The organism is Pseudomonas sp. ME-P-057, from assembly GCF_030208975.1.
Taxonomy (GTDB): domain Bacteria; phylum Pseudomonadota; class Gammaproteobacteria; order Pseudomonadales; family Pseudomonadaceae; genus Aquipseudomonas; species Aquipseudomonas lutea.
This window is the reverse complement of sequence record NZ_JARVSX010000021.1, coordinates 1-57,671: the sequence shown is the minus strand read 5'-3', so window position 1 is coordinate 57,671 and position 57,671 is coordinate 1. Positions and strand designations below refer to the sequence as shown.

The following is a 57,671-nucleotide window of genomic DNA, read 5'->3' as shown; positions in this document are numbered from 1 at the left end:
CGGCGTTGATGTTGGCGTCAATGCTGGCCTTCACGCCTTGTCCATCGGGCGTGGCGCCGGGGCCGCCGCCGTTGTTCAGATGCAGCACGCCGCCGGTGTTGAACTCGGCGTCGCCGCTGGCAAAAAAGCTGATCTGCACGCCGGTGAGGTTGATCTGCCCGCTCGCGTTGAGCTCCAGGATGCTTTCGCCGCACACCAGTCGCAGGTTCTCGCCTACCTCGATCACGTAGCTCTGGCTAACGCTGTCGGTCTTGCGCTGGCCGACCGCCAGGATGTCCTCCTGCTTGACGATGCGAAGCCGGTTGTTACCAATGGTCACCGTCTCGTCATGACCAACACTCTTATTGCGGTCATGCCCCACCGAATGGCTTTCATCCACTTCCACCACGATGTCCTGATTGCGCTCGGCATGGATATAAAGCTGCTCTTGGCCCTTTTTGTCTTCCATGCGGATTTCATTGAAGTTCGCCGGGCTCCCACCTTTGCTGGAGCGACTTTTCATGCCGCTTTGTGTGGCGTTGGCCGGCAGGTTGTAGGGCACGGTCTGTTCGGCGTTGTAGACGCGGCCGGTGACGATGGGCCGGTCCGGGTCGCCTTCGAGAAAGCTGACGATGACTTCCTGGCCGATTCGCGGGATCTGCATCGAACCCCAGTTCTTGCCAGCCCAGGCTTGAGAGACACGAATCCAGCATGAGCTGTTTTCGTTGGATTGATCGTGGCGGTCCCAGTAGAAATGCACCTTCACCCGACCGAACTGGTCGGTCCAGATTTCTTCCCCCGCCGGGCCCACCACCAGGGCGGTCTGCGGGCCCTTGACGACGGGGCGTGGAGTCGTCGGCTGAGGCCGGAAGCTTTGCTGGGCATCGATGCACACCAAGCGGCTGGAATACTGCGAACCGCCGCCGGTGCTGCCGGTTTCCAGCTGTTCCTGCGAGACGGTGCAGTGGGCGCTGACGATCAGGTACTCGCGATTCTGATCTTCGCGACCAAAGCCGATGAGGCTGAACAGATGCCCGGCGCCCAGACCCCGAGCGTTGCCATGGAGTTCGACGCGTTCGTGCAGGCTTTGCACCGCCTCGATGCGGGTGCGCGCGTAGTGTTCGCCGTCCTGGCTTTGCACGTAGGTGCCGGGGTAGTCGTACAGCGGGTAATCGCCGGCACTGTGCGCGCGCGGCATGGCGGAACGCACGTTGATTCTCGCGGACGGACGCTGGAAGTCGTAGTCATTGAGCTCCAGTGAACCGGGTTGCACGTGCTGGGCCAGACGCCAATCGTCGATGTGGTCGCGCTCGCGATGCTGGCCGTCCGGCGGGTAATACGGCACCGCCTCGTAGCCCGGCGCCGGGTGATGGGCACCATAAGCATCCGCCAGCACCAGCACATGGCGGTCTTGTTCGTGACGGAAGTAATAGTAGATGCCTTCCTGCTCCATCAACCGACTGACAAAGTCAAAACTGGTCTCGCGATACTGCACGCAGTATTCCCACTCGCGATACGCGGCGCTTAGGGCATCCTCAAAATCTGAAAACCCGAGGTCGCGGAACACCTGCTTGATGATTTGCGGGATGGTCAGGTTCTGAAAGATCCGACAGTCCGATGTGCGTGTTAGCAGCCATAACCACGGGCGCAAAATGGCTTGGTAGCTGGCAAACTGGCCGCGGTTCACGCCCTGGCTGCAGCTCGCCACGATGCCGTGGAAATACCGGTCGCTGCCATCAGGCAACTGCAGCGACACGCTCATTGGCTTGCCGAGCAACCGGTTGAGGTCGATGGCGCCGTCCAGCGAGGTGAGCTCCAGCTGAAATTCAAATGGGCGACCCATTTCATCGGCGCCAGTCAAGTGCTTCAGCAACAGGACATCAGCCCCGAGGGGGCTGCTGATTTTGGCCAGACGTGTGGCTTGGGTGAGTTGCATTAAGGACCTATTGTTGCGGGTTCAACGTAATGAACGACAAGCGCTCGCAACTTCTGCGGGGCTTCAGCCAAAGGCATAGTGGAATTCGCCGGCACGCTCGCTGATGCGCACGTTTTCCATAGGTTTGCCTTCGAGCATGCGGGTCAGGAATTCGCGGCTCATGTCCGGCAGCAATGTATTGGTGAGGATGGTATCGATCATCCGTCCGCCACTCTCGGTCTCTGTGCAGCGCGACACAATCAGGTCGATCACGGCGTCGTCGTAATCAAAGGCCACCTTGTGGGTGCTTTCCACGCGCTTTTTCACCCTGTTCATTTGCAGCCGGGTAATGGCCTTGAGCATGGTATCGCTGAGGGGGTAATACGGAATGGTCACAAGGCGGCCAAGCAACGCTGGCGGAAAAATTTCCAGCAATGGCTGACGCAAGGCTTTGGCGATGTCTTCCGGGTCCGGCACGTTACTTGAGTCTTGGCACAGGTGCGAAATGAGCTCGGTGCCCGCATTGGTGGTCAGGAGGATCAAGGTGTTCTTGAAATCGATAACGCGCCCTTCGCCGTCCTCCATCACGCCTTTGTCGAAGACCTGGAAGAAGATTTCATGAACGTCAGGGTGCGCCTTTTCCACTTCGTCCAGCAGCACCACGCTGTAGGGCTTGCGACGCACGGCTTCGGTGAGCACGCCACCTTCGCCATACCCTACGTAGCCTGGCGGTGCCCCTTTCAGAGTCGATACGGTATGGGCTTCCTGGAACTCGCTCATGTTGATCGTGATCACGTTCTGCTCACCACCGTACATGGCCTCGGCCAAAGCCAGGGCGGTCTCGGTCTTGCCGACCCCGGAGGTGCCGGCGAGCATGAAGACGCCAATGGGTTTGCTTGGGTTGTCCAGGCCGGCCCGAGAGGTCTGTATACGCCGGGCAATCATCTTCAGGGCGTGGTCCTGGCCGATGATGCGCTTCATCAAGTGTTGGTCCAGGTTGAGTACGGTTTCCAACTCGTTGCGCGCCATGCGCCCGACCGGAATGCCGGTCCAGTCGGCGACCACTGAAGCCACGGCCTGGTAATCCACGGTCGGCAATATGAGCGGCGACTCGCCTTGCAGCGCGCTCAACTGCTGTTGAAGCTCAATCAGACGGGTGCGCAGCGCCTGGCTCTGGTTCGAGTCGGTATCGCTGTCGACCGTCCCGGCGCTTTCGCGCAGTTGCGCGCGCGCGGCAAGGAGTTCGTCGACCAGAGTCTTCTCCTCGGCCCAACGGTTTTCCAGTTCTGCCAGACGCTCGCGCTCGCTGAGCAGCAAGCCTTCGCTATGAGTGCGGCGGATGCCGATGTCGATGCCAATTGCCTGTTCACGGGCGATGATTTGCAGTTCGGTTTCCAGCGCCTCGATGCGCCGACGGCTGTCGTCAACTTCCGCAGGCACGGCATGCAGGCTAATAGCGACACGAGCACAGGCGGTGTCCAGCAGGCTCACGGATTTATCGGGCAGCTGGCGCGCCGGGATGTAACGATGGGAAAGCTTGACCGAAGCTTCCAGCGCCTCATCAAGCACCTGCACTTCATGGTGCTTTTCCATGGTGGATGCCACACCACGCATCATCAAAAGCGCCTTGTCCTCGGAGGGTTCAGCGACCTGCACCACCTGGAAGCGACGGGTGAGGGCCGGGTCTTTCTCGATGTGCTTCTTGTATTCGGCCCAAGTGGTAGCCGCCACGGTGCGCAGGGTGCCCCGCGCCAGTGCCGGTTTGAGCAGGTTGGCGGCATCGCCGGTTCCGGCCGCGCCACCGGCGCCGACCAGCGTATGGGCTTCGTCGATGAAAAGAATGATCGATTTGGGCGAAGCCTGAACGTCCTCGATGACTTGGCGCAGACGTTGTTCGAACTCCCCTTTCATGCTCGCGCCGGCCTGCAACAACCCGACGTCGAGGCTGCGCAGCTCTACATCTTTCAGAGCCGGCGGCACATCGCCGGCAACGATTCGCAGCGCAAAGCCTTCAACCACAGCAGTCTTGCCGACGCCAGCCTCGCCGGTCAGGATCGGATTGTTTTGCCGACGGCGCATGAGGATATCCACCAACTGGCGGATCTCTTCGTCACGGCCGACGATAGGATCAAGCTTGCCGCTGCGCGCCTGTTCGGTGAGGTCCACGGTGAACCGCTTGAGTGCTTCCTGCTTGCCCATGGCACTGGGGGCCATGGCGCCGCTGGCCTCGCCGGGGCCGGCGGCGTTGAAGCCATCGCTGGCGGCGAGGGCATTTTCCGGCGAGTCGCCCACGTACTCGTCAAAACGCTCACTCAAGGTTTCTGCCTTGAGCTTGCCGAACTCCCCAGATAAACCGAGCAAGGCATTGCGCAGGCTTGGCGTCTTGAGGATGCCCAGCAGCAGATAGCCAGTGCGTACCTGGCTTTCGCCGAACATGAGGCTGCCATACACCCAGCCACGTTCCACCGCTTCCTCGACATGGGAGGACAAGTCGGTGATCGAAGTCGAACCCCGCGGCAGTCGATCCAGGGCCTCGGTCAGATCGCGGGCCAGCCGCGCAGGCTCGACGTTGAACTGGCGGACGATACGGTGCAAGTCCGAATCCTGGAGCTGTAGCAACTGATGAAACCAGTGAGCCAGTTCGACATAGGGGTTACCCCGCAATTTGCAGAATACCGTTGCCGCCTCGATAGCTTTGTAGCCCACGCTGTTTAGTTTGCCGAACAACGCGGCGCGACTGATTTCACCCATGTGCATGACTCCTTGATGGTTGTGCTGACGTGGCCTGCTCGGCGTAGTGCCGGGCCAGAATCAGGTCCTTGGCATCGGTATCGGGCTGCCCCAGCCAGGTGTTGAACCCCAGCCTCTGTCGCCCGTTAAGCTGTAGCTTTGGTACGTGTGACTGGGCCAGCACCAGGTTCAAGTCCCAGTCCATCTCGTGCCCCAGGTATTCGGCAACCCAGGCCACCAACTCCCTGAAGGGCTGGCCGTCGGGCAGCATGCCCATGTATTCGTCGAGATTGAGCGGGCCGAGCCGGATGCGGAATTTGTGCTGGCGGTCCCATACATGGCTGCCCAGGCAAAAGCTCACTCCCAGTTGGTGGTCGCTAACGCCGATCCGGCTGCGCTCCGGAAGTTGCAGCCATTGGCCGACGTACTCTTCGATTTCCACCGCAACGCCGAAGTAATGTCCCAGAATCGCTCGCAAACCGTCCGGGTATCGGGTTTGCGCCGCCAGGTGCCCGCTGTAGTGCAGTTTGGCGGTGCCCGGAATCAAGCCATCTTGCTGCAGGCTTGGCATGCCACGACCGCTGAGTGCCGCCAGGCGCGCCGACCAATAATCGTCATCGGGACGATCCAGGCTAACGGTGGGTCGCGCTTCGGCCCAGGCTCGGTAGAACAGGCTCAGCAAGCGATGGTGGAAGACATCCAGAAATCGTTTGCTGGCGGTGTCGGCGTTGTTTCGTTGCCGGTCGCGCACGTATTCGGTGAGGTGCAGAGGTAGCGGGCCGTTAGGGCCGCCTAGGCCGAAAAAGAATTGCTCCAGACGCGCCGCTTTGCCATCTTCGGCCGGGCTCATGGACGCCAGGGTGGACGGTGCAAACGCGCAATCCGGCTGCTGGCCCAGACGCAGGGCATCGTCGGCCAGGCGCAACGAATGACCAAGCCGCGGCAGCTCGGGCGACTCGCATTCGAGGCGACGCAATGCCTGGAAAAAATCGAATTCCCAAGGCAGTTCCTGCATCGCCGTCAGCGTGCTCACAGTGTCGGACGGCGTCCGGGCTTGGCTTTCCATCGCATAATCTCGCCGCGTTCGGTGGTACGTATCACCGTCTCGGTAAAGCTGTTGATCGACACATAACGTGCCAGGAAGCGCTCGAACACCGCGCCAAGCAGGAACACGCCAGTGCCACGAAAAGCGTTCTCGTCGAATTCCAGAGTGATCTCCAGGCCGCGCCCAAAGACGATCGGGCCAGGCATCGGCAAGCGCCGCGTGCAGGCTTTGCTGCTGACTTCGCGCAGCCCTTCGATTTGCAATTGCAAAGCCGAATCGTGGCTGTCGCCATACAGGCGCAGCAGCTCGCGCATTGCAGCGGCGCCCTGCCCTTGCTCGCTCAACGACAGGTAGTTGAGCGATAACTGGCTGATCAACCGCCAGGCCTTATTATCGTGGGCATGACTGGCGCGAGGACGGCTTGGCCCGGCCAGGCAACGCACCGTTGACACCGGCGCGCTGTCGGCCAGGGTGAAATCCGTGCTGCCTGCGCCCACAGTCATGAACAGGGGGAGGTCGCGATTGGTACACAAGGCACCAATGCCTAACTGGCGCAGGTCGTTTCGGTAGGGTGCCTGCTGGCTGTCGACCAGACTGACAAAGGTCTCGCTACCCACGTAGGTTGATCGAGCCCCGGTGCGCCGCTGCTCGCTGGACAGCACTCGGGGCTCGCGACGCAATGTGTAATAGGCTTGGCCGCTGCCGTAGCGTGATGGGTCGCGGACTGCGTAAAACGGCAAAAAAGGTTGATCCGGCCCTGTCCCATGACCGCTGACGCTGGTCAGCGAATGAATCTCGAAGTCCATGGGGCGGGTGCGATCGGGGATCACATGGTGTTCGTTGACCCGATCAGTGAGATGGATCCGGTCAACCCGGCGCGGGAACAGGTTGATGGCTGGGGTGCAGAAAGGCATCAACTGTTCGCTGCCAATGCTCCCTTCCAGACTTTGCTCGAGGCGCTCGAACAGCACAATGACCTCGAGCTCCTGTCCGTCGCAGCGTTTAACGGCGCGGCCCAGCTCTGCAAATTCCACGAATAGAAAACGCTGCGGCAGTGCGAAGTATTCCTGCAACAGGCGATAGCCTTGAAAGGCTTGCGGTACTACCGGTAGCGCGGCTTCGCAATCATCGAAGCCACAAGAGCGCACGGCGTCCTGAGGCAGGCGTTCAACCCAGTCGCGCCCGGGCTGGCGGACGAACACAGCACAGACATTGCCAAGCAGCTGCTCGTACAGGCGAAACGGTTGCTCATCTGCACCGTTGAGGTACAGCGGCAGGCTGTCAAGGGCCAGCCTGTTGAAAGCCAGGTCCGCGCCGGTGCGCAAAGTAAAACGCAACGCAGCCTTGGCCTTCGGCTCACTGGCCGCCAGACGACCGAGGACGGCACCCGGATTCCCGAAGTATTCAGCAGCGCTGACTTTCAGAGGCCACAGCGTCACCTCATGGGCACTGCGGTATTCACAGGACGTTTGCGAATCGCGGCCCAATACGGCGCGCATTACGCTGTTGCGCGGCAGCGTAAAGCCGCTGCTCAACGAACCTTCGTCGGGATCAGCCTGCATGTGCACCACGGTCATCGACGGCGTCGGCGCCAGATAATGCGGGTAGGCGATTTCCAGCAGGTTATGGGTGAAGGTCGGATACTCGGCGTCCAGCTTGAGCTGAACTCGCGCGGTCAGGTACGCGAAGCCTTCGAGCAGGCGCTCGACGTATGGGTCGGCGCAATCCATTCCGGACAATGTCAGCCGACTCGCAATCTTCGGGTATTCCCTGGCGAATTCCGCCGCGCTTTCGCGCACATGGTGCAGTTCCTGGTTGTACAGCTCCAACAGGCGCGGGTTCATGTTCGTCTCCGCGGGTCAGCCTGGACGACTCGCATATGTCCGGTTTCCAGATCCAGGTCGGTCTGCAGGACCAGGCGCAGCGGCACCGGCTGGGCCCAGAGATCGCCTTCTATCTCGAAACTCAAGGCGTTATGGTTCATCTCGGCGCTCGCCTGAGCGCGCACTCGCAGAGTGTGGCGCAGGATGCGCGGCTCGAATGTGGCGATGGCCTGGTGAATCAGCGCCTCCAGAGCCGGCACATCTACAGTCGACGCGCTGCTGCCCGCTAATGCCGGCAGCCCATAGTTGACCACCGAGGTGCCTGCGAGCGTGTACAACGTGGCATCGGCGTCGAGTAAAGCGGTTGTATTGAGCAGCCAGGCCAAGTCACGCAGCACCGAGGCCTTTAGTTGAGTCAGCGAAAGCACACGCTTGTCGGCGGTCTCTTTGGGATTGCCCGGATCATCGTCGGTCAGCCGGTCGAGCAGTGACGGTTGAAGGCGATCACGAGGAGCAATTTCGGTTACCACGTAAAAGGTGCCACGTACATTTTTTGGTCTCCGCCAGAACCGCAAGCGGCGTAAAGGCTTACCGTTCCCGCCTGAAAACCTTCGGGCATCTGACGGATAGCCTGCATCTTGCTCAAGCAATCGCGGCCAGGCGCGGGCATGTGGTCGCTGCGCCAAACCGCAAATATTGGAGTCTTGTTGAACACTTCCACACGCAGCTTTTGCTGTTTATCCAGGCTGAAACCGCACGGCCATTCCATATCCAGCTTGAGGTGGCTCTGGTCAGGCTTCACCAGCGTGCATTGGCCTTGATCGTCTATCAAGCTGATTTGCTGCCCCATGAAAACGGCCCGGGTCGAAGGCGACCCCGCGTGTTCGGCGCATGCGCTCAGGCTAATCAGGCTAGTCGTCAGGCATAGGGCAAGCAGAAGCTTGTCCATCAGGTGAGCTCCCAGAACCAGACTTTCCTGGACCGATAGAAAAGGTCGCCGGTTTGCGTCAAGCCACGATTCCAAAGATCAATGTGGTCACCACTACGGCCGTCTACTGTCTCTCCTGGCTGCTGAAAACAGTCCTTGAAAAAAATCAGGCCGGTCTTATTCATCAATGTCCGGCGGTCCTCGGCGCTGTTCGTGAGAACAGTGGGACGACCCAGATGATGTTTCCACAACCAATTGGCCAGCGACTCGGCACCTCTGGCGTGCTCATGCGCGCACTTGGGTTCGGTATAAGTGGACTTGTTGACCTTGACGGTTTTTTCCGCATTAAGCGTCAGGCTCATGCGTATGGCACATTGATTCGCCCACGGACCTTCGCACGGTTTTGCATCGGGATGGGCAACCAGCAGGTCGGAATAAGCTTTCCACAAATTGATAAACGAAGGCTTGGCCATGACTCATACCGAGAGGGGAAAGATGGATTCGAGCAAGCACCAAATACCCCCGGAGCGTCGCACCGGGGGGCTTTCGGCTACACCTTCACGTTCTGACGGATGTTCCAGCCAAATTTGATCGGGCCGCCGTCCTTGGTGCCGTCCGCCTTCTGCGGTTGGTAATCGACCAATACCTTGGCGAAGTTCAGAGTGACGTTTTCGGTAAGGCGATCATCGCTGCCGGAGCCGCCGGTGCCCAAAGAGGTCACCAGTACTTCTTCAAGGTTAATGATCATGTACTCGACCTGACTCTCGCCACCGGCCTTGCGAACGGTCAGTTTGACCTTGTCGATATGTTTGCCGCTTGCGCAATGCATCATCAGGTTCGGCGACGCTTTATCAACATACTTGGTCAGTGACAGGTCATGAACGTTGACCTTGCCAGCGCCACCGCCACCGCCAACATGCATGTTGCCGGATTGGGTCATGCCCCAACTCCAGTTCAGCACATCGATTTCGTCTTTGTGGGCCTTGTCCATGGACTCGCCCTTGATGTCACCGATCTTGATGAAAATATCGACAGCCATGTTCTCTCCTGAAATGGCGTGAGCCATTGTGGGTTATTTTTGAAATAGCACTTCCACGCAGCCACGCGCACCGGCCGGGGAGCCACCAAGGCGGCACCCACTGGCACGGCGTCACGGGTCAATCGAGTCGGTCAGGCACTCTTCGCCGATGGCAGTTTGGAAACCAGACGCAACGACACCGTCAAACCTTCGAGCTGGTAATGCGGGCGCAGGAAGAACTTGGAAGTGTAATAACCGGGGTTGCCTTCTACGTCCTCGACCACGACTTCGGCCGCAGCCAACGGATGTTGGGCTTTGGTCGTTTCGGTTGAGTGCGCAGGGTCGCCATCGACATAGTTGAGGATCCAGTCCTGAAGCCACCGCTGCATCTCGTCCTTCTCTTTGAACGAGCCGACTTTGTCGCGCACGATGCACTTGAGGTAGTGGGCGAATCGGCACGTGGCGAACAGATACGGCAGGCGTGCCGCCAGGTTGGCGTTTGCGGTCGCGTCCGGGTCATCGTATTCAGCGGGCTTTTGCAGTGACTGAGCGCCGATGAATGCAGCAAAATCGGTGTTTTTCTTGTGCAGGAGCGGCATGAAGCCGTTTTTCGCCAGTTCGGCCTCGCGACGGTCGGAAATGGCGATTTCCGTAGGGCATTTCATGTCCACGCCGCCGTCATCAGTCGGGAACGTATGCGCAGGCAGATTCTGCACCTCGCCCCCGGACTCGATGCCGCGTATCCGCGAGCACCAGCCGTAATGCTTGAACGAGCGATTGATATTCACCGCCATCGCGTAGGCCGAATTCGCCCAGGCGTATTTGGCGCTGTCGGCACCGTCGGTATCTTCTTCAAATGCGAAGGCTTCAACGGGGTCGGTCTTTGCGCCGTAAGGCAGGCGCGCCAGGAAGCGCGGCATGGTCAGCCCGATGTAGCGCGCATCCTCGGATTCGCGCAGCGAGCGCCAGCCCGCGTATTCGGGGGTTGTGAATATCTTGGTCAGATCGCGGGGATTGGAAAGCTCCTGCCAGGAGCCCATACCCATCACCGTGGGCGAGGCCGCGGAAATGAATGGCGCGTGCATGGCGGCGCACACTTTGGACAGCTCGCCCAACAGCTCGACATCCGGCGGCGATTGATCGAAGTAATAGTCGCCAACCAGGCATCCGTAAGGCTCACCGCCGAACTGACCGTACTCTTCTTCGTACATCTTCTTGAAAACAGGACTCTGGTCCCATGCCGTGCCCTTGAATTTTTTCAAGGTCTTGTGCAGCTCCGGCTTGGAAATATTGAGCACGCGGATTTTCAGTTGCTCATCGCTTTCGGTGTTATTGACCAAGTAGTGCAGACCGCGCCACGCGCTTTCCAGCTCCTGGAATTGCGGGTGGTGAATCACCTGGTTCACTTGGGCGGTTAACTTGGCATCGATAGCCGCGATGATCGATTCGATAGACTTGATCGCATCGTCGGAAACCAGGTCGGTTTGCGCCAGTGCCTGTTCGGCCAGAGTACGTACTGCAGTCTCTACCGCTTCGCGAGCGCGGTCGGTCTTGGGCTTGAATTCTTGCATCAGCAGCGAAGCGAACTCGCTGGTTTGTTCGGTGGTGCCTTGCGGCGCCTGATTGTCACGCATCGATTCGGTCATGATCATGGGTCCTGATTAAGCGTTAGGCTCGGAGTCCTGGGGCTTAGGCGCGCTTGCCAGGGCCTGGAGCAATGCAGGGTCCTTGATCGCCTTCATGATGATTTCTTCGGCGCCGGTCTTGCCGTCCATGTAGGTCAGCAGGTTTGCCAACTGGGTGCGCGCCTCAAGCAACTGGTTTAACGAGTCGACCTTGCGGGCAACCGCGGCAGGGCTGAAGTCATCCATGCTTTCAAAGGTCATGTCCAAGCTGAGGTTACCCTCACCCGTCAGCTCGTTGGGTACATGGAAAGCCACCCGCGGCTTCATCGCTTTCAAACGCGAATCGAAGTTGTCGACATCAATCTCAAGGAATTTACGGTCGGCCACGGCTGGCAGCGGTTCAACAGGCTTGCCCGCGAGATCAGCGAGGACGCCCATGACGAACGGCAACTGGACCTTCTTCTCTGCGCCGTAAAGCTCGACGTCGTACTCGATCTGAACCCGTGGCGCGCGGTTGCGCGCGATGAATTTCTGAGAACTGCTGTTCGCCACGTTGCTCCTCCTGGTCGCTGATGCGACGGTGTTTGGCGCCATCGGTGGATACCGACAGCGGGATGCGCATTCCTTGATCCGACCCTCTTTGAGGTTTACTCGGTGTCGGGACCGCGCAGGCTTTCAAATTGCGACATGCCGTCGGGAATCAGGTTGCGCACGATGGTGGCAAAGTCCGCATTCACCAACAGTCTGGCTCTATTCAGCAACACCGGCAGCGGGCTGGATGGCTCGTGACGGGCGTAGTAGTCCAGCAACAGATCAAGACTGCCCAGGACATCTTCACGGCTACTGATTCGGGTGGGTGAACGGGCTGCCATAGGAACATCGGTATAGGCAACGGAGGTGTCGACCTGATGCGTATCGGCTACAGCCGGCCGGGCTTCGCCCGGGTTCGCGGTTGAATCACCGAGAATCTGCTGCGCCAGCCGAAGGGGTTGCTTAAGAGGGGAAAAGTCCACGCCCTGCGCCGAACCGACCTGCTCGGCCACCAGAGCTTCGATCTGCGACGCTGCGTCGCGCGCTTGAGAGACGGCTTCGCGCATGGCTTGCAGTTGCTCGACATCAGCGTCGAGCAATGCGCCAGCCAATTCATCGGCGGTGAGTTTTTCGTCGTGGAATATTTGAGCGCCGCTCGCATTGAGCGCAGCGCGCAGGGTAATTGGCCCAAAGACCCGGGAACGGATCAGGATGCTTTCCCGCAGCAGCCGGACATTGGTTTCGCAGGCGATGCCCGCCAGCGCGTTGACTCGCACGGTGGGGTCGTTGCCGTCGTCGGCGTCCAGCAGCGGGTACAGATTCGGCCAGTATTGCTGCAGCAAACTGCGGATCAAAACCAGCGCGCCGCTCAGTCCCGGCACGCCGTCAAGCGCGAGTGTGCTTTGCAAAAGGAAATGAGTGACCCGCAGGTCTTTGCTGCGCTGCAACAGGGCGGTGCTGACCTGCTGGATTTGTCGCCATTGGGGCGGCTCGGCCGGCAGCACGGCATCGCCCATGCTGCGTTCGGGCTTGCCCTGAGCGTCGCGTTCCATTTGCAGGAATTCGGCGTCATATTCCAGGTCGTCGCCGCACGGAGCATTCGCGGACACGGCAGCGAGCAACAACGGAACATCCACCAAATCGATCTCCCTATCGAGCTACGGATTGCCTGCGAAATTCGCAAGTTCGCGAAATCAAGCTTCAAGAAAACACGAAACTTTATTTGCAACTTGCGATAAGTGATATCAGGTAGACATCACTGTAGTTTTTAAAGTTGTGCATTTTTGGTGTAGATATTGGCCGTTGTCAAGGTAAGCTGTTGCGTCGCTGGTACCGGTGTGACACAGCAGGCATCCTGCACGACTAATCAGTCAGCCTCTGTACGATCATCGCGAGCTTGTGTTTACAATCGCTGATTTTCCGCTATCAAGCGGCTAGGATAGGCCCTTTTTCAAGGTTTGCGAGTCATGGCCCGACGCTTTGGCTTGTTGCCTATTTGTGCTTTGGCCTTACACGACACAAGCAAGGAGGCGCGATGTCGCTGTGTTTGACGATCACCAGTTATCACAAGATAACCCCGGGACAATGCGCCGAAAAAATCCTTGATACGGGTGTAATGTCGATAGGTCGCGGCGTCGAAAATGATTGGGTATTGCCGGACCCGGAGCGATTAGTTTCAGCCCGGCACTGCGCAATCCAATATAAAGATGGTCGTTACTACCTAACTGACAACAGTACCAACGGAGTGGAACTGGTACACGCGGGCGTAAGGCTGCGTCGTGGCAACAGCGAGCCATTGCAGGATGGCGAGCTGATCCGTATCGGAGAATATGAGATACAGGCGCGCATCCAATCCCGTGCGCAACCGCTGGATGCACTCTTTTCCGGGGGCGAAAACCCTGGCAGTTTTGAAGCGCTGATGGGACGGCAGGAAGCACCTAAAGCGCAGCCGTTGCCAGACAGCGTCGGTCTTGCCGGGCAACCTCATCTGCACGGCGCGTCTTCTTTCGACACACTGCCCGACTTGTTTGATTTCCTCACTCCACCGACTGTAGCGCCAGTCACGCAGCCGGACCATGTGCCGGCAGAGCAGCATGATTTTCGGCCGCCTACGCCAATGATCACCCTACCCCCTTCCATGCCGTCGGTACCGTCGCCATCCAACAACGTGATTCCTGATGACTGGGACCCTCTCGCTGATCTTTCTGCAGCCGCTTCGAAGCCGTCTGTGGTGACCATACCCGAGCCGATGGCGACGATTCCGCCATTGTCTTCAGCATTCGAAGCGCAGGAAGCCATGCCGCCGGCAATACCGCCGTCGTCATCCTCTGACTCGGCGCAGACCACCGATCCCGTTGCACCCGTGCAGGCCCAGGCCGGACTGCTGCAGGCATTTCTGCGCGGCGCCGGTATTGATCAACTGCGCCTGGATACCGTCCAGGCAGAGGCCCAGATGGAGGCCATCGGTAGCAGTTACAGGCTGATGGTGGAAGGCTTGATCGACGTGCTCCGCGCGCGGTCCAGCCTCAAGGGCGAGTTCCGCATTCAGCAGACCATGATCCGCCCCATCGAGAATAACCCCCTGAAGTTCGCGCCCAATGCAGATGAGGCCTTGTTGCTGCTACTGCGTCATGGCAACCAGGCGTTCATGGCGCCGGACAGAGCCGTCAGCGACAGCTTCGATGATTTGCGCGCGCATCAGATGGCGGTCATGGCTGGCGTCGACGCTGCCATCAAGCATTTGCTCAAGCGTTTCGAACCCGCTGAACTGGAAGCCCGAATGTCCAGGCCCGGCGGCCTTGGCGGGCTATTTGGCGCCTCGCGCCAAGCGCAGTACTGGCAACAGTTCACAGAGCTCTATAGCAAGATATCCCAAGAAGCCGAAGACGACTTCCAAGACCTTTTCGGGCGCGAATTCAGCCGCGCCTACGAGGAGCAAAGCGCCCGCCTTCGTCGCACTTGATTCAGCGCATCACGGAATAACGGACAGACAGACAGCAAGTCATTGAGGACGCAGGATGATTCAACGAGTTGTAGGGGCAGCATTGGCCGCACTGCTGCTGATTTCGTGCAGTAAAGACGGTCAACCGCCCGAGTCAGCTGCGGTCGTCGGTGCCGTCGAAGAGGCCAGCATGTCGCTGGACTTCCAGGCGTCGTCGATGCTCAACCCAGGCCCGACCGGCCAGCCGGCACCTGTGCGTGTGCGCATCTACGAGCTGAAGAACACCGCCGGTTTTACTCGCGCCGATTACTTCGCATTGGCCGAACGAGCTCAGGCCACCTTGGGCGCCGATCTCATTGATCAGGACGAAGTGCTGCTACAGCCTGGCGAGCAACTGACCGTGAGACGGTCGCTCGCTCCCGCTACCCGCCACGTCGGGTTGGTAGTGGGCTATCGCGAGATCGATCAGGCGCAATGGCGCACCGTGCTCGATGTCGCGCCACGCCAAACCAGCAACTATCAGATCAGCCTGGCGGCGCGCGCGATTGGCAGCGCGACCTCAGCCCCCTCACGCCCCGCCCCGTAGGCAATCGGAGAAACCATGTCCTGGAACAATCGAGTGGTCTGGTCGGAAGGCATGTTCATTGGAACACAGCATTTTCAACAGCATGATCGCTATCTGGAAAACCTTATTGACGCGCGAAGCCGCCCGCTGCTGCCGTGCGCCTGGGGATTTTCGGAGCTGCACGTTGATCCGGGCCTGCTCGCTCAGGGCAAGCTGGCCATCGTCTCGGCGCGCGGTTTGCTGCCTGACGGCACACCCTTCAACATTCCCCATGACGACTTGGCGCCTAGCCCGCTAAGCATCGATGATCATTTGCGCGACGGCGTGATTTATCTGGCGCTTCCCCTCAAACGCGCGGGAGCCAGAGACACTGTCGACGACGGCGAAGCCTTGGGCGCGGCGCGCTATGTAAGCCAGGTGCGCGAGGTGAGGGATGACAACGCACCTTTTGAGAACCGCGCCCCGGTAGCCGTGGGTTCCCGTGCGCTGCGCTTGCTCACTGCGGAGGATGGGCTGAACGATTATGCGACCGTGGGCGTGGTGCGCATCAAGGAAAAACGTGCCGATCGCGCCCTTGCACTCGACGAGCACTACATCCCTCCGATCCTCGACGCGCACGCCAACACAGTGCTGGCATCCTTTCGCGCCGAACTGCTGGGGCTCCTGCATCAGCGTGGCGAGGCTCTGGCCGGGCGTGTTGTCGCGTCTGGAGCGGGGGGCGCATCTGAAATAGCCGATTTCATGCTGTTGCAGCTGGTCAACCGTGCCCAGCCATTGATTCACCACTTGAGCCGCCTGAGCCCTCTGCACCCTGAGCGCTTGTACAGCGAGCTGGTCAGCCTGGCCGGTGAGTTTGCTACGTTTTCGAACGCCACGCGGCGCCCGGTTGAGTTTCCCGCATACCAGCACGACGACCTCCAGGCCAGCTTCAGTCCCGTCATGTCGGCGCTTCGCGAGGCGCTGTCGATGCTTATCGACAGCAAGGCCACACCGATCCCTATCGTCGAAAAAGCCTACGGCATCCACGTGGCCATGCTCGCCGATCGCACGCTGATCGAAACCGCGAGCTTTGTTCTGGTGGTACGCGCCGATGTTCCTGGCGAAGCCCTGCGCGGACGCTTCGCCCAACAAAGCAAGGTGGGGCCGGTGGAACACATCCGTGACATGGTCAACCTGCAACTGCCTGGCATTGGGCTGCTGCCGCTGCCCGTGGCGCCCCGCCAGCTTCCGTACCACGCCGGTTCGACGTATTTCGAACTGGACCGGGGCAGCGAGCACTGGAAACAATTAGCCCAGTCGGGAGGCTTCGCTTTTCATATCGCAGGTGAGTTCCCGGGCCTGGACCTGGCTTTCTGGGCTATTCGAGGGTAATCGGCGATGAGCCAGAACGACGATCCGCCGAGCCCGTTCGCTTCCTCCAGCGACCGTACCCAGTTCATGCCGCGCCCTGGTGGTCGTAGCCCGCAGTCCGTTGCCGCACCGGTCGAGCCGATGTCGGTCACTGCGGCGCCATTGCCTATCGGCCAGGCTCATGGCCTGAATCCGCTGGAAGCCGCCGCCGGACCGCTACTCGCACTGTTGACCCGGTTGCGCGGCACCCTTTCCCACTCGGCGCCCGCCAGTTTGCGCGCTCAGTTGCTGGGCTACCTGCGTCAGTTCGAAGAACGCGCCGAGGCCGCTGGCGTGGTCCGCAACGAGGTTTTGCTGGCCCGCTACGCACTGTGCACCGCCCTGGATGAAGCCGTACTGAGTACGCCATGGGGCAGCACCAGTGAATGGGGCAAGCAAAGCCTTTTGATCACCGTGCACAACGAGGCCTGGGGGGGCGAGAAGACTTTCCAGTTACTGGAGCATTGCCTGCAAAGCCCTCGTGAGCGCCTTTACTTGCTGGAGCTCCTTTACCTCTGCATGTGCCTGGGTTTCGAAGGCCGCTATCGCGTTATGAATGACGGCCGCAGCCAGCTCGAAGCACTACGTGAACGCACCGCCGCAGCGATCCGCAGCGCACGCGGTGACTACGAGCGCGAGCTCTCCCCGCATTGGCGCGGCCTGACCGTGGCCCGTGATCGGCTGTCGCAGCTCATACCGCCATGGGTATGCGTTGCACTCGGGCTGGCCTTGCTGCTGCTGTTGTTGGTAGGCCTGCGCCTGAAACTTGCCTCAGACGCGGAGCCGGTATTCAAAAATATCCACGCGCTGGGTGAGATTCCGGTGCAGGCCATCGACCGACCTGTGGTCCAGCCAAAGGTGGTGGAACGTCCCCGACTGGCCGGATTCCTGGCCGATGAGATCAAGGCGGGGCGGGTGGCCGTGCAGGATGCGGTTGATCGCTCGGTAGTCACCATCCGTGGCGACCAGCTATTCGCTTCAGGCAGCGCCACCATCGTCGACGACTTCCAGCCGCTGATGCTGCGCATTGCCGAAGCGATCCGCAACGTCAAAGGCCAGGTACGCGTCACCGGCCACAGCGACAACCGGCCTATCGCTACGCTGCGCTTCCCCTCCAACTGGGCGTTGTCCCAGGCACGTGCCGAACAGGTGTTGCAAATTCTCGCCGCCGCAACTGGCCAGCCTCAGCGCTTCACCGCCGAAGGGCGCAGCGACACCGAGCCGTTGGCGCCCAACGCCACAGCCGAAGGTCGCGCGAAAAATCGCCGAGTTGAAATTACAGTGTTCGCGGAGGGGGTCGAGTGAAGGCGTTTTTCGGTTTTGTCATTCGCTGGGTTGTGCCGGTCCTGGGCCTGGTCGCCCTGAGCCTGATTATCTGGTTTATCGGCCCGTTGATCGACGCCCTGGTCCCGGAAGGCCGTCGCTGGATGCTCATCGCTCTGGTGTTCGCGGCGTGGATTGCCTACCGCGTGGTACGCCTGGTTTTGGCCCGGCGTCAGGCTGCAAGGGTTTTGCAAAGTCTGGCAGCAGAAACTGCGCCGGACCCGGCCAGCGTCGCCACCGCCGAAGAGCTGTCAACCCTGCGTCAACGCATGGACGAAGCCTTGGTCTTGCTGAAGAAGGCCCGCCTGGGTGGGGACGAACGCCGTAATCTCTATGAGCTGCCCTGGTACGTGATCATCGGCCCACCGGGCTCCGGTAAAACTACGGCGCTGGTCAACTCGGGTCTGCATTTCCCGCTCGCCGCGCAAATGGGTGCCGGCGCGATTCGTGGGGTGGGCGGCACGCGAAACTGTGACTGGTGGTTCACCGATCAGGCCGTGCTGCTGGACACCGCAGGGCGCTACACCACTCAAGACAGCCATGCCCAAGTGGACAAGGCGGCATGGCTCGGATTCCTTGACCTGCTGAAAACCCAACGCTCTCGGCGCCCCATCGACGGCGTCTTCATCGCTATCAGCCTGTCCGACCTGCTGCTGGGCAGTGACGCAGAACGCTCCGCCCATGCCGCAGCAATACGTTCGCGTATCCAGGAGCTGTACACCCAACTGGGCGTACGCTTTCCGATCTACCTGATGCTTACAAAGCTCGACCTGGTGCCGGGCTTCATGGAGTTTTTCGACGCGCTCAGCAAAGAAGAGCGTGGTCAGGTATGGGGAATGACGTTTGCCCTGGATGACGGCAAAAATCCAAATGGCCCGCTGTCCGAGTTTCTCAGCGAATTCGTGCTGCTTGAACAGCGCCTGAACGCCAGGCTGGTTGAGCGCTTGCAGCAGGAACGAGACCCGGCGAGGCGCGACCTGATCTACGGCTTCGCTCAGCAATTCGGCGCCTTAAAAGAATGCTTGCAAACGTTCCTTGATGACGTTTTCAAGCCCAACGCCTTTGAAGACCGTGCGCTATTGCGTGGAGTCTATTTTACGAGCGGCACCCAGGAAGGCAGTCCCATCGACCGCCTGATCGGAGCGATGGCGCAAAGCATGAGCCTTGACCGCCAGCATCTGGCACGGCAAAGCGGCAACGGACGTAGCTACTTCATCGAGAAACTGTTCACCGGAGTGGCCTTTGCCGAGCGCGGGTTGGTGGGGGTCAACCCCAAGATTGAGCGCCGCCGCAAATGGCTTGCCCGGGGCGTGCTGGCGGCCACCATTGCCACGGTGCTGGTGGTTGCAGCCTTGTGGCTCGTCAGTTACCGAGCCAACCAGGCTTATATCGCCCAGGTCGACCAGAAAATTGCACCGTTGGCGCAAAGCGTCCAGACACTCAGTCCGGCCCAACGGGATGTGCTGGCGGTGCTGCCTTTGCTCAATGCCGTCAGGCACTTGGCTGGATCCCCTCCAGGATGGGCTGAGGGTTTGGGCCTCTATCAGGGCGACATGCTCGAATCCGAATCCGACAGTGTGTATCGCAAGCTGTTGATCGCGGTATTTGCGCCCCGCCTCGTAACGCGTCTCGAAGAGCAACTGCGCAGTGCCGGTAGTTCGGATTTCAGGTATGAAGGTTTGAAAGCCTATCTGATGCTCGCGGACACCGAGCATTACGACCCTGACTTCATCAAGGCCTGGATCGCTCTGGACTGGGATCAGAACCTGCCTCGCGATTTGCCACCCGAGCAGCGTCTGGCACTCAGCGAGCATCTGCGATCATTGTTCGAACGCCGCCCACCGGACGCACGCCTGGACCCCCGTCTGATCGACGATCTGCGGCGCCAGCTGCAACAGCTGCCTGTGGCTCAGCGCATTTACGACCGCGTCAAGCGCCAAAAACTACCCGATGGGGTGAGCGATTTCCGAATCAGCGAAGCCGCCGGGCGAGACGCCGCCCTTGTGTTCGCGCGTAAGAGCGGCAAGCCTTTGGGGGAACCCCTTAGCGGTTTTTTCACTGCCAAGGGGTACCGCGAAGCCTTTCTCGCCGCCAGCCTGAGCCAGGCTGGCACGCTCGCCGAAGAACAGTGGGTTCTCGACCGTGAAGCGGGTGAGCAGCAGGACGTCGCCAGCCTCGCCGCCGACGTGCGCCGTCTTTATTTTCAGGATTATGTGCGCAACTGGGACGCGCTGCTCACCGACATCGACTTCGTACCCATTACCAGCGTAGCCCAGGCCGCTGACGTGCTGCGGTTGATCTCCGGCCCCACGTCCCCGCTCAAGAAGTTATTGGTGGCGGTAGCCAGAGAAACCGACCTGCAACAGGATGATCGCCGGGTCGCCGCCCAGAGTGCGAAGGTCGATGGCAACGTTGATCAACTCAAGCAACGCCTGGGCTCGCTGTTAGGTCATGACGCAGCGGCGTCGGGCAACGCCGCTTCTTCCGACACCAGCGAAGACCCGGTGAGCACGCACTTTGCGGACCTCCATGGCCTGGTCAACAAGAGTGAAGGCGAACCGGCAGCCATTGATGGGCTGCTTACTGACATGAACGCGCTGTATGTACAGGTCAGCGCCATGGTTGGCGCCAGCGGCGACGCTTTGCTTGGCGAAGCAAAGAACTCGGCCACTTCAGCAGCAGCACGGGTCAGTTTGACTGCCGAGCGCCAGCCACCGCTGGTCCAGGGCCTGGTCAAATCCGTCGTCACCGCGACCACTAACACCATGATGGGTGGCGTGCGCAATCAGCTGAATGCAGCTTGGGTCAGTGAAGTAGTCAACGTGTATCGCCAGTCCCTTGGTGGCCGTTACCCGATGTCGCCGGGCAGTTCCCGTGAGGCAACACTGGACGACTTCGGCCAGTTTTTTGGGGCTGGTGGGGTTATGGATAATTATTTCCGCAAATACCTGCAGCCTTATGTAGACACCTCGGCATCCACTTGGCGCTGGCAGCCGGGCGCAGCTCAAAAACTCGGCATCAACGCCGGGGTGCTGCAAACCTTCCAGCGCGCAGCGACGATCCGCGATGCATTCTTCCGCAACGGCGGCACGCAGCCGGTCGTGCGTTTCGAGCTTAAGCCGGTGACCATGGACGCCTCCATTACCCAGTTCCAGCTCGACCTGGACGGACAGCAGGTTAGCTACGACCATGGTCCAAGCCGCCCGGTTGCTCTGCAATGGCCAAGCCCCGGCAGTATTGGCCTGGTACGCCTGTCAATCAGCCCGCCTTCGGCTACCGGGCGTTCGGGCATAACCCTGGACGGGCCCTGGGCGTGGTTCCGCCTGCTGGAGCAATCGGATCTGACAGCCGGAAACTCGCCCGACCGCTTCAACCTGCGGCTGCGGGTCGACAGCGCGAGCATTTCATACGAGCTGCGGGCCAACAGCGCGTTTAACCCCTTCAAAAGCCGAGTGCTAAGCGGGTTCAGCCTGCCGGAGCGCCTATGAATAGCGGGTTCTACGGCAAGGTCGCCAGCCGGGGCGACTTCGTCAGCCGCGGGCTGCCGCAAAGTTTTATAAAACCCTGGGATGCCTGGCTCGCCGCCGGTTTGCTGGCCAGTCAAGAGCAACTGGGAGGGCAATGGCTCGACGCCTACCTGATCAGTCCGCTATGGCGCTTCGCGATGGCACCTGGTGTGTGCGGTCCCCAAGCGGTAGTCGGTGTGCTGATGCCGAGCATCGACCGGGTTGGCCGCTACTTCCCACTGACCGTGGCGCAGTTGATCGGCGAAAGGCAGAGTCTCGGCGCCCTGGTCAGCGGCCCGGATAACTGGTTTGAAGGCGTTGAGGCGTTGTTGCTGGATACCCTGGAAGCGAACGCCACCTTTGAAGCATTGGACCGCGGCCTGCAAGCCTTGGGCTGTTGCCCCACACGGGAACGGCAGGCGTCCCATCATGTTGCGAGTCTGCTGCGCGACGACGCCCTCACCCCGGAGCAACGGGGAACGACGCTCGCCGACCTTGCCTGCCACGGCCGAAGTCTCTGGTGGGGTAAAGGCTCTGAACATATCTCGCCAGGTTTGCTGCACTGCCATGGGCTGCCGGCTGCTACCGATTTCGGCACTTTCTTGCTCGGACAGGGAGCCAAGACCTAAATGCCTCCCGTACCAATGACCTACAAATCTGCCAGCTATAGCCATGTCGGCATGGTAAGGCAGATCAACGAAGACGCGTTCCTGGAAGTAGCTGAGGCCCACCTCTGGGTAGTCGCTGACGGTATGGGCGGGCACGCGGCAGGCGACTACGTCAGCAACCTGATCGTCGACAGCCTGCGCCGTATACAGCCATCGCAGGTGCTGGCGTCTTACGCCGATGCGCTGCGCGCCAGCCTGCAGGACGTGAACCGTGCGGTACGCGGCGAAGCCACCAAACGCGGCGTAAGTGTGATGGGCAGCACTGTGGTGTTGCTTGCAGCCAGGGACGACCAGGCCGTATGCGTGTGGGCGGGCGACAGTCGTCTGTACCGTCTGCGTGACGGCGCGCTGCAAAGCCTGTCCAGAGATCACAGTTACGTTCAGGACTTGCAGGACAGCGGCCTTATCAGCGAAGCCGAGGCGCGGGTGCACCCGCGAGCCAATATCGTCACCCGCGCCGTCGGCGTGGAGGACGACCTGGACCTTGCGGTGGTCGACCTCCACATAAAGCCAGGTGATACCTACCTGCTATGCAGTGACGGCCTCAACAAAACTGCGGAGGACCATGAAATTCGCGATGTCCTGATGCACGCGGACCCTTATCAGGTAGTGCGTAGCCTGGTGCACCTGGGACTGACCCGGGGCGCTCCCGACAACATTACGGCAATTGTCGTCAAGGCCTACTGAAGAAGCATCAATGGACATTACGATCCCCGGTTTTGACATCGAAGGTGAGATTGGCGAAGGCGCGATGGCTACCGTGTACCTGGCGGTCCAACGGTCACTGCAGCGCAAGGTCGCCCTGAAAATCATGGCCGCCGGACTGGCAGCCGATCCTAGCTTTTGCGAGCGCTTTCTCAGAGAAGGCAGAACCCTTGCACGGCTGTCGCATCCCCACACCGTGACCATCCATGACATCGGCAATGTCGACGCGCTGTACTACATGGCCATGGAGTATTTACCCAATGGCACCCTCAAAGAACGCATTGCCGCAGGTTTGAGCGCTGAACTAGGCCTTGTTTATATTCGCCAGATCGCCTCGGCGCTGGGTTACGCCCATGCCCAGGGCCTTGTCCATCGCGACGTCAAGCCAGCCAATATCCTCTTTCGCGCCAATGGCGTGGCAGTGCTGTCCGATTTTGGCATTGCCAAATCCCTGGACGACCGCACCCAATTCACCCAGGCCGGCTTCGCCGTGGGCACACCAAGTTACATGAGCCCGGAGCAGGCGCGCGGCCAAGACATCGACGGGCGTGCCGACCTGTACGCGCTGGGCGTGGTTTTCTACGAAATTCTTGTCGGCGAATTGCCGTATAACGGCACCGACGCACTTTCCACGGCATTGGCGCACCTGACCGAGCCCCTGCCTGAACTGCCTGAGCATCATGGCCGCTATCAGAACATCCTGCGCGGCTTGCTTGCCAAGGATCCGGCCGAGCGCTTCGCCAATGCCGATGCCCTGCTTGCAGCCCTGGACGAACTTAGCCATCAATCAACTGACGCCACGCTGATCCAGGCGCTGCCACTGCCCAAGCCGTCGGCAGTCGACCTTGCGGGACTGACGCCCCACTCCATCGAGATCCCGACGCGAGCCCCGGAGCCGACTCCATCACCAGTAGACACCCGACAGGGTTCTTTTCAAGAGCGTCGCGCCCCGAAGTGGACCCTGCTCGCTGCTACAACTGCAGCCGCGCTGGGCATCGCGGGCGCGGGTTATTGGTGGCTTCAATCCGGCCTATCGATGGAGGCGGCCAAGCCTTCCACACTCGGGCATCAAGTGGTCGCTCATGCCACCACACCCCCAACCGAGCCGGCCGAGCAAGCCCGGCAGGATGGCAACCAACGCCCATTACTCATGGAAGGCAAGAAGACGCTGTTCCAACGAGTACTCAGCAAACCAGGCGCACGGTACGCCAGCCAGCCTGGTGGCGAACCTGGCTCAGCGCTAACTTCATTCTCGGTGCTTTACGTCTACCAGCGGCAAACCATCGACGGCACACATTGGCTACGCGTTGGCGCGAGCAGCGACGGCCGCAGCGAAGGCTGGTTACCGGCAAGCCAGGTCAGCGACTGGAAACAAAGCCTGGTACTGAAGTTCACCGAACGTTCCGGACGTGCACCGGTGATGTTCATGCGTCAGCCGGGGCAACTTGAGAGCATGCTCAACAACCCGAGCGAGGCCCGCTCGCTGTTGCTCAAGGCGCAGCAGAACCCCGAAGACAATCAACAGCTCGTTGCCTTGGAGCCAGCCAGCAGTGCCGTGCCCCAGGAGCAGTTCTATCTGCTGCCGATCTTTGAATCCCGGGAAAGCTTTGACGCCAATGGCCAACCCGTGCAATTGCTCAACGTCGCCTCCATCGACCCTGGGAATGAGCCGCGCATGGGCGGCGACAGCGGTAGCGCCAAGGCGCCGACCAACGCTGATGCCTTCCGCACTGCCGTGGTACTGGTAGTGGACACCTCGGTGTCAATGCAGCCCTACATCGATCAGGTCCGCGACGTGGTCCACCGCCTACAGAACAAAATCGCACAGCGTGGCGAGCTGGACAGTGTCAGCTTCGGTCTCGTGGGTTTTCGCAATAACGTCAGTAAAACCCCAGGGCTGGAATACCTGACCAAAACCTTGGTGACACTGGATCAGGGCCGCGACCCTGAACGATTTATGGCAATGACTCAGGACGTCAAGGCGGCGTTGGTGTCCAGCCACTCCTTCAACGAGGACTCATTCGCGGGGGTGATGCAGGCGGTCAACGGCATGAACTGGTCGGGTTATGGCGGGCGGCTGATCCTGCTAGTGACCGATGCCGGTTCCTTGCGTAAAAGTGATCCTTACAGCAGCACACAGATGAACGAGGCAGAAGTTCGCCAGGCCGCGCTGAGCAAGCAAATCAAGATCTATGCCCTGCATTTGCGCACCGACGCAGGGAAGAAAAATCACGCCTCCGCCGAACAGCAATATCGCACGCTGACCGCCGACGCCAATCCACGCATTGGCGACCTGTACGTGCCGGTAGCGGACGGAGATGTGCGCAAATTCGGCAGCCAGGTCGATGAAATCGGTTCAGTGTTTGCCGATCTTGTCCATCAGGTTCGCGACAACAGGGCACAAGCGGTGCCGCTGCTGCCCAACGCGCCGAGTATCACTGATAAATCGGCAGCGGTCGGCTACGCCATGCACATGGATTTCCTGGGGCGCAAGAGCGCGAGCCAAGCGCCACAGCTGGTCAGTGCCTGGACTGCTGACCGCGACTTGACCAACCCGGCGCTGCCGGCCTTTCAGGTCTGCGTGATGCTGACCAAGCTGCAGCTTAACGATCTGCAGCAATCGCTGAAACTGATCGTCGACTCTGCGCGCAAGACTAAAACCTCGCCAGGGGATTTTTTTCAGGAAATCGCCAGCGCCAGTGCCTATATGAGCCGTGATCCTGCCGCATTGCGCAAAGGCGGCAAGCTGGCTGCAGGTGGCGTGCTCGGTGAATACCTTGAAGGTTTGCCCTACCGCAGCAAGGCTCTGAGCATGACTCAGGACCTGTGGCTGTCGCTCAGCGTGGCCGAGCAGGAAGACTTCATCGACGAGCTTGACTCGAAGATCCGACTGTACGAGACCTTTCACAACGATGTTGCCAACTGGGTCCGGTTCGGCGACGCCGAACCAGGCGACGCGCTGTACCGCGTACCTTTGTCGACGTTGCCGTGATGCTCAGCCTCAGGGATGTGCGCAAGACGCGAGGTACCGGCAGCCAGCGTTACAGCCTGGTAATCCCTCATCTGGAGCTCGCTGCGGGACAGCAGTGGGCATTGCTCGGGCCAAGCGGCAGTGGCAAGAGTACATTGCTCGACCTGCTGGCTCTGTCACTGTCTCCTGACCATGCGCAGTGCTTCGATTTCTGCATCGGTAATGATAGGGCCGATATCAGCGAGTTGTGGCGCAAACGGCGCACCAACCAGCTGGCCGCTCTGCGCAGTCGGTACCTGGGCTATGTCTTGCAAGCAGGCGGCTTGCTGGGCTATCTGGACGTGCGGCGCAACATCGGCCTGTCGCGACAGCTGCTGGAGTTGCCCGATGACGGCACTGTAGAACGCTTGGCCACCCAGCTGGAAATCGCCGATCAGCTGGACAAACGGCCCTGCGCGCTTTCGGTCGGGCAACGCCAACGCGTCAGCTGCGCGCGTGCTCTTGCCCACGCCCCGCGACTGCTATTGGCGGATGAACCCACTGCGGCGCTGGACCCTCTCAATGCCGGGCAGGTCATGCACCTGCTGCTTAAGCAAGCTCGCGAAAACGGCACCTGCTGCGTGATCGCCACACACGACGAAGCCCTTGCACGCACCTCTGGCCTCACACCGCTGCGGATTACCTGCCAACGCGACAGCGACGGCGGCGTCACCGCAAAGCTTGAGGAGCCAGGTTGATGCGCGCGTCCCTGATCGTTGCCCTGTCGTGGAGGGATTACTGTGCGGACGCGCGGTTGTCGGCGTGTGCGGTGTTGGCCCTGGTCGCTGTAATCGGCCCGTTACTGGTGCTGTTCGGGCTCAAATTCGGGCTGATAAACAGCCTCACACAGCGTCTGGAGCGAGACCCTGCTACCCGGGAGATCATTGCCATGGGTGGCGGGCGCTTTAGCGCGACGTACATTGCTGAACTTGCGCGCCGTCCCGACGTGGCATTTGCGATTCCCCGCACCCGACAAATTGCCGCCACCGCCGATTTGTCCAGCCAGGCTCAGCCCGCCGCGGTCAACGTCGAGATGCTGCCCACCGCCCAGGGCGACCCTTTGCTCGGTAACGCGCCCGTCCCCACCGCCATGGACCAGGTGCTGCTCAGCTACACCACCGCACAGAAGCTCGCCGCGCATGCCGGTGATTGGCTGGACGCCTCATTCACTCGCCAGGTTTCCGGTGTCGTGCAGGCCCAGCGGACCCGTTTGCAGGTATTGGCGGTGCTACCTCTAGGAGCGTTTCAGCGCGATGCGATTTTCGCGCCACTGACCTTGCTCGAGGCGGCCGAGGATTACCGCGACGGCCGCGCCGTCCCGACACTGGGCTGGACAGGCGAGCCCGTTGGCTTGATCAAGCAGCGGGTTTATCCGGCGATGCGCTTGTATGCCAACACGTTGGAGGATGTGGAACCGCTGCGCCAGTACTTCGTTGCCGCCGGCTTAGCCGTCTCTACCCAGGCACAAACCATTGCTCAGGTGCAATCGCTGAGCCGCAATCTGTCCATCGTCTTCTGGCTTATCGCCGGGCTTGGCGTAGCGGGTGCTTTCGCCGCGATCTGCGCTGGCGCTCTGGCCGCTGTCGAGCGCAAGCGTCGTGAGCTGTCGGTACTAAGACTGCTCGGCTTCAGCACTGGAGCACTGCTGCTTTTCGTCGTCTTGCAGGCGGTCTACAGCGGCGCGGTCGCAGCCACGATGGGCGTTGCCCTTTATAGGCTGGCCGAGCTGGGCCTGAACTCACTTTTCGCCCAAACGCCCGGCGAATATGCCAGCCACTTGCTGCCCCGTCACTACAGCCTTGCAGTGCTCGCCATTCTGGGTGCCAGCGCGTCGGCAGCTGCGCTGGGCGGCTGGCGTGTGGCACGCATCGAAGCTTCAGAAGGAATACGTGATGTTTGAATTGCGCACAGCCGCATTGGTCATGGCTATCGCCTCGTCGTGCATCGCAAGTCCTGGCTGGGCCGAGGACACAGAGGCGATCGACAATCCCAAGCCGTTACCAGGTGACGTCAGCTTGCCACTGCCCTGCGATGGCCAGATGGTATTCCGTTATGCATACATCCTCGCCGAGGGAAGCCTGGACGACCGTGAGATCAGCCTCGGCTATCCCTTCAGCGAAGATGAGCCCGGCTACAAGCAATCATTCATTTCCGGGTACCGCCGCGACTTCATCAATGGCCAGTTCACCCTCAGCGATTTGTCACGCGAGTGGGTCAAGATCATTGGTCCGCAATTACCGAAAACCGAGACTGGCACGCCGCTCAAGCCAATGATGTATTTCATCGGCAAATACGAGGTGACCGCTCGCCAGTACGCTCAGGTCATGGCCCAGGCCCAGTCGCTCGCCAGCGGTGAACCGGCACCGACCTGTGAGGCACCGAGCGGTATGGTCGGGCGTTTGCCCAAGGTCAAGCTGTCGCGATTTGAGGCCGAACGTTTCGGCGCGGTGTACAGCGCCTGGCTTATGAAGAACCACAAAGACCTGCTCCCCGTCAGCGGCCGTGGCAGTAATGCCGAAGACGGCGGCGTGGGCTTTGTGCGTCTGCCCACCGAGGTAGAGTGGGAATTCGCTGCGCGCGGTGCACAAGCGGTCAGCCGTCAGGACCTTGAGGGCCGCCTGTTTCCTCGTCGCGTGGAAGGCAGTGAAAGCGATGGCCCGCTGTCGGACTGGGCGGTGTTCAACCAAGTCGCCGGGGGAACGGGTCAGGCGGCGCGCCTGATGCCAGTGGGCACCCGATTGCCCAATCCCATCGGTCTTTTCGACGTGATCGGCAATGCCGCCGAGATGGTGCAGGAGTCATTTCAGCTGGTCCACGCCGGCCGCCGTCAAGGGACGTACGGTGGCTTCGTCACCAAAGGCGGCAGCTACCTGGAAGGCGAAGGCACGTTGTTTACCGGCATGCGTCGCGAGTATCCGCTGTTCGCCGCGGACGGCACCGAGCAGAGCAATGAAACCACAGGATTCCGAGTCGCTATCGGAGCACTGTCGGCGCCGCGTTCGCGCTACAAGGAACTGTTTACTCAATGGCAAAAAGAAGGCCGGCTGGCCTCGCTGACCGATGCCATTGACGACGCCGACGATCCGACCAAGCGTCTGGACAGCATCATCGCTGCCAGCCCCGACCCCCGTATGCAGGCCGAACTGGGGCTGGTCAATGAAGAGCTCAAGCGCAACGTGTCGCTGATCGCACGCCAACGCGAAGAGGCTGCCGGCAACCTGATCCAGTCCGCAGCATTGGTGGCCGAGACCATCAACAACTACAACATTCGCCTGACCAACATGAAGAAAAGCCAGCAGCAGGCGGTGGACGCCAAGGACGAGGCGACCGCCAAGCTATTTGGTGTCGCCATTCAGAACGGCACCAGCGCCATGGATGGGGCGGTGGCGATCTACATTGACAACCTGGCTAACGGCACGCGCTACACCGATGCCGTGATCCAGGCGCAGTTCCAGCGGGTCAAGGAAGAACTCAATCGTAAACCGGTCATCGGCAAAAGCCTGATGAACCGGGCAACGTTATTCGTGCGTCATGTCGGCAAATACCGCGAGCAGAAGCGGGCCGACCCGGCGGCGATATTGAAGGAATTGCTCGCCTCGGTGACTCAACAGTGAGCCACCGATGACAGGCAAGCGTAGAGGGACCCACGCGGCAGCAGGCCGCGCCGGGCTAGTCAAACTTAAAAAGAGAACTTCAATATGCTTTTGTCTCGTAAACCCACTGCTGCACGCTTTAAATACGGCACCATGCTGCTCACCACAGTGGGTCTGAGCACTGTACTGCTGGCCGGTTGTGCCAGTTCGCCGGTTTCAAAGGTTGGCGCGACTACAAAGGTCGAGTACTACCCAACCTGCTACGAGCCGGTACAGCACCTGCGCAGCACAGACTCAGACATGACCAAGTCGGTCGTTACCGGCGCCACTATTGGTGCAGTGGGCGGCGCACTGGCAGGTGCCTTGACCGGCAACTCCGATAACCGTGCCCGCAATGCGGCCATAGGCGCGGCGGGCGGCGCAGTGGTTGGCGGCGCGGCGGGTTACTACACCGAGCGTCAGAAGCAGATCACCGACGACAACCAGCGCATTGCGTCTTATGCCACCGACTTCAATAAGCGCGCGGCCGACATCGACCGCAGCACTGCGTACGCTCAGGCTTCGCAGTCATGCTACCAGCGAGAGTTCGCCAACCTCATATCGGCCCGCAAAGCCAAGACCATCAACGATACCGAGGGCCGCAAGCGCCTGGCGGAAATCGTTTCGGGCCTCAAGGAGTCCAACGACCTGATTACCGCAGTGAACGGTCGTGCCAGCGAAGACCTGAACAACTACACCCAGGCGTACGAGAAAGACCTGCAACAGGTTGGCGTACAGCGTAACGATGTTGTCACCGTGGCTACCGCCAGTGACACCCCGGCCGTAACCAGCTCCAACAAAAAAGGAAGCAAGGCCAAAGCATCCGCGAAGATCAAGCAGCCGGTTGTGCCTAAAGAAGCCGTAGCGACTGAAAAAACCCTTCAGGATGCCAAAGCCAAGCAGGCCGAAAGCACCAAGGTCGCAAACGCCGGCCAAAGTCAGGTCCAGGGCATGTGCAAAAGTCCGGACGTAGGCGATTGGGCACCTGTACCTTGCCCGAACGTGTAATTTAGATCGTCTGGAATACTCGCTGATTCCTCGCCGGCCTCGTGTATAAGGGGCCGGCGAGTTTGACAGCGCTGCAAAACTGGCCAGCCTCGCCCGCAAAGAGGCTCACGCCGCAGGCCTGCTGTAACAACGCTTCCTCACCTGGCACAGCGTCAGGCAACCGCCTACGCATCGACGCATCGCTCACTCCTCCACCTCCCCCGCCCCGATCAGTACATACGCCTGGTCCAGCCAAGCCGAATGCTCTTTGCCATCACTTCCCGTGAATTGCGCTCGTACCCAGCCGCCCGTTCCAATGCCTTTCACGCTCACCAGGGTGTCAGGCGCAAGCGATGCGAGTTTGTCGGTACAGGCTGGATGAGGCGCCTGGTAGACCCACGCTTTGTTGCCGATGATTTTGCCCTGCAGTGCCGGGTCGTAGCTCTCAAGCTCTCGTCTGGCGGACTGCTTTACTGCCTCGCAATTGACAGGCGGCGCCACCGCTCCGCTGACAAGCTCAACCTGCTGCAGCAGGACCTGGGTGTGGTGATAGCCGGAAACGGCGCCAAACAAGGTGCCTTTGAGCACAACGGGCTGATCCAGGTACGGCCGCAAGGTGTCGAAGTCGGGAGCGCCAAGCACCAGTTGCACTAACGTCTGGCCGTCTTCGACGCTGACATCTGCCTCGTTTTCACTGCCGTCCATGCACAAAGGTTCGGCCAGTGAGAGATAGAACCCCACTTGGGGCTCATCGCCCGTGACGACGTCTTCAAAACTCGGCGGGCCGGGGAATACCTGACGCGTCAGCGTGCCACTCAGCGTCGTTTCAGCGGGCTCGTATTGATGGCACGGCGTGGCGTGGGCCAGTGCGACTGGCAGCACGCAAATGAGCAATACCCACAAAGGGCGTAGACGGGGGAAGAGATCCATGTGGGCGTTATCCGAAAACCGGTAAGGGCGATGGGCATTAGGTTAGATAAATGTGAGTGAGTTCGTCAGGTGCTTTAGCGTCTTGTCATGCCAGCCACACCAAACTTCCACCTTCGCGGTGCCACTCAAAGGCCATCTTTATGGCTAAAGCTGCGCGAGCAGGCGCCGATACTTTCTGCCTGGACCTCACTTTTTCCCCGGACAGCTTCACAGCAGTCCCGCATGGAGCATCTTCGGCATGATCGTCGGAATAGATCTCGGCACCACCAACAGTCTGGTGGCCGTCTGGCGCGATGGCGCGACGCAATTGGTCAGCAATGCACTGGGTGATCTGCTGACCCCCAGTGTTGTCGGGCTGGACGATGAAGGTCACGTACTGGTGGGCAAAGCTGCGCGCGAACGTCTTCAGACCCATCCGGGCAAGACGACGGCATTGTTCAAGCGGCACATGGGCAGTGCGCATGAAGTGAAGCTGGGCGCGCGTAAATACCGTCCGGAAGAACTCTCGGCGCTGGTGCTGAAAAGCCTGAAAGCCGACGTTGAGCGTGCGTTCGGCGAGCCGGTGACGGAAGCGGTGATCAGCGTGCCGGCGTATTTCAGCGATGCCCAACGCAAGGCCACCAAAGTGGCTGGCGAGTTGGCGGGGCTCAAGGTCGAGAAGTTGATCAACGAGCCAACGGCCGCCGCGCTGGCCTACGGGCTTCATCAAAAGGAAGGCGAGACTTCATTTCTGGTCTTCGACCTGGGTGGCGGCACCTTCGACGTGTCGATTCTTGAGCTGTTCGACGGTGTGATGGAAGTACGCGCCAGCGCGGGGGATAACTTCCTCGGCGGCGAAGATTTCGACAACGTGCTGCTTGAGCACTTTGTGGCGTTGCACAAACAGGAACCCCAATTCCCCCCAGCGGCAACGGTGATGCAGACGCTTCGTCGCGAGGCGGAGCGCGTGCGCAAAGCGCTGGGGCAGCAAGCGAGTGCGGATTTCGTGCTGCGGCATGCCGACCACGAATGGCGTAAACCGGTGACTCAGGACAAGCTGGTCGAGCTGTATGCACCGCTGCTCGAACGTCTGCGCGCGCCGATCGAGCGCGCACTGAGGGATGCGCGCATTCGTGTCGCGGACCTCGATGAAATCCTCCTGGTGGGCGGCACCACGCGCATGCCGCTGATTCGCAAACTGACCGCCAGCCTGTTTGGCCGCTTCCCTTCCCTCACGCTCAACCCCGACGAAGTGGTAGCGCAGGGCGCGGCGATCCAGGCCGGCCTCAAAGCCCGGGACTCGGCGCTCGAAGAAGTGGTGCTGACGGATGTCTGTCCGTACACCCTCGGGATCGAAACCACGCAGCGCATTGGCGAGCATTTCGAAAGCGGTCACTACCTGCCGATCATCGAACGCAACACGGTCGTGCCGGTAAGTCGGGTGAGGACGGTCAACACCCTCAGCGACCACCAACAATCCGTCATCGTGAGAATCTTTCAAGGCGAAAGCCGCAAGGTGAAGGACAACGTGGCGTTGGGCGAACTCGACATCAAGGTGCCGCGCCGTCCGGCTGGAGAGGTCGAACTGGAGGTGCGATTTACTTACGACAATAACGGCATTCTGGAAGCCGACGTGCGAATCCCGATGACAGGTGAAGCACACACGCTGGTGATCGAAAACAACCCTGGCGTGCTGACGCCTGTCGAGATTAAGGAGCGGCTGAAGGCGCTTGAGTCGTTGAAGACTCATCCCCGCGAACAGCAAGTCAACACGCATATGACTGCGAAGCTTGAGCGGCTTTATCAGGAGTACCTGGGCGAGGCCCGGGAGATGGTCGGTGCCTGGGCCAGTCAGTTTCAGCACGTGCTCGACACGCAGGATGAGCGGCAGATCAGCGAAGTGCGGAATAAGCTCACCGAGCAACTTGAACGCTTCGAGCGAGGGGACTGGTAAGCGCCATGAACCCTTGGACTTTGCTGGGCCTAAACGACGACGCCGATGAGCGCGCCGTCAAACGTCAATATGCAAAACTGCTGAAGGTCACCCGGCCGGATGACGATCCGGAAGCTTTTCAGCGCCTGCGGGAAGCCTACGAGCGGGTGCTCGACTGGGCTCGAAATCGTGCTGACGAAGATGACGAATATCCGCCTGCGGTCGCCGAAGGACCGGCATTGGAGCGTTCGCTCAAGACGGCGATGCCTGCGCACAGCCCCAGCGATATCGTTCAGCCGGCACAGGACGCTGATACCTTGGCGCGGCAGGCTGCACGTCAGCTGGTTGAGCAGACCACCGCGCAAAACCTCACGCATCAACATCGACTTGCCGTGGAACAGGGCTGCGACTTGCTCTTCCAGCAACGCTTGCTGGATCGATGTCTGGAGGTCGATTCGTCTGACTGCGATCTGCTCAAAGCCGCCATCCAGGAGCTGCATTGGCTGACGCCGTGGCAGTCGTTGCGAATCAGCGCGGACCGGGAAATCCAGCTGACTCAACGATTGCTGGACAACCAAGGCGTGTCCCTTGAACACGCGCTGACTGAAGGCAAAGAGCGTCAATTTCTCGCGGCCCTTCAGGAACTGACTCAGCAACCCTGGCTGGCCTCCCTTGAACGCCGCGATCAGTTGCAGCGCTGGGTGATGTTTTTCCTTCACAACCATAAAGGCTGGTCAGCTGCGTTGTTCGACAGAGTCTGCGAGCTGTTTGGATGGGATGACCGCAAGGGGGTGTTTCCCGAACCGGAGTTCATCTGGCGGCACTTGGTGGAGCGGTGCGAAAAGTACGCCTATATCGAACATTGGCAGCGTTTGCTGGCAGGCGGCAAGACTGACAGCGTTGAAGAGAAGGCGGCGCGGCTAGTGCTCCAGCCGGGTCGCAAAGTCGATCGACTGCGACTGGCGCGGTACTGCAACGCGGATGTCTGGATCGCCTGCGAGCGTTTGTGCTCGACGGTCAACCATAGATATCCCGAAATGCTCGAGGCGTTTCCCGAGGCGGATCTGCAGAGTTGGCGGACCTTACGAGTCGAGCCAATGAATGCGGCTGTCTGGACATGGATTGGCTGGATGCTTTTTACCGCTCTGTTCATGATCCCGAACGAAATGATGAAAGGCCCGCTCGACGGCGTAAAGGCAGCGGTGATGCTGCTGATGTATCCATTATTCATGACCGGGTTGTGCCTGTTCGCCATGCGCGTCTGGCGTCCGGTTTGTCTGGCCATAGAAGAGGCCGATGAATGGATCAGCGATCTGTTGCTTCCTGAGTGGCTGCACTGGCCCGCTTCACAAGCGTTGCTGGTCCGACATGGGGTGCCGTTGGTGCTGATTGGAGTGATCCTTCATTCCCAGGGGCCAGCCGCGCAGCTGTGCTATTCGCTGCTGATGGTGGCGTGGGTATTTCTATCGCCGTACCGCCACCCGCAGGTCTACGCCCCAATCCGGGAGGCGGTAAAAACATTCCTGCACGTCAATGCGCGCAAAATCTTTTTGTCGATCGTTGTCATCGCGGCCTTCGCAATCTACGCCAGCCTTAACCCGCCAATCACAAAGCCGGCGCCTACCCATCATTCCGGACAAACAGCGCAAGCGCTGCCCGGCCAGCTCGATTGCAGCAGCGAGCAGGCCATGGAGTTGATGGACAAGGAATGCAGAAACGCAGTGCTGCCGGAGCGCTGCGCGGATTACTCGCGGGAGCAGAAGATCAGCCAGTGCTGGCGTCTTCGAACCCGATTGCAACGTGAGCTGGGCATTCAGGCGACTCAAGGTCAATAGCACAGCCAGCAGGCGCTCGAGCGAGTGAAGCGCCTGCCAGATGCTCTGGCACGCGGATTTCGACGCTGGCTGATTTGGGTGGATATGGGCCAGCCGGGGAACAATGCGCAGCGAGGGGGTTCACACCTCATGCCTTTGAACCGTCTTGCTGGTGACCTTTTTTATGGAACAGTTACTCCCGCAGGCCTGGCTGAACGCCCTGCCGTTGCCGTGGCTCAATACCCTCGTGGCTGCCGCCGTGGCCATAGGCATCGCGCTGTTGGGCCGCTGGATCGCGCTGATTTTGCTGCGACGGGTGGCCAAATCATTCGTTTTCGCCCAACAGCTCCTTCACCGCGCCGAGCCGCCCACCTTGTGGCTGATCCCGTTGCTGGCACTGCAAACGGTATGGACCTCCGCGCCGGACGATCTGCCGTTGATCAACGGCGTCAGGCACCTGAACGGCATGTTGGTGGTGGCCGGGTTTACCTGGCTGGCGCTGAGCTCGGTGAAGGCCATTGGCGAAGCGGTCGCGATCCGAAACCCGCTGGACATCGAAGACAACCTTCAGGCGCGCCGGATCCAGACCCAGGTGCGGGTGCTGGTGCGTTGCCTGAACGTGCTGGTGTTGCTGTTCGGTACAGGCCTGATCCTGATGAGCTTTCCACCCGTACGCCAGATCGGCACGAGCCTGCTGGCGTCGGCTGGGCTCGCTGGCCTGGCGGCCGGTTTCGCCGCCAAACCGGTGCTGGGCAATTTGATCGCAGGCTTGCAGATCGCCATATCACAGCCCATTCGCCTGGATGACGTGGTGATTGTCGAGGGTGAATGGGGGCGCATCGAAGAGATCAGCGGCACCTACGTGGTGCTGAAGATCTGGGATGAGCGCCGGATGGTGATTCCGCTGCAGTACTTCATCGAGAAGCCATTCCAGAACTGGACGCGAAGCACGTCTAGCCTGATTGGCTCGGTATTCCTGTGGGTGGATTACGCGTTGCCACTGGAGGAATTGCGAGAAGAAGCGGAGCGCATCTGTAAGGAAATTCCCCATCTCTGGGATGGCCGAGTCTGCGTGCTGCAGGTCACCGACACCACCGCCAAGGCGATGCAATTGCGGGTGCTGTTGAGTTCGGCGGATTCTTCCCGCAGCTGGGACGCGCGGTGCCACATGCGCGAACGCCTGATCAGTTTCGTCGCCCGCCAATACCCGGAGTGCCTGCCGCAATTGCGCGCCGAGATGTCCTCACGCACCGTCCAGCCAGAACGCGAAGGCCACGAAGCCCCGACCGAAATCGCGCGTCAGCCGCCGGTGTGAAGACCGGTTACCCGGCGACTTGAGCAGTCGCCGGGCCTGCAATCACTGCCCGCCGTTGAACATCACGAATTTGCCCATCATGGCCGCTGCAAATTGCTGCGCCGACATCTTCACGCCGTTGAAATCAACTACGTCGTTGGCGTATTGCAGGCTGGACACGATGTTGTCGCCCTCGACCTTGCCCAGTTGCAACATGACCGCCATACCGCCGACCGACTCTGCGGCGGCGTCGGCTTGTTGCGCGATGGCTGCGGGGTCGGTGAGGCCTGCGGATTTGGCACGCAGAGCAGCGAGGTCTTTAATCATCGGCTTGGAAAGCACCAGCTTGGCGTTCAGTTGCGTCAGCAACTGCTTGAGCAACTCAGCTCCCGGCTGATCCAGCGCCGACGGGTTACCCAGGTCCATCGACAGGTTGAACTGGCTCTCGCCGCTCGCCGTTTTCAGCGACAGCTTTTCCAGCTCGATATGCGGTTTTGCCGCCAGCAATTTACTGACTTCGGCCTGCACCAATGCCTGATCGGCAGGGCTCAAATGCGGCGTGTAAGTCTCGCCAACGGCAGCGGCGGCCTGGGCCTGTGGCTGGACTTTTTCCTGATAGAGCTTCATCAGCGCCTGGGTCGAGGCGATGTCGAAGTTACCGAACTTCCAGAGCATCTGCATGGCGCCGATGTTGTTGCCGTCGAAGCTGACGTTGCCGATGTCATACGTCACCTGAGCATTCAGGTTGCCTTCCACTTCCTGAAGCAGACTGGTGTTGACGAAATCCTTGAGCTGAACGGCCGGCTGGCCGGCTGCCTGGAACTCGGCGGAGGCGATCTTTGCGTCGGTATGCCCCAGGTAGAAACCTGACTGGCCTTTAGTGCCGCCGGTGTTGAAGGTGAAGTCTTTGAGCGTCAGGTGCACCGGGCCTTCTTCGGACGTCGCAGTGACGTCGACGCTGCCCAGCACACCATTGGCTTCAAGCTTCTGTCCGTCGCCTGAGCCCGAAGCGTTCAGGGTGAAGCCCGAAAACTTGAACGCACCGGTCTGATCGTTGAACTCAAACGGCAGTAGATCCACGCGGCCCAGTGCAGCTCGGTCGTAGCCCATGCTGAAATGGCCGGTCAGCGGCGGCTGGCCGTTGGTCATGGCAAACCACTTTTCCGAGAAAGCGTTCTTCTCGATTTGCATGTTGCTGGCCGCCATCACGGGCACCAATTGCAGCGACTTCACGCGGCTCCACGGCAATGGCCCGTGCTCGATGTTGTCGACAAAAAGCAACTCCACCGGCTCGCCGTCATTGAACTTGGGGTCCTGAACGTTCAGTTTGTAGTGCGCAGTGCTGGTGAAAAAATGCCGGTCCAGCGACAGCAGTTCAACGCTCGCCTTGCCTTCATGCCCGACGAACGCGGCTTGAAGTTGCTGATTGCCTTGCTGGATGGCATCACCCAGCGCGCCTTCCAGCCGTTTACCGGTGTACCAGGCGCCTGCAGTGACGAGGACGCCGGCAACCACGATGACGCCTATGGCGATGTTGACTGATTTTTTCATGTGTCGACTCGAAGATGTCCGTTCTTGAAGAGAGGTCTTGCCTTCCTTGACCCTGAGGGTTTCGGCGCCACACGAAGCGGCCGAGCAGCACATGCGCTGTCGAGAGCCCGGCGAGATTAGCACTTGGCGAGTGCGTTTTGCAGCCGTTGCGCCTAGCCATGGCAATCGCCTAAGCGTTAGGCTGGACGCCAATTTGCTAACGGGATCGATGAAATGAGCGAAGCGCAAAAGCCCAAGGGACCGGTCAAGGCGGTGATCTTCGACATGGACGGCCTGCTGCTGGACACCGAAGGCATTTACACCGAGGTGACCGACACGATCGCCAAGTGGCACGGCAAGACGTTCGACTGGGCTGTTAAACAGCACTCCATTGGACGCGGTTCGCAGGATTTTGCCGAGTACGTGATCCGTGCCCTTGAGCTGCCGATGTCGCCCGAGGAGTTCCTCACCGTCCGCCAACCGATGCTTGATGAGCGTTTTCCGGATGCCAAACCAATGCGTGGCGCCGAGGCCCTGGTGCGTCATCTGGCCAGGCACAACATTCCGATCGCCGTGGGTACCAGTTCCTCCCTGCATTACTTCCATGTGAAGACGAGCAATCACCGCACCTGGTTTGAGCTGTTTAAAGACGTTGTGACGGCAGACCATGCCGAGGTCACGGCCGCCAAGCCTGCGCCGGATATCTTCCTGGCGGCTGCACGCAGCCTGGGAGTGGACCCGAAGGATTGTCTGGTGTTTGAGGACTCCCCTTTCGGGGTGACCGCTGCCAAGACCGCAGGCATGTACGCGGTGGCTGTGCCGGATCCCCACATGCCGGTCGAGCAGTACGCACACGCCGATCTGGTGCTGGGCTCGCTGACCGAGTTTCCCCTGGAAGATTGGGGTTTGCCGGGATTCGCTCGCTGATCAAATACATGCAACGAAATTGCCAGCGCTCGGCTAACGACTATAGAATGCGATCAATTCTTAATTACATCCGGCAACACTTCCGGACGGTCGCCAGTGGTTTCTATGTCGTCAGCCGATCGAGCGCTCAATCAGCATGTCCAGAATCTGTACTGTGAACACCACGGCTGGCTGCACCGCTGGCTGGATCGCAAGTTGGGCAACACCAGCGATGCCGCCGACCTGGCGCACGACACCTTTGTTCGGCTGCTGACACGCCAATCGGCCACAAGCTTTGGCGCCGAACCGCGCGCGCTGCTGACGCATATCGCCAAGGGGCTGGTGATTGATCGGTGGCGCCGACAGGATGTAGAACGCGCTTACCTCGATACCATCGCGCACCTGCCTGAGCCTGAGGTGCCCTCCCCTGAACTCCGCTGGCTGATCCTCGAAGCGCTTTACCGCATCGATGCGATGTTGAGCGCAATGCCTGACAAGGCACGCAGGGCGTTTCTGATGTCGCAGCTCGACGGCATGACGTATTCGCAGATCGCCGAGGCGCTGGATGTCTCGCTGATCACCGTCAAGCGTTACATGCGCGACGCCTTTCTGGCTTGCCTGAGCGTGGCGTGATGACTCAACCCATCGACCCTGAAATCCTCGGCGAAGCAGCGGACTGGCTGGTGCAGCTGCAGTCGGGTACCGCCACCGACGAGGATCGCCGCGCGATTCAGGTATGGCGTGACCGGAGCGCTCAGCATGCGCAAGCGTGGCAGCGCGCCGAAGCGATCATCGGTGACTTGCGCTCCGTACCCGGCTCCATCGCCAGCGATACGATCCGACGCATCGGCCGCAATACTGGCATCAGTCGACGTCAGGCGCTCAATCGTATCGGCTTGCTGTTGCTGGCCGGGCCTGCGGTCTGGCTGGCGCAGCGTGAACTGCCCTGGCAGCAATGGATGGCCGAACAGCGCACCGCGATTGGTGAGCAGAAAACCCTGACGCTTCCCGACGGCACTCACCTGCTGATCAACACGAACAGTTCGCTTAACATCGCGTTCAACACAAATGAGCGCCGGATCAGCCTCATCAGCGGCGAAGTGCTGATCACTACGGCGAGGGATCCCTCACCCACACACCGTCCTTTCACGGTCCACACGCGCGATGGCATTGCCCGGGCGCTGGGCACCCGGTTTAGCGTACGGGTCGATGCTCCGCTAACAAGGTTGGCGGTTCTTGAAGGAGCTGTAGAGATTCGCGCGGCCGAGCAGTCGGCGCCGGTGATTGTGAGGGCGGGCGAGCAGAGCGGGTTCAGCTCGACCCTTATCGGGCCCGTTGAGGCGCTGGATCCAGCTAGCCTGACATGGGAAAACGGAATGATGGTCGCCAAACAGATGCGTCTGGCGGATCTACTGGCTGAGCTGGGCCGCTATCGGCCGGGCGTGTTGCGCTGCCATTCTTCGGTGGCAGACCTGAAGGTCTCGGGTGCCTTTTCTCTGCGTGACACTGACGCCAGCTTGCGCCTGTTGCAGGACACACTACCTGTCAGCATCAGCAGCCTCACGCGGTATTGGGTGGCGGTCGAGCCTGTCAGCTGAAGGTCCTCGGAGCGCTACCAAAAAAATTGATACTTTTTTCAACGTCGTTCGGTAAGCAGAAGAACCCTTACATTCCTCTGCGTCGACAGGACTGCCGAATGCCCCTCAGCCCGCACCCGCTTTCACGAAGAATCGGCTCCAATATCAAAGCGATGAGCCTGGCTGTGGCCCTGACGGGCATGCTGCCCAGTCACATGCTACTCGCGGCCGATCTCACTCAGCCCAGCGGCATGCGCAGCTATGCCATAGGGCCGGGTGCTTTATCAGACGCGCTTGCGCAGTTTGCCGCCATGGCGGGCGTGCAATTGTCGTTCGATTCCGGCTTGCTTGACGGTCGCAACAGCAGTGGTCTGCACGGCGAATACTCGATCTCGGCGGGGTTCGCCGAGCTGCTCAAGGGCAGCGGCTACACCGTGGCGAGCGCTGGTGCGAACGGGTACACCGTGGTGGCCCAACCGAATGCCGGCGGTGCCATGGAGTTGGGCGCGACCATGATCGAAGGTGACCAAGTCGTCCAAGGCGATGCCTACGCAGGTGGCCAGGTCGCACGGTCAGCCAGGCTCGGCGTGCTAGGCACTCAGGAAATCAAGGACGTCCCATTTAGCGTGGTCAGCTACACCGCGAAGACGATTGCCGATCAGCAGGCGAGAACGCTGGGCGACGTGCTGCTCAATGACGCCTCGGTGCGTCAGTCAGCCGGCTTTGGTAACTTTTCCCAAGTGTTCACCATTCGCGGCCTGCCGCTGCAAACTGACGACATCGCCTTTAACGGCATGTACGGCGTGTTGCCACGGCAAATCATCACCACTGAAGCGGTGGAGCGGGTTGAGCTGTTCAAAGGGCCTAACGCATTCGTCAACGGCGTTTCGCCACAAGGCAGCGGCATTGGCGGCAGCGTCAACATCGTACCCAAACGCGCAGAAGACGTGAGTACGCGCAGCATCAGCCTGGACTACACCAGCGACAGCCAGGCCGGCGGCCATCTGGATCTGGGCGAGCGCTTCGGCGAAGACAACCGGTTCGGCGCCCGCATCAATCTCGCTGAGCATGGCGGCGACACGGCGATTGACGACGAAACCAAACGTTCGCAACTGATTGCCGTGGCGCTGGACTACCGCGGCGATCGGCTGCGTCTGTCGACCGATTTCGGCTATCAGAAAGAACGCATCAATCAGGGTCGCTCCGTGGTGTATCCCAACGGTACCTCGGTGCCCCATGTGCCGTCAGCCAAGGACAATTACGCTCAGGACTGGACGTGGTCGCAACTCGAAGACACCTACGGGATGCTCAATGGCGAGTATGACTTGAACGACAACTGGACGGCTTATGCCGGCATGGGTGCGAAGCATACGCGGGAGAACGGCGTTTATTCCTCGCTGTACGTCAGCAACCAGACCGGCGCCGCACGTACCGGCTTCTTGTACTCGCCACACGACGAGGACAATAAAAGTGCTATTGCAGGCTTGAACGGGCACTTCACGACCGGGCCGATCACGCACCAGATGAACTTCGGCCTCTCGGGTATCTGGGGTGAGCAACGCTCGTCGTACGAGGCAATTCTGGTTGCCAACCGCCAGCCCAATAATCTTTACAACCCTGTGCAAGTTCCTCGACCGTCCACGACCTACTTCGGCAGCGATATTCATGATCCGCGAATCGTCGGGAAAAACCGGGTCAAGAGTGCAGCCATGTCCGACACCCTGGGGTTTGTCGATGACCGCGTGCTGCTGACCCTGGGCGTGCGACGTCAGACCATCGAAGTCGATGCCTGGAACACGGCATCTGGCGTGCGCAACGCCAACTACGATGAATCCATCACCACGCCTGTCTACGGTTTGGTGATCAAGCCATGGGAACACGTTTCGTTTTATGCGAACCGAATCGAGGGGCTGGCCCAAGGCCCGACCGCGCCCTCGGGCGGCGTTACAAACATCGGTGAGGTGTTTCCCCCGCGGCGCAGCAAGCAAACCGAAGCCGGGGTAAAGCTGGATTGGGACAGCTACGGCGCGACGTTCGGCGTCTACAGAATCGAGCAGCCCAACAGCGCTACGACATTCAGGCCCGGCAGTACGTTGGGCACGTTCAGCGTCGACGGCGAGCAGATCAACAAAGGCGTCGAGCTGAACCTGTTTGGCGAGCCTGTCGAGGGCTTGCGCTTGCTGGCAGGTGCGACATGGATGGACACGGAGCTGAAGAAAACCTCCAACGGCCTGACCGATGGCAATCGCGCTGCCGGCGTGCCGCGATTCCAGTACAACCTGGGCGCCGACTGGGATATTCCGGGCCTGAAAGGTGCGGCGCTGAGCGGCCGAATGCTAAGAACCGGCGGCGAGTACATCCACGCCGAAAACACCCTGAGCATCCCGGCATGGACGCGCGTTGACCTGGGCGCACGCTACGGTTTCAAGGCCGACGACAAATACATCACGCTGCGCGCCAATGTCGAAAACGTCGCTAACAAAGCCTATTGGGCATCGGCTTCGACCGCCAATAACTACCTGACGCAGGGCGAGCCCAGAACGCTCAAGGTGTCGGCGACGGTGGATTTCTAGGCAAAATCCTCATCCTGATCAGTAGGAAAGCGCTGGAACAACGTCAGCTGCTTACGCTCAAATCCACCCCCAGCGCCCTCGCGAAGGCCTTGACCAGCGGGCTTCGTGGGGCGTTGTGCCTGAGGATCAAGTTAACGGGCGTGCGCAGAACGATCAGGTCGGGACGCAGTGCCCGAAGCTGACCGTCGCGCACCAAATTGCGCGTGTAATGCTCGGGAAGGAACCCGATGAAGCGCCCGGTGAGGATCATCATCGCGACCGCTTCGACTTGAGAAGCCGAGGCGCATTGGCTGTCGTAATTGATGAAGCTCGCCTTGTCCCGGTGAATAGCGTAGCGATGATTAACAATCTCGAATGCACGCAGGCTGTCGATGCTCAGGGCGCTGTCCGCGACCCCAAACAGCGGATGCCCCATTGCGCAATAGGCGTAAGAAGTCTCTTCATACAGTTCGAAATAATCAAACTCCTCGCGTCGCTGATACACCGGCACAATGCCTAGACTCATCCGCCCTTCTACCATTCCCCGTTCCACTTCATCCAGCTGAGAGGCTTGAAGGCGCAATCTGACTTTGGGCGCTTCATCGTGCATTGCTCTAAGCGCGGCAATGAGCGGCGAACTTTGATCGGACAGGGTGTTATCGATCACGCCAATGCTGAGGTCGCCAATCAACTCGTTCTGCGCCGAACTAATCCGATCGCGAAAACTGTCGACCGACGCAAAAAGTTCGATGGCCGCCTGGTAGACGAGCTTGCCTTCTTCAGTCAGGTGAAACCCCTCACGACCGCGCGTGCAGAGGCGCATGCCGATCCGGATTTCAAGGTCCGAAATCTGTTTGCTGATGGCAGCGAGTCCGACATTCAGCTCATTCTGGGCGGCACTGAAACCGCCCGCCTCGACCACGGCCTGAAATACCCGCAGCAGCTTGAAGTCCATTCCGCTAAGGGTCAGCGGCGGGCGAATTCCCGGTTTCGGCGGCACGTTTCCAGAACTGGAAAGTGGAGTTTCCATAATGCTTATTGACCTCACCTATTGAATTCAACAGGCTCTGACTCACAACAAAACATGCCCGATCAACAATAATGAACACAGAAAAAGCTGATTGGCAACCTTGCGCATCGCGCACAATTCCTCGACCAAATGTCCATGAAAATATAAATAAGCTGACACTTTGATCAGATCTTCCAGTGCGGAGTTACTGCCGATTGAGGGCCTTTGGATACCGCGCTGAAGACGCCGTCATCGCAAAAAAGATTGGGGACGCGTGGCACATTCAGGCAGGCCTGGTCTGCATAAGGCTTTGGAGAAACACATGAATCAGAATCAGGCAGAGCAGCTGCAAGCCGAGCGCAGGAAAAGCGAGAACACATTTGACATTACCCAATACGAACATGTGCCCCGCCGCTATTACGGACGCATATTCTTTGCAACGCTGATCATCGTTGCCCTCGCAGGGCTCGCGCGCGCCTTTGCCAATGGGCAGATCGAATGGAGCTACATCGGCCGGTTTCTGACGTCCGAAGCCATTCTATGGGGGCTGCTCAATACCATCGTCATGTCGATTCTGGCGATGATCCTTGGGGTGATCATCGGCGTGATCACCGCAATCATGCGCATGTCCGCCAACCCGATTTTGCGGTACGTAGCGATTACCTATACCTGGCTGTTCCGCGGCACGCCGCTGATTTTGCAATTGCTGTTGTGGTTCAACCTGGCGCTCATTTTCCCTGTCATCGGGATTCCCGGCGTCATGGAAATCGATACCGTTAGCCTCATGACGCCCTTTGTTGCCGCGCTGCTGGGCCTGAGCATCAACCAGGGCGCCTATACCGCCGAGGTGGTGCGCGCAGGCTTGCTGTCTGTGGATACCGGGCAATACGAAGCTGCCAAGTCCATCGGCATGCCGCGCCTACAGGCACTGCGTCGAGTGATCTTGCCTCAGGCCATGCGCGTGATTATTCCGCCAGTGGGCAACGAATTCATCAGCATGGTGAAAATGACCAGCTTGGCCAGCGTGATCCAGTACTCCGAATTGCTGCATAACGCGCAGAACATTTACTACGCCAACGCTCGCGTCATGGAGCTGTTGATCGTCGCCGGGATCTGGTACCTGGCGGTGGTCACCGTCCTGTCGTTTGGCCAAAGCCGACTGGAGCTGCGCTTTGCCCGCGGCGCCGGCAAGCGTTCGTAAGTCAGGCCCAGGAGACTCACCATGAGAAGCATCGTCAAAGCCGTCGGCCTGAACAAATACTATGACCAGTTCCACGCCCTTAAAGACGTCAGCATTGAGGTCGAACAGGGTGAGGTTCTGTGCATCATTGGGCCTTCGGGCTCGGGCAAAAGCACGTTGTTGCGCTGCGTCAATCAGCTCGAAAAGATCGACAAGGGCGGTTTGTGGGTGGACGGCGAACTGGTGGGTTACCGCATCGTCGGCAACAAGCTGCATGAGCTCACGGATGCTCAGATCGCCCGGCAGCGCCTTAGTACGGGCATGGTTTTTCAGCGCTTCAATCTTTTCCCGCACATGACCGCGCTGCAAAATGTGATTGAGGGCCCAATCCAGGTCCTGAAGCGTTCCCCCAAGGAAGCCACCGAGGAGGCCACCGAATTGCTCGCTCGTGTCGGTCTGGCCGATAAACGCCATGCGTATCCGGTCGAGCTTTCGGGCGGTCAGCAGCAGAGAGTAGCGATCGCGCGCGCATTGGCGATGCGGCCCAAGCTGATGCTGTTCGATGAGCCCACCTCCGCCCTGGACCCAGAGCTGGTGGGTGAAGTGTTGTCAGTCATGCGTGACCTGGCGCACAGCGGCATGACCATGATTGTGGTCACCCATGAGCTGGGGTTTGCTCGCGAAGTTTCCAACCGGATGGTGTTCATGGACGGCGGCCAGATTGTGGAGGCCGGCACCCCGGAAGACATTCTAATAAGCCCACAAAATCCAAGAACCCAAAGCTTCATTTCTGCCGTTCGCACTTAAACCAGAACAAACGAGAACGACCATGAAAAAGATCTTCATCCCCAGTTTGCTTGTCGGCATGTTGGCGTCTGCGTCGGTGTTTGCCGCGCTCCCTGCCAGCCTCAAGGACAAAGGCGAAATCACCGCCGCCATCGTGCCCAACTATCCGCCCATGGATTTCAAAGACACCAGTACCAACACCTTGACCGGGCTCGACGTGGACTTGGGCAACGCGTTGGCCGAGCGCCTCGGTGTGAAAATCAAATGGCAGGAAACAGCGTTCGAGCAGATGGTCAGCGGTCTGGTGACCAAACGTTTCGATATCATTCTGTCGGGCATGACTGACACCGCCGAGCGGCAGAAGACGGTGACATTCATTGATTACTTCGCCAGCGGCCCGCAGCTCTACACGCTGACTAAAAATGCTGACTTGAATGAGCCTGCCGATCTGTGCGGCAAGAAAGTCGGCACCAGCCGCCGTACCACCTGGCCTGCGGAAGTTTCAGCGTGGAGCAAGGAAAACTGCGAAGCGAAGGGTAAGCCGGCGATCATCGTCAGCGGCTCCGAAGGCTCTGCTGACGCTCGGGCACAACTGCGCCAGGGTCGCCTTGATGCAGCCATGCAGGGCAGCGAAACTCTCCCCTATCTGATGGCGCAGGAGAAGGACACCTATAAGGCGCTTGGCGAAGCCATCTCCAAACAATTCACCGGCCTGGGCGTCAGCAAGAACAATCCCGAGCTCGCGACGGCCATTGCCGAGGCGATGCAGACCATGGTTGACGATGGCACCTACGGCAAAATCCTCAAGAAATGGGACCTTGAACAAGGCGCCGTGACCAAAGTGGGGATGAATCAAGGCCGGTAAGCGGTTCATGGCAAGTCACGGACGAAGCTTCAGCATGGCTTCTGCAGGAGCGCCATCGCACTCGCTCCTGCAGAGAAGCGCTGACATAAAGGAACCCCAGAGTGACCACTTATTCCCTCGTGATCCGTCGCCTGATGATCTGCTCGCTGACCATCGTCATGAGCCGGGCAATGACCAGTCCGTTGCTGACGCTGTTTTTGAGCAGCCGGCTGGGGCTCAACCAGCAAGACGTCGGGTTGTTGATGGGCATCGCGGTCTTCATCGCCACACTGCTGGGGTTGTACGGCGGCTACATCATCGACCGGCTGGAGAAGCGCAAGCTGCTGATCCTGGCGATGCTCTCAAGCGCTGTCGGATTTTCCCTGCTGACGTTTGCTCACAATGTTTACCTTACGACCCTGACGCTGGTGATCACCGAAACCGCTTCGGCGCTCTTTCTAATCGGCTCCAAAGCCATCATCAGCGAAAACCTGCCTGTCGGGCAGCGTGCGAAGGTGTTTTCGCTGCGCTACACCCTGACCAACATTGGCTACGCAACGGGGCCGATGCTGGGCGTCGTGATTGCCGGGCACCTGCCGGTGGCGCCTTTTTTCATCGCCAGCGCCATTGCGTTCTGTAGTCTGTTTCTGATGGTCGGCATTCCGCGCACTGCTGCCGATCCGCAACACGTTCCGCGCAGCTTCTTCGACACGCTGGTCACGCTGAAGAACGATCGCACGCTGATTCTGTTCACGGGTGGCAGCTTGCTCAGCACCGTCGTGCACGGGCGGTATACGTTGTACCTGTCCCAATTTCTGTTGGTAACGCATACCCCTGAACAGGCGCTGAGAATCCTTTCTGCGGTGCTGGCCTGTAACGCAGTGACCGTGATCCTGATGCAATATCAGATCGGTCGATTCCTCAAGCGCGAGCAGCTCCCGTACTGGATCTGCCTGGGAACAGCATTGTTCGCGATCGGGCTGATCGGCTTCAGCTTCGCCACAACAACGTTGGCCTGGTGCGCGGCGATGTTCGTCTTCACGCTGGGCGAGATGATCATCTATCCCGCCGAATACCTGTTCGTCGACACCATTGCGCCCGAGCGTTTGCGTGGCAGCTATCTGGGCGCGCAGAACCTGGCGGCTTTCGGCGGTGCATTGAGCCCGGTAATCTGCGGGTATCTACTGATCAACAGCCCCGCGCCGACGATGTTCTATGTCCTCGCGTGCCTCACGGCGGTCGGCGGCACTCTGTGCTTTCTGGCGGGGCGCCACGCCAGGCTCAGCCACGCTGATGTCGCTCTTTGACCCGTAATCGGCCTCGCCCGCAGCTCAGTTGATTTGTCACTTTTCAAACCCCGCCCAAACAGGTGAGTATGTCCGGCCTAGAGCCGCCGGTCTGAACGGTCTTTATGAGCCCCCTTGCAAGGCTGTCGCAGACTGTCCTGATTTCCACTTCTCCGACGAAAAGGATATCGAGCAATGAAATACCGCACCCTTGGCCAATCCGGCCTCCAGGTATCAACCCTGACACTGGGCTCGATGATGTTCGGCGTACAGACGAGCACTGAAGAATCCCTGCGCATCATCGACAAGGCCTGGGATGAAGGCGTCAACTTCATCGACACTGCCAACGTCTATAACGCCGGACGGTCGGAAGAGATCGTGGGCGAAGCCATCGCCAAGCGCCGCAGCGAATGGGTCCTCGCCACCAAAGTCGGCAGCAGCTCGGGCAACACTGCCCCAAATTCCAGCGGACTCAACCGCAAGCACATTTTCAACGAGATCGAATCCAGCCTGCGTCGGCTCGACACCGACTACATCGATATCCATTACCTGCATAAAGAAGATCACAACACGCCGCTTGAAGTGACCGTGTCTGCCATCGGCGACTTGATACGCGAGGGCAAGATCCGCTATTGGGGCGTCTCCAATTTCCGCGGGTGGCGTATCGCTGAGGTGGTCAGCGTCGCTCAGCGTCTGGGTGTGGACAAGCCGGTTATCAGTCAGCCGCTGTACAACATCGTCAATCGTCAGGCTGAGCTGGAGCAGATCACTGCTGCGAAGTTCTACGGCTTGGGTGTCGTCCCCTACAGCCCGCTGGCCCGCGGCGTGCTCAGCGGCAAGTATGCTCCCGATGTGACACCGGACAGCAGCTCCCGCGCCGGGCGTCAGGACAAACGCATCCTTGAAACCGAGTGGCGCAGTGAGTCTTTGCACATTGCCCAGAAATTACAGGCGTACACCCAGGCCAAAGGCGTCGGCCTGGTGGAATTCGCAATCGCATGGGTGCTGAATAACCAGGCAGTGACGTCAGCGATTGTCGGCCCTCGCACCGAGGGGCAATGGGACAGCTACACCAAAGCGCTCAGCGTAAGCATTACCGCGGAAGACGAGGCGTTCATTGACTCGCTCGTGACCCCGGGACATGCATCCACGCCAGGCTTCAACGATGTGCAGCATTTTGTGACTGGCCGCTATATCTGAGGCCGTCCTGTCGCGGTGCCAGCCCTGAATCCACCTTGTATCAAGGTCAATATGCGCTGGCGACGCTTAAAGACTCGCCCGATTGATGGCACCACCCGAGCGGCCAATCCCTTGTAGAATGCCGCCCCGGAGCGACTCCGCCAACTTGTATCAAAGTTTGACAAGCTTGGTGGCGGTCTCTAGTGTTTCATTGGATCCAATAACTGGTCGGCCTGAGAAGATCAAGCATGCGCAGGACTGAGAAAGAGCAATTTCTGCGGGAAACGCTGGGTGATGAGCAGCCGCCTGCGCACCAGGCGCGCGCAATCATCGAAGAAAAACTGCGCAGCGCCATTCTTGATGGTCGTCTTCCGGCGGGCATTGCCCTGCGTCAACAAGAGCTGGCGACGCTTTTCGGTGTCAGCCGCATGCCCGTTCGCGAAGCGTTGCGGCAACTGGAAGCGCAGTCACTGTTGCGCGTCGAAACCCATAAAGGCGCGGTCGTCGCTCCGTTGATCAACGAGGACGCTACGGACGCCTATGCGCTACGCATCCTGTTGGAGTCCGAAGCCTTACGCCAGTCGATCCCGCTGCTAACGCCCGACGACATCAACACCGCGCGCGGCTACATCGAAAAGCTCGAGGTTGAGACTGATTACACCGTTATGGGCACGCTCAACCGCCTTTTCCACATGACGCTGTATTCAAAGGCGCATAACACGCGCCTGCTCAAGCTGGTCGAGGACGGTTTGAATGAGGAAGAGCGCTTTTTGCGTTTCAACCTTGAACACATGAATCTGGGCAAGGTGTCCCAGAATGACCATCTTGAGCTGCTGGAGATGGCTGCCGTCGGCAATGTGGAAGCGACGATAGAGGCGCTGGCTCATCACTTGAATCGCGGTGTTGAAGCCATCAACGCTTACCTGAGCGCTCGCAAGGCAGAAGACGCAAAACCGGCACCTGCATTAAAGAAACGCGCCCTCGCTCACTGAGGGGTCATGACTGCCTTTAACCTTACCTTGCTGCCCCTGGGGCACCGCTCGTAAAGCACAAGGGATCAACCCACGCCGTTCATGACGGCGTATGCGCCGAAGGACCCGGCTCCACGGTTATGACGCCTTGAACAAGGCACGGGGAAGCTGAGTGCACGCTGAAAAAAACAAATGGCTGATGGTGGTCAACTCTGGGCAACCGGTCAGAACTCGCCTGATCTGCTTTCCTCACGTAGGAGGCGATCCGGAGCATTTTCGCGACTGGGCGGAAAGCCTCGCCGATCACATTGAATTGGTTACCCTGCGCCTGCCAGGGCACGGCAGCCGGCTCAAGGAAACGCCCTACGATCAGTGGGCGCCCCTGCTGCATGACACCTTCCTCGCGTTAAAGCCTTTCCTTACCGAACCCCATGCGTTCTACGGCCACAGCTTTGGCGGAAGAGTTGCGTACGAAATGGCCAGGCTTGCCCAGCACCATTATCCGAGCCTGACGCGTCACCTCTTCATCTCCGGCTGCCGAAGCCCTGACAGCCAACAGCCCTGGCCCTACCTTCACACGCTGCCGCAGGATGATTTTATTCAAGCGCTGATCAGGCTGAGTGTGCTCCCGAACACTTTCTTGCAGGACAAACAACGGCTGAAACAGCTGGAGCCTGTCGTGCGTAGCGATGTGAAGCTTTCCGAAATCTGGTCACACTGCGCAGACGAAGGTCTGGACATCCCACTGACCGGCCTCTACGGCAGCGATGATCCGGTTGCCACTGCCGCCAGCATGATGAGATGGCGAGAGTTCACGCGCCGGGAATTCGAACTGATTGAGGTGCGCGGTACCCACGATTTTCTCAGGTCGCAGCGCGACCGCTTGCTGCATATCATCAATACCCACCTCGGCCTGCTGGGCAGCTGACAACAGCGCCGCCCCTGCGCCTGCATCGCCTTGCGCCATTCTTCCTGTTTATTCCCCTTCTAAGACTAAAAGCCCGCCCGCGCGCCCTCCGGGTCGCCACTGATGCGCCTATGGTGAAACTTCACTGTCGCTGACGCGTTGCCGCGTCGCGTTCAGGCAAACTCGAACGACGAATCGGTCTGCAGCTGATTCCAGGAAGGCGATTCTCATGGAGCGTTAAAAGGAGCAATGCCCTGAGCGGAGACATTGAGTCAGTGACTTAATGTCGCTCACCCCAAAACCCCTAAAACTGTATTAGCCCGTTAAAGCGCAACGCTGGACGAGGCACTCGTTCATTAACTTCAATTCTGGCTCCAATTAGCTGGAAGGGTTGCGCTCGAACTAATAAAACTTTAATGACAAGTTTTATCGTCTTCGCTTGCGCGCAGTTTATCCAAACTTAAAATAGTTTAAAAAGTATTTGCGAAACCATTTGAAACTGTTCTAACGTTTTCTGGCCGGTACCGCATATTTGGCAAAACGCCCCGCAAGCGCTTACCGGCACCAGCATGTGATATCCCGACATGCTGTTCGGACCTGCACACTCAAATGCTTAATCAATGAGCGTCGCAGCACTTCGCTGCCATTCTTTAATGGGCGAGTTATTGCCGGGCTGTGTAACTGGATATTCACCCGTAAGTTCTCGTAATGACGAAGACGTGCCTGCGACGCATGAACCTAATCAAGGAAGTTAAATGACGACTCTCGAATTGCAATTAGCGGCCAAACAAGAAGAACTCAGCGCACACCCTGTTTTTTGCGAAATCGATTCATTGCGTGCACTTCAGCGATTCATGGAAGTGCATGTGTTTGCCGTCTGGGACTTCATGTCACTGACCAAGCGTCTACAACAGGAACTTACGTGCATCAGGCTCCCCTGGCTACCGCCACGGGACCCGAAGGCTGCACGGCTGATCAATGAAATCGTGTTGGGTGAAGAATCAGATGATCGGCCGGGGCAGGACCGTGCGCACTACAGCCACTTCGAACTGTACCTGGACGCCATGCGGGAGATTGGCGCAAGCACGGCGCGCATCGAGCGCTTCGTTGAGTTGCAGCGCGACGGCATCCACTACCAGACAGCGCTCGACAGCGCTGGAGCAAGCAGAGCGGCAGCTCGCTTCGTCCGTGACACTCTAGATGTCGCACTCAACGCGCCGGCGCATTGCGTGGCCGCTGCGTTTCTGCACGGTCGAGAAAGCGTTATCCCACAGATGTTTCAGCGAATTCTCGATGACTGGGGCATCACTGCCGACAAGGCCCCAACCTTTCGCTACTACCTTGAGCGCCACATCGAAGTGGACTCAGAAGACCACGGTCCCGCTGCAGAGTCTTTGCTGACCAGATTGGTTGCTGGCAACGAACAACACCAACGCGAAGTCTACGCCGCCGCCATTGCAGCAGTGGAAAGCCGCATAGCGCTGTGGGACGCCCTGCGACTGACCATGCGCGAGCCTGCGCGGGAAGTCAGTGCATGAACTGGCTTTGCCTCTTTAGCCGAATCGATCTTCACACAAGGACGCAATCATGAAAGCCGAAGACTATCTGTCCTTCGTCGATGCCTGGGAAGGCCGGGCGACGATCCGTACCCGCCCGCGCCGCATGGTCGAAAACGACGAAAAACTGATTTATCCGCTCAGCCGCCAGCCGCTGGTGCTTAGCGAGACCTTCACCCGCGAATGTGCTCATTTACGGGATTTCGCTCTGGTGCAGAGCCTGTACAAGTTCATCAGCGACGTGGTGATTTTCGAAACTGAAATCGTCGATAAAACCGCGCGAAGCATCGCCAAAGACAATTTTGCGATCCGTTTCCCCTTCGCCTGCCGCTATGACGCCATGACGGTGGTCGTCGATGAGGACTATCACGCACTGGTCGCGATGGACTTCATGCAGCAAACCATCGCACTGACCGGTATCCAGCCGATTCAATTACCTCAGGAGATTGAGCTTAGCCGGGCTATTCCCGCAGCTTTGGCGCTGGCACCCGATCATCTGCGCAGCGCCGTCGAGCTCATCTGCGTGGCGATCGCCGAGAATACCGTCACCAACGACGTCGCGGCTTTCGCGCGAGACGACACAGTAAAGCAGTCCATCAAGGGGCTTATGGCGGACCACTTGCTTGACGAGGGCCGGCATTCGGGGTTTTGGGCGCGTTTGGTGAAGATCTACTGGCACACAGCGGCGGCTAGCGACCAGCAACTGATCGCGCAGATTCTGCCAGTTTTCATCGCTCAGTACCTTACCAACGACATCCAGAAGTCCTTTGACTTTGTCTTGATCGACAGCCTGCCGGTTGACGAGTCCATTAAGCAATCGCTGAGGGCTGAAACGCATGCGATGTGCTTCCCGATCAATCGCCATCATCCGCTGGTGGGCAACGTCATGCGCTTCTTCACCAACAGCTCGATGCTAAACAGCCTCTGCGTACAAGAAGCTCTTGCCGAATATCTGCCGGCAGGAGGTCTTCAATGAAACGCCTGGAGATTGTGCTTGTTGGTCATAGCCAGGCAATCAGTGAAGTGGGAACCGAGCTGGAGACCCATGGGCATCTGATTCATACGCTGCGGGATGCGGAGGCCGTCAAGCGAAGTGTCTTGAAAGGCGCGATGCTTCTTATTGAGGACGGCACGCTGGACCTGAGCCTCGCCCCGGCAGGCGCTTATGGGCTATCAGCTCATCTCGGCCTGCGCTTGGGACTCACAGCGGAGGACGACCAGGTGCTGCCGCAGCTGGAGGTCCTGTGTTGGTTCGGGCCGGCCACCGCACGACGCTTGGTCGCGCGCAGGGCTGTTGCCGCTGTGCACTCCGGCAATGGCCGCGTTTTGCGTGACGCTGCAGTTGCAACGCTGGTGGACGCGGTTGCGATGCTGGTCAGCCAGCTCTCTCGCGATTCCGAGGATCTGACACAAGCCCAACACGTCGGCGCATCAGGCAGCGAGCACGAGGAAAGTCTGCTGCGACTGGATCGACTTGCCTTTGAGCATTGCTTCAACTTCACGACTGCACCGGGTCTGTTGAGCATTGCAGAGCAGCCACTGATCGCTCGGCTGGACCATAGCTTTGTGAGGTTCGCCGATCACACTGCGCTGAATATCGACGGCAAAGGCATCAGCTATGACGCACTGCGCACCCACAGCGTCGCTATCCAGCTGCAATTTCCAACCCTGATTCAGCTCGCAGCGGGTAAGCCGGTAGTCATCGGTATCTGCATGCCGAAATCTGCTGCTCTTTTCGCCGGCATCCTCGCCATTCTCGGCAGTGGCGCGGTGTATCTGCCGCTGGATCCCAGCCAACCGTTGCAACGTCAGCAGTACATCCTTGAAAACGCAGGGGCGACATTGCTACTGCACGATGGCAGTCATCCGCTTGCCGGTGTTGTGCTGCCGGGGCTGGACATCAGCAGTATTGTCATCGAGCCGACCAGCCAGTCATTGATGCTTCATTGTCCAGACATCAATACGGCCTGCATGGCGCTTTATACCTCGGGCACAACAGGGCACCCAAAGGGAGTGATGCTCAGCCAACGTAACCTCAGCCACTTCACCGCGTGGTACGCGCATTACGTCGAGCTCTCTGAGCACAGTCGGGTGCTGCAGTTCTCGACGCTGAGCTTTGACTCGTCGGTCATCGATATATTTCCCACGCTGCTCAGCGGAGCCGAGCTGGTGGTGGCGAATGAGGACCAGCGTCGCGATCCGCTCCAGCTGTCCGAGCTACTGGAACAGAATCTCAGCCACGCGTTTCTGCCGCCGGCCTTGTTAAGCATCCTGCCAATGGATAGGCCAATAAGGCTCAAACACCTATGTACCGGGGGCGACGTCTGCGAGCCTTTTGTCATTGACCGCCTGGCAGCGCAATGTCACTTCCATAATCTGTACGGCCCTACTGAAGCAACGGTGTTGATAACCGCTGGCCAGTTTCAACCCGGCGGGAGCAATCGTTGTCTGGGTCGCCCTATTGCTAACAGTGAGGTGTTGATCCTCGACAAAAATATGCAGCCTGTTGCGGACCAGACGCCCGGAGAGCTGTACATCGTCGGGCTAGGGGTATGTCTGGGTTATATCGACAACTCTTCGCTTACGGACGAGCGTTACGTGCATGTCGCGCTTGGAGATGGCAAGAGCACGCGCGCCTATCGAACTGGCGATATCGGCAAATGGACAACGGAGGGCATCGAGCTCTCCGGGCGACTGGATAATCAAGTCAAGATCCGGGGTTTCAGGGTTGAGCCTGAGGAGATCGAGCACTGCCTCCGCGACAGTCAGCTCTACCGCCAGGTCGCAGTGGTGATCGATGAGCAGCGGCGCATCCTGGCCTTTGCTGCTCAGCCGCAGGAGGCGGACCCTGACACTGCGCGGCGTCTGCTCAAGGCTCACGTTGACGCCAGGCTGCCCGATTACATGCGGCCAACGGTGTACATGGAGCTGAGCAGCATGCCGTTTGCAAGCAACGGGAAGGTCGATCGCAAAGCCCTTCTGCAATTGCCCGTGACGTTATTGGAACCCGCTCATCGGCGCCTGCCTGAAACAGAGAATGAGCGTTTACTTCTTGGGCTTTGGGCGAACCTGCTGGAGCTTGCTCCCGGTGATATCTCTACAGACGAGAGCTTCTTCAATCTGGGTGGCCACTCCATTCTGTTGTCGCAAATGCTCCTCGGGATTCGAGAGCGGTTCGGCCGCAGCGTTCCCATTAACCGTTTCATCGAGGCCCCGACCTTAACCAATCTGGCTTCGTTGCTGGACAGCGAAGGTACAGCCACATGGAGCGTCAGCGCTCAGGCGTTCAACGATGCTGCCGTGACGCTCGAACTCCCAGCGCTGCCTGTTGACCGATTGGGCGATGTGCATAAAGTCATCGTCACTGGTGCTAACGGTTTCCTTGGTGTGCACATCGTGGAAGCTTTGTTGAATTGGGGGGCAACTGAGGTGGCGTGCTTGGTGCGTGAAGGAGGCGGGTTCACGGCACAGGATCGCTTCGTCCAGGCGCTACATGAAAACCGACTTGAGCATCTGGATTTGGCGCGGGTTCGCGTCTACGCCGCCGACATCACTCAGCCACAACTGGGGTTGACCAGTCAGGTCTATGAGCGCCTGGATAAAGAATTTGGTGCATTGATACATAACGCTGCCAACGTCAATCACGTTCAGGACTACGAGACTCTCGCCAAAGACAATGTGGCGCCGATTTTTGAATGCCTGAAATTGTGCGAAGGGCGTAGCAAAAAAATCTTCAATTTCGTCTCGACGCTCTCTGCCTGCAGCGCCGTCGGGATAGACGGTAGCGTCCTTGAAGCACCAGCCGCCAAGACCCCGCCGATCTACATCAAGAACGGTTACAACCTCTCCAAGTGGGTCGCCGAGAGCATCCTGCAGCAAGCCTGTGAGCGGGGCGCGTGGGTGAATATCTATCGCCCCGGCAACATCGCATTCAACAGCTCCACCGGCGTCTGCCAGCCACACAAAAACCGCCTGATGCTAATGCTAAAAGGGTCGATCCAGCTGGGTCAGGTCCCGGGCTTTGCCATGAACTTCGACCTGATGCCGGTGGATTTTCTCGCCCGCTTCATAGGATTTCATGCCAGTCGCTACCAACCGGCGCACGCCGTTTTCAACCTCCACAATCCCGAGCCGTTGAGCTGGAGCAACTACGTCAGCGCATTTCGAGACGCTGGTAGGTGTTTCGAGACGGTGAGTGTCAGCGAATGGCAAGCCCAGTTGAGCAGGGTGGACAGTGATAACGCCTTATTTGGCGTACTGGGCTTCTATCTCGACGGGTTTGAGGAGGACATCGGCGATATCTCGATGATTGCGCACCAAAACGCCCTGGCAGGCATTCAGCGGATGGGTGAGTCCTACCCACTCAAAACACCAGCGCTGCTGCGCAAGGGCTGCGAGTACCTGAAGGAAATCGACTTCATTTGATGTGCGTGTGCCTGAAACCTGATGCAAGAACCCCTTAAACTACGGAGAACACCATGAATGCTATCAGTAAGACCAATCAGCTCAACCCTGACACGTTGATCACCAATCCAGTAGGTGAACGGGTCATATCAACAGTATCGGTCGACGCACCCGCGAGTGACGTATGGCAGGTTGTAGGCGACTTCGGAGGCTTTGCCCAATTCATTCCTGCACTCGCCAGCATTGAGGTGGTAGGTAATGGCCCGGGCTCGGTACGTTACAAGAAATTCAAGGAAGGTGGCCACGTCGTTGTGGAGCAACTTAACTCACGCAATGATCACAACATGACGATGACCTGGACGACTCTCCACAACAGTCTGGGGATCGGCAAGCTTTGGGCATCAATGGCAGTCGAGCCTCAAGACCGCGGAGGTTGTAACGCAACCTGGACCATCATGGCTGAACCGGCTAATGGGAGCCCGATGAGCGCTGACGAGTTCAAGAGCTTCTTGCAGGGTTTTGCCGATGATGCAATGGCCAACGTAGCATCGCTATTTCGACAGCACGCATGAGGGCGTGAATGCCGGCCATTTACACATCTGTGGTTAGGCTAAACGACAAAACCCCATCTGCGTGAGCAGATGGGGTTTTGGAATTTGATCTTGACGATGACCTACTCTCACATGGGGAAACCCCACACTACCATCGGCGATG

44 protein-coding genes (1 of these 44 running past the window's edge) are annotated in these 57,671 nt (G+C 59.4%); 30 read left to right on the top strand and 14 right to left on the bottom strand.

What is annotated here, in order from left to right; all coding sequences use genetic code 11:
• The 11 genes from QRN48_RS11430 to tssA form a co-directional block, all read right to left on the bottom strand.
• Positions 1 to 1,915, bottom strand: partial view of a type VI secretion system Vgr family protein gene (locus QRN48_RS11430; RefSeq protein ID WP_285350676.1) — the 5' portion only. 23 nt of this gene lie to the left of the window's left edge; 1,915 of the gene's 1,938 nt are visible here — the first part of the coding sequence; the start codon lies at positions 1,913 to 1,915; the stop codon falls past the left edge of the window.
• Positions 1,916 to 1,978: 63 nt separating this feature from the next.
• Positions 1,979 to 4,645, bottom strand: a complete 2,667-nt coding sequence (tssH, locus tag QRN48_RS11425; RefSeq protein WP_285350674.1) for a type VI secretion system ATPase TssH — start codon at positions 4,643 to 4,645, stop codon at positions 1,979 to 1,981.
• Positions 4,638 to 5,690 carry a type VI secretion system baseplate subunit TssG gene (tssG, locus tag QRN48_RS11420; RefSeq protein WP_285350672.1) on the bottom strand — a complete coding sequence of 351 codons (1,053 nt, stop codon included), beginning with the start codon at positions 5,688 to 5,690 and terminating at the stop codon, positions 4,638 to 4,640. The genes tssH and tssG overlap by 8 nt, the downstream gene beginning before the upstream one ends.
• Positions 5,654 to 7,513: a type VI secretion system baseplate subunit TssF gene (gene tssF, locus QRN48_RS11415; protein ID WP_285350671.1), complete on the bottom strand. Its 1,860-nt coding sequence runs from the start codon at positions 7,511 to 7,513 to the stop codon at positions 5,654 to 5,656. Before tssF ends, tssG begins: the two co-directional genes overlap by 37 nt.
• Positions 7,510 to 8,022: a type VI secretion system baseplate subunit TssE gene (tssE, locus tag QRN48_RS11410; RefSeq protein WP_191944723.1), complete on the bottom strand. Its 513-nt coding sequence runs from the start codon at positions 8,020 to 8,022 to the stop codon at positions 7,510 to 7,512. The genes tssF and tssE overlap by 4 nt, the downstream gene beginning before the upstream one ends.
• Positions 8,016 to 8,441, bottom strand: a complete 426-nt coding sequence (locus tag QRN48_RS11405) for a hypothetical protein (RefSeq protein ID WP_285350669.1) — start codon at positions 8,439 to 8,441, stop codon at positions 8,016 to 8,018. Before QRN48_RS11405 ends, tssE begins: the two co-directional genes overlap by 7 nt.
• Positions 8,441 to 8,893: a type VI secretion system amidase effector protein Tae4 gene (locus QRN48_RS11400; RefSeq protein ID WP_285350667.1), complete on the bottom strand. Its 453-nt coding sequence runs from the start codon at positions 8,891 to 8,893 to the stop codon at positions 8,441 to 8,443. Before QRN48_RS11400 ends, QRN48_RS11405 begins: the two co-directional genes overlap by 1 nt.
• A gap of 77 nt (positions 8,894 to 8,970) precedes the next feature.
• Complete coding sequence (locus tag QRN48_RS11395; RefSeq protein WP_191944726.1) at positions 8,971 to 9,459, bottom strand: Hcp family type VI secretion system effector; 489 nt, start codon at positions 9,457 to 9,459, stop codon at positions 8,971 to 8,973.
• 131 nt (positions 9,460 to 9,590) lie between these two features.
• Complete coding sequence (gene tssC, locus QRN48_RS11390) at positions 9,591 to 11,084, bottom strand: type VI secretion system contractile sheath large subunit (protein ID WP_191944727.1); 1,494 nt, start codon at positions 11,082 to 11,084, stop codon at positions 9,591 to 9,593.
• 15 nt (positions 11,085 to 11,099) lie between these two features.
• Positions 11,100 to 11,657 carry a type VI secretion system contractile sheath small subunit gene (tssB, locus tag QRN48_RS11385; protein WP_191944728.1) on the bottom strand — a complete coding sequence of 186 codons (558 nt, stop codon included), beginning with the start codon at positions 11,655 to 11,657 and terminating at the stop codon, positions 11,100 to 11,102.
• A gap of 53 nt (positions 11,658 to 11,710) precedes the next feature.
• Positions 11,711 to 12,730, bottom strand: coding sequence for a type VI secretion system protein TssA (gene tssA, locus QRN48_RS11380; protein WP_285350664.1), 1,020 nt, complete (start codon positions 12,728 to 12,730; stop codon positions 11,711 to 11,713).
• 398 nt (positions 12,731 to 13,128) lie between these two features.
• Here tssA and tagH point away from each other — a divergent pair, with 398 nt between their 5' ends.
• From tagH to tagQ, 12 genes are all read left to right on the top strand, one after another.
• On the top strand, positions 13,129 to 14,556 hold the full coding sequence (gene tagH, locus QRN48_RS11375) for a type VI secretion system-associated FHA domain protein TagH (RefSeq protein ID WP_285350870.1): 1,428 nt from the start codon (positions 13,129 to 13,131) through the stop codon (positions 14,554 to 14,556).
• Between the two features lie 55 nt (positions 14,557 to 14,611).
• Entirely contained in the window at positions 14,612 to 15,121 is a 510-nt protein-coding gene (tssJ, locus tag QRN48_RS11370; RefSeq protein ID WP_191944730.1) for a type VI secretion system lipoprotein TssJ, read from the top strand.
• Between the two features lie 15 nt (positions 15,122 to 15,136).
• Entirely contained in the window at positions 15,137 to 16,471 is a 1,335-nt protein-coding gene (tssK, locus tag QRN48_RS11365) for a type VI secretion system baseplate subunit TssK (protein WP_285350662.1), read from the top strand.
• Between the two features lie 6 nt (positions 16,472 to 16,477).
• On the top strand, positions 16,478 to 17,794 hold the full coding sequence (locus QRN48_RS11360) for a DotU family type VI secretion system protein (RefSeq protein ID WP_191944732.1): 1,317 nt from the start codon (positions 16,478 to 16,480) through the stop codon (positions 17,792 to 17,794).
• A complete protein-coding gene (gene tssM / locus QRN48_RS11355; RefSeq protein WP_285350661.1) occupies positions 17,791 to 21,300 on the top strand; it encodes a type VI secretion system membrane subunit TssM in 3,510 nt (1,169 codons plus the stop codon). Before QRN48_RS11360 ends, tssM begins: the two co-directional genes overlap by 4 nt.
• Positions 21,297 to 21,947, top strand: a complete 651-nt coding sequence (gene tagF, locus QRN48_RS11350; protein WP_285350660.1) for a type VI secretion system-associated protein TagF — start codon at positions 21,297 to 21,299, stop codon at positions 21,945 to 21,947. Before tssM ends, tagF begins: the two co-directional genes overlap by 4 nt.
• Positions 21,948 to 22,673, top strand: coding sequence for a PP2C family protein-serine/threonine phosphatase (locus QRN48_RS11345; RefSeq protein ID WP_198425292.1), 726 nt, complete (start codon positions 21,948 to 21,950; stop codon positions 22,671 to 22,673).
• A 10-nt stretch (positions 22,674 to 22,683) separates the two neighbouring features.
• On the top strand, positions 22,684 to 25,683 hold the full coding sequence (locus tag QRN48_RS11340; protein WP_285350658.1) for a serine/threonine-protein kinase: 3,000 nt from the start codon (positions 22,684 to 22,686) through the stop codon (positions 25,681 to 25,683).
• A complete protein-coding gene (locus QRN48_RS11335) occupies positions 25,683 to 26,399 on the top strand; it encodes an ABC transporter ATP-binding protein (RefSeq protein ID WP_285350656.1) in 717 nt (238 codons plus the stop codon). Before QRN48_RS11340 ends, QRN48_RS11335 begins: the two co-directional genes overlap by 1 nt.
• Positions 26,399 to 27,601, top strand: a complete 1,203-nt coding sequence (locus tag QRN48_RS11330) for an ABC transporter permease (protein ID WP_285350654.1) — start codon at positions 26,399 to 26,401, stop codon at positions 27,599 to 27,601. The genes QRN48_RS11335 and QRN48_RS11330 overlap by 1 nt, the downstream gene beginning before the upstream one ends.
• A 22-nt stretch (positions 27,602 to 27,623) precedes the next feature.
• Entirely contained in the window at positions 27,624 to 29,315 is a 1,692-nt protein-coding gene (locus QRN48_RS11325) for a formylglycine-generating enzyme family protein (protein WP_476240644.1), read from the top strand.
• 84 nt (positions 29,316 to 29,399) lie between these two features.
• The gene (gene tagQ, locus QRN48_RS11320) at positions 29,400 to 30,341 is read left to right on the top strand and encodes a type VI secretion system-associated lipoprotein TagQ (RefSeq protein WP_285350651.1); all 942 of its coding nucleotides are present in this window, start codon (positions 29,400 to 29,402) and stop codon (positions 30,339 to 30,341) included.
• A 183-nt stretch (positions 30,342 to 30,524) separates the two neighbouring features.
• Here tagQ and QRN48_RS11315 read toward each other — a convergent pair whose 3' ends face one another.
• The gene (locus QRN48_RS11315; protein ID WP_191944740.1) at positions 30,525 to 31,250 is read right to left on the bottom strand and encodes a DUF4431 domain-containing protein; all 726 of its coding nucleotides are present in this window, start codon (positions 31,248 to 31,250) and stop codon (positions 30,525 to 30,527) included.
• Positions 31,251 to 31,488: 238 nt separating this feature from the next.
• Between QRN48_RS11315 and QRN48_RS11310 the strand changes: the two genes are divergently transcribed.
• The 3 genes from QRN48_RS11310 (at position 31,489) to QRN48_RS11300 (ending at position 36,291) form a co-directional block, all read left to right on the top strand.
• Positions 31,489 to 33,183, top strand: coding sequence for a molecular chaperone HscC (locus QRN48_RS11310; protein WP_285350649.1), 1,695 nt, complete (start codon positions 31,489 to 31,491; stop codon positions 33,181 to 33,183).
• Positions 33,184 to 33,188: 5 nt separating this feature from the next.
• Positions 33,189 to 34,997 (top strand): J domain-containing protein, encoded by a 1,809-nt coding sequence (locus QRN48_RS11305; RefSeq protein WP_285350647.1) that lies wholly within the window; start codon positions 33,189 to 33,191, stop codon positions 34,995 to 34,997.
• Between the two features lie 163 nt (positions 34,998 to 35,160).
• Positions 35,161 to 36,291, top strand: a complete 1,131-nt coding sequence (locus QRN48_RS11300) for a mechanosensitive ion channel family protein (RefSeq protein ID WP_037018659.1) — start codon at positions 35,161 to 35,163, stop codon at positions 36,289 to 36,291.
• A gap of 42 nt (positions 36,292 to 36,333) precedes the next feature.
• Here QRN48_RS11300 and QRN48_RS11295 read toward each other — a convergent pair whose 3' ends face one another.
• A complete protein-coding gene (locus tag QRN48_RS11295) occupies positions 36,334 to 37,821 on the bottom strand; it encodes a YdgA family protein (RefSeq protein ID WP_285350644.1) in 1,488 nt (495 codons plus the stop codon).
• A gap of 213 nt (positions 37,822 to 38,034) precedes the next feature.
• Here QRN48_RS11295 and QRN48_RS11290 point away from each other — a divergent pair, with 213 nt between their 5' ends.
• The 4 genes from QRN48_RS11290 to QRN48_RS11275 all read left to right on the top strand — a co-directional run bounded on the left by QRN48_RS11290 (position 38,035) and on the right by QRN48_RS11275 (position 42,856).
• Positions 38,035 to 38,727: an HAD-IA family hydrolase gene (locus tag QRN48_RS11290; RefSeq protein ID WP_037018656.1), complete on the top strand. Its 693-nt coding sequence runs from the start codon at positions 38,035 to 38,037 to the stop codon at positions 38,725 to 38,727.
• A 105-nt stretch (positions 38,728 to 38,832) separates the two neighbouring features.
• Entirely contained in the window at positions 38,833 to 39,339 is a 507-nt protein-coding gene (locus QRN48_RS11285) for a sigma-70 family RNA polymerase sigma factor (RefSeq protein ID WP_285350642.1), read from the top strand.
• Positions 39,339 to 40,304, top strand: coding sequence for a FecR domain-containing protein (locus tag QRN48_RS11280; protein ID WP_285350641.1), 966 nt, complete (start codon positions 39,339 to 39,341; stop codon positions 40,302 to 40,304). Before QRN48_RS11285 ends, QRN48_RS11280 begins: the two co-directional genes overlap by 1 nt.
• Before the next feature lie 98 nt (positions 40,305 to 40,402).
• Entirely contained in the window at positions 40,403 to 42,856 is a 2,454-nt protein-coding gene (locus tag QRN48_RS11275) for a TonB-dependent siderophore receptor (protein WP_285350640.1), read from the top strand.
• 43 nt (positions 42,857 to 42,899) lie between these two features.
• Here the strand turns inward: QRN48_RS11275 and QRN48_RS11270 are convergent, their stop codons facing one another.
• Positions 42,900 to 43,865 carry a LysR family transcriptional regulator gene (locus tag QRN48_RS11270; protein ID WP_285350638.1) on the bottom strand — a complete coding sequence of 322 codons (966 nt, stop codon included), beginning with the start codon at positions 43,863 to 43,865 and terminating at the stop codon, positions 42,900 to 42,902.
• Between the two features lie 301 nt (positions 43,866 to 44,166).
• Here QRN48_RS11270 and QRN48_RS11265 point away from each other — a divergent pair, with 301 nt between their 5' ends.
• The 11 genes from QRN48_RS11265 (at position 44,167) to QRN48_RS11215 (ending at position 57,529) form a co-directional block, all read left to right on the top strand.
• Complete coding sequence (locus QRN48_RS11265) at positions 44,167 to 45,045, top strand: amino acid ABC transporter permease (protein WP_285350635.1); 879 nt, start codon at positions 44,167 to 44,169, stop codon at positions 45,043 to 45,045.
• Between the two features lie 21 nt (positions 45,046 to 45,066).
• Positions 45,067 to 45,831, top strand: coding sequence for an amino acid ABC transporter ATP-binding protein (locus QRN48_RS11260; protein WP_037018644.1), 765 nt, complete (start codon positions 45,067 to 45,069; stop codon positions 45,829 to 45,831).
• Positions 45,832 to 45,853: 22 nt separating this feature from the next.
• Entirely contained in the window at positions 45,854 to 46,675 is an 822-nt protein-coding gene (locus QRN48_RS11255; RefSeq protein ID WP_285350632.1) for an ABC transporter substrate-binding protein, read from the top strand.
• A 101-nt stretch (positions 46,676 to 46,776) separates the two neighbouring features.
• On the top strand, positions 46,777 to 47,961 hold the full coding sequence (locus QRN48_RS11250) for an MFS transporter (protein WP_191944749.1): 1,185 nt from the start codon (positions 46,777 to 46,779) through the stop codon (positions 47,959 to 47,961).
• A gap of 174 nt (positions 47,962 to 48,135) precedes the next feature.
• Positions 48,136 to 49,140 (top strand): aldo/keto reductase, encoded by a 1,005-nt coding sequence (locus QRN48_RS11245; protein WP_191944750.1) that lies wholly within the window; start codon positions 48,136 to 48,138, stop codon positions 49,138 to 49,140.
• Positions 49,141 to 49,367: 227 nt separating this feature from the next.
• Positions 49,368 to 50,111 carry a GntR family transcriptional regulator gene (locus QRN48_RS11240; protein WP_191944751.1) on the top strand — a complete coding sequence of 248 codons (744 nt, stop codon included), beginning with the start codon at positions 49,368 to 49,370 and terminating at the stop codon, positions 50,109 to 50,111.
• 151 nt (positions 50,112 to 50,262) lie between these two features.
• Positions 50,263 to 51,018 (top strand): thioesterase II family protein, encoded by a 756-nt coding sequence (locus tag QRN48_RS11235; RefSeq protein ID WP_037018631.1) that lies wholly within the window; start codon positions 50,263 to 50,265, stop codon positions 51,016 to 51,018.
• 734 nt (positions 51,019 to 51,752) lie between these two features.
• Entirely contained in the window at positions 51,753 to 52,535 is a 783-nt protein-coding gene (locus QRN48_RS11230) for a DUF3050 domain-containing protein (RefSeq protein WP_191944752.1), read from the top strand.
• 49 nt (positions 52,536 to 52,584) lie between these two features.
• Entirely contained in the window at positions 52,585 to 53,529 is a 945-nt protein-coding gene (locus QRN48_RS11225; protein WP_285350626.1) for a diiron oxygenase, read from the top strand.
• Entirely contained in the window at positions 53,526 to 56,978 is a 3,453-nt protein-coding gene (locus QRN48_RS11220; protein WP_285350623.1) for a non-ribosomal peptide synthetase, read from the top strand. The genes QRN48_RS11225 and QRN48_RS11220 overlap by 4 nt, the downstream gene beginning before the upstream one ends.
• 53 nt (positions 56,979 to 57,031) lie before the next feature.
• Positions 57,032 to 57,529, top strand: coding sequence for an SRPBCC family protein (locus tag QRN48_RS11215; protein ID WP_191944755.1), 498 nt, complete (start codon positions 57,032 to 57,034; stop codon positions 57,527 to 57,529).
• Positions 57,530 to 57,671: the final 142 nt, after the last annotated feature.

Excerpts from the sequence above, each read along its gene's own strand:
- tssH (WP_285350674.1), bottom strand. The coding sequence starts at position 4,645 with ATGGGTGAAATCAGTCGCGCCGCGTTGTTCGGCAAACTAAACAGCGTG.
- tssG (WP_285350672.1), bottom strand. The coding sequence starts at position 5,690 with ATGGAAAGCCAAGCCCGGACGCCGTCCGACACTGTGAGCACGCTGACG.
- tssF (WP_285350671.1), bottom strand. The coding sequence starts at position 7,513 with ATGAACCCGCGCCTGTTGGAGCTGTACAACCAGGAACTGCACCATGTG.
- QRN48_RS11405 (WP_285350669.1), bottom strand. The coding sequence starts at position 8,441 with ATGGACAAGCTTCTGCTTGCCCTATGCCTGACGACTAGCCTGATTAGC.
- QRN48_RS11400 (WP_285350667.1), bottom strand. The coding sequence starts at position 8,893 with ATGGCCAAGCCTTCGTTTATCAATTTGTGGAAAGCTTATTCCGACCTG.
- QRN48_RS11395 (WP_191944726.1), bottom strand. The coding sequence starts at position 9,459 with ATGGCTGTCGATATTTTCATCAAGATCGGTGACATCAAGGGCGAGTCC.
- tssC (WP_191944727.1), bottom strand. The coding sequence starts at position 11,084 with ATGACCGAATCGATGCGTGACAATCAGGCGCCGCAAGGCACCACCGAA.
- tssB (WP_191944728.1), bottom strand. The coding sequence starts at position 11,657 with ATGGCGCCAAACACCGTCGCATCAGCGACCAGGAGGAGCAACGTGGCG.
- tagH (WP_285350870.1), top strand. The coding sequence starts at position 13,129 with ATGTCGCTGTGTTTGACGATCACCAGTTATCACAAGATAACCCCGGGA.
- tssJ (WP_191944730.1), top strand. The coding sequence starts at position 14,612 with ATGATTCAACGAGTTGTAGGGGCAGCATTGGCCGCACTGCTGCTGATT.
- tssK (WP_285350662.1), top strand. The coding sequence starts at position 15,137 with ATGTCCTGGAACAATCGAGTGGTCTGGTCGGAAGGCATGTTCATTGGA.
- QRN48_RS11360 (WP_191944732.1), top strand. The coding sequence starts at position 16,478 with ATGAGCCAGAACGACGATCCGCCGAGCCCGTTCGCTTCCTCCAGCGAC.
- tagF (WP_285350660.1), top strand. The coding sequence starts at position 21,297 with ATGAATAGCGGGTTCTACGGCAAGGTCGCCAGCCGGGGCGACTTCGTC.
- QRN48_RS11345 (WP_198425292.1), top strand. The coding sequence starts at position 21,948 with ATGCCTCCCGTACCAATGACCTACAAATCTGCCAGCTATAGCCATGTC.
- QRN48_RS11340 (WP_285350658.1), top strand. The coding sequence starts at position 22,684 with ATGGACATTACGATCCCCGGTTTTGACATCGAAGGTGAGATTGGCGAA.
- QRN48_RS11335 (WP_285350656.1), top strand. The coding sequence starts at position 25,683 with ATGCTCAGCCTCAGGGATGTGCGCAAGACGCGAGGTACCGGCAGCCAG.
- QRN48_RS11330 (WP_285350654.1), top strand. The coding sequence starts at position 26,399 with ATGCGCGCGTCCCTGATCGTTGCCCTGTCGTGGAGGGATTACTGTGCG.
- QRN48_RS11325 (WP_476240644.1), top strand. The coding sequence starts at position 27,624 with ATGGCTATCGCCTCGTCGTGCATCGCAAGTCCTGGCTGGGCCGAGGAC.
- tagQ (WP_285350651.1), top strand. The coding sequence starts at position 29,400 with ATGCTTTTGTCTCGTAAACCCACTGCTGCACGCTTTAAATACGGCACC.
- QRN48_RS11315 (WP_191944740.1), bottom strand. The coding sequence starts at position 31,250 with ATGGATCTCTTCCCCCGTCTACGCCCTTTGTGGGTATTGCTCATTTGC.
- QRN48_RS11310 (WP_285350649.1), top strand. The coding sequence starts at position 31,489 with ATGATCGTCGGAATAGATCTCGGCACCACCAACAGTCTGGTGGCCGTC.
- QRN48_RS11305 (WP_285350647.1), top strand. The coding sequence starts at position 33,189 with ATGAACCCTTGGACTTTGCTGGGCCTAAACGACGACGCCGATGAGCGC.
- QRN48_RS11300 (WP_037018659.1), top strand. The coding sequence starts at position 35,161 with ATGGAACAGTTACTCCCGCAGGCCTGGCTGAACGCCCTGCCGTTGCCG.
- QRN48_RS11295 (WP_285350644.1), bottom strand. The coding sequence starts at position 37,821 with ATGAAAAAATCAGTCAACATCGCCATAGGCGTCATCGTGGTTGCCGGC.
- QRN48_RS11290 (WP_037018656.1), top strand. The coding sequence starts at position 38,035 with ATGAGCGAAGCGCAAAAGCCCAAGGGACCGGTCAAGGCGGTGATCTTC.
- QRN48_RS11285 (WP_285350642.1), top strand. The coding sequence starts at position 38,833 with ATGTCGTCAGCCGATCGAGCGCTCAATCAGCATGTCCAGAATCTGTAC.
- QRN48_RS11280 (WP_285350641.1), top strand. The coding sequence starts at position 39,339 with ATGACTCAACCCATCGACCCTGAAATCCTCGGCGAAGCAGCGGACTGG.
- QRN48_RS11275 (WP_285350640.1), top strand. The coding sequence starts at position 40,403 with ATGCCCCTCAGCCCGCACCCGCTTTCACGAAGAATCGGCTCCAATATC.
- QRN48_RS11270 (WP_285350638.1), bottom strand. The coding sequence starts at position 43,865 with ATGGAAACTCCACTTTCCAGTTCTGGAAACGTGCCGCCGAAACCGGGA.
- QRN48_RS11265 (WP_285350635.1), top strand. The coding sequence starts at position 44,167 with ATGAATCAGAATCAGGCAGAGCAGCTGCAAGCCGAGCGCAGGAAAAGC.
- QRN48_RS11260 (WP_037018644.1), top strand. The coding sequence starts at position 45,067 with ATGAGAAGCATCGTCAAAGCCGTCGGCCTGAACAAATACTATGACCAG.
- QRN48_RS11255 (WP_285350632.1), top strand. The coding sequence starts at position 45,854 with ATGAAAAAGATCTTCATCCCCAGTTTGCTTGTCGGCATGTTGGCGTCT.
- QRN48_RS11245 (WP_191944750.1), top strand. The coding sequence starts at position 48,136 with ATGAAATACCGCACCCTTGGCCAATCCGGCCTCCAGGTATCAACCCTG.
- QRN48_RS11240 (WP_191944751.1), top strand. The coding sequence starts at position 49,368 with ATGCGCAGGACTGAGAAAGAGCAATTTCTGCGGGAAACGCTGGGTGAT.
- QRN48_RS11230 (WP_191944752.1), top strand. The coding sequence starts at position 51,753 with ATGACGACTCTCGAATTGCAATTAGCGGCCAAACAAGAAGAACTCAGC.
- QRN48_RS11225 (WP_285350626.1), top strand. The coding sequence starts at position 52,585 with ATGAAAGCCGAAGACTATCTGTCCTTCGTCGATGCCTGGGAAGGCCGG.
- QRN48_RS11220 (WP_285350623.1), top strand. The coding sequence starts at position 53,526 with ATGAAACGCCTGGAGATTGTGCTTGTTGGTCATAGCCAGGCAATCAGT.
- QRN48_RS11215 (WP_191944755.1), top strand. The coding sequence starts at position 57,032 with ATGAATGCTATCAGTAAGACCAATCAGCTCAACCCTGACACGTTGATC.